The sequence below is a fragment of the Puniceibacterium sediminis genome (assembly GCF_900188035.1).
In the GTDB taxonomy this organism is placed as follows: domain Bacteria; phylum Pseudomonadota; class Alphaproteobacteria; order Rhodobacterales; family Rhodobacteraceae; genus Puniceibacterium; species Puniceibacterium sediminis.
Genome location: NZ_FZNN01000019.1, coordinates 1 through 56059 on the forward strand (window position 1 = coordinate 1; position 56059 = coordinate 56059).

Below are 56059 nucleotides of genomic sequence, written 5' to 3' on the forward strand. Positions count from 1 at the left end.
CACACCAACACTAAGCAACTTCCTTCCGCACTGCAGCATCCAGCGCTCCTAGATATGGTGTTACACACAGCCTTATCCACACACTACCCCAAGGGTAGCTTTGCCCGTTCGCCAAAATCCCGGAGGAATCGCTGAATCACTCCGGGCCAAGGTCGATTTCTCCGGAAGTACGGCTCCGGAAGAGTTCAACACGGATCCAGGCCGATTACTCAAGGCTGCTAACGGGTAAAGTCAGCTCGAGCTGGGCTGGAATGCGGTGCTCTGGCGATGGAGGTTTGTCGGTATGGCCAGCAGCCCTACCATTTGGATCGCGGCTGGCTTGATGATGTGCGCACCGATCCGCGCACCGACCTTTGTGCTGCATTCCAGATATGATCGGCCAGTTCAACCCTGGCAAAGGACTCTGAGGCTGCTGCCAGCCGTCAACTCATCGGGGTGAATTCTGGCCAAGTTGGTGCTGCGCAGAAATCATCTTGGATAGTCGGGCGGGAAATGTGCCTTGCCCGCCAGGACACCAGCCGAGTGTGCGCAGCCGCTCCGTCGTCATCCCGCTCACCAAAGAGGCGTCACCACAGGGCGGCAACTCGCCACTAGCGCCTGTGACCGCGGCATAGGTCTGTAACAGATCGCGTCGGTCGAGCGCAAAATCGGACACGTTGAACACCCCTGCCCCGCATTTTTCTCGCGATGCGGTCAGGACCAGTTGCACAGCGTTGGCAAGGTCGGTGGCATGCACTTCGGTCGCGATGTGGGGGGCAATCGTCTGGCCCGATGAGAATTCGTTGAACAACCCCTGCCATTTATGCTGCTGGCCGGGCGGTGCGGCCCCATAGACCCCGGTGGCCCGAAGGCTGATCGTGGCCGGTCCGGACATCTGGGACAGCGCAATTTCCGCCTCGTGTTTCACCATGCCATAAAGGGTGTCCGGCAAAGGCGGCAGATCTTCGCCAAGTTCCGTACCCGCAGGATAGGCGCCGTAGACGGCCCGGGAGGACAGAAAAACAATGCGGTCCAGATTCTGTGCGGCATCAAACAGCCGCAGGGTGCCGTCAAGATTGCGGTGTCGGAACCCGTCCGGATCATCGCCTTCGCCGCCGCGATATTTCCCGGGGACATGCGAAAAGGCCGCGTGAACAAGGGCATCAAAGCCTGACAGGTCCGGCGGCGGCCCGTCAAGATCTTGGGCCAGATGCCCCACCCCGGCAATAGCCGCAGGTTGACGCCCCACGGCCACCACATCGTGCCCGTTTTCAAGCAGACCCTGCGCGATCCAATACCCGACACGCCCCGTCGCCCCGGTGACTGCAATTCTCACGTCGCCACCACCGGTCCCGGCAATGCTGCAATATCCGGCAATAGCCCGTCACCGGCATAGGCTTTCCAGAGTTCGATCAGCGGTGCCAGTTGCGCGCCTTTGGGATGCGGGTCCTGCCACGGCTTTTCATACTGGAAATGCAGGATGCGGATCGCTGACCAGTCCCAGAGCGCGGGCATGTTGAACCAGACATATTGCAACGTGTTGTAGATGACAGGAAGCCCGTGCCAGTCGGGAAAGAAGTGTTCCAAAAAAGTCTGGTCCGTGCGCCGCCAGAATGCACCGGGCTGGTCGAGGTCCTCCAGCATCCGCGTAAATGTCTCGGGGTTCGGTCGGGCCGTGAACACACCCGAGTTCATCCGGTGAAAATCAGCAAGGCTTTCGTAGACATTGGGCGCGGCACAAAATTCGGGATAGTCGAACAGCCGGTCGCAGTTGCGCAGCATCAGCGTATCCGCATCCAGAAAGACAACACGGTCATAGTCCAACTGCCACAGCCGCAGCTTGGCGAAATTATCGAGCGGTGTGTGAAACGGCGGCTTGTTGCCCTTGGTGAAGGGTGCTGCGCCATGCAGCCTGTCCCGCCCATGGGCCAGATTGAAAGCGTCGGATGTCGGCAGCAAATCCGTGGCCACCAGACGTGCGCCAAGCACGCGAAGTGGCGCAAGATCGCGCTCCTCAACCGCCCCGGTATGCAGGACGACAATATCCGCCGCCGTCCCACTGGCCACAATCGAACGTACCAAGGCCCGCGCGCCCAGGGCGAAGTCGGCGTTGGTCACAAGCGTGACATAGGCGCGATCACTCTGCGGCGCGCGCTCTGGCCGCAATCCGTCTGTCATGACACGGATTTCAACGCCTTCCCCTCGGGATCGTGGTTGATAGCGCGGGCAATATCCTTGGTCCAGGCCGACACCGCAGGCACGCGGCTGCGGTCGATCCTATGTGCGTATTTCCGTGCCACATCGACCATCTCAGACAACAATCCATCGGCCAGCGTTGTCGGCTGAAGCCCGAGTTTCAGGAACTGATCGTTCTTCACAACCAGATCGTTCTCTTCAGCCTCTTTGCGCGGGTTGGGCAGCATCACCGTCTTCGCTCCGACCAGATCACAGACAATCCCGGCCAGATCGCGGATCCGATGCGTTTCAGTCATCTGGTTGAAGATCCGCACTTTTTCACCGGCTTTCGGCGCATCGCCAAGGGCCAGTTCGATACAGCGCACAGAATCCTGAATATGGATAAAGGCGCGCGTCTGCCCGCCCGTGCCGTGTACCGTCAGCGGATAGTCGATCGCCGCCTGAATCAGGAAACGGTTCAGCACCGTTCCATAGTCGCCGTCATAATCGAACCGGTTGATCAGCTGTTCGTGCATCCGCGTCTGCGCGGTGTGCGTGCCCCAGACGATGCCCTGATGCAGATCGGTAATCCGCAGCCCGTCGTTCTGGGCGTAGAACTGAAACAGGATCTGATCAAGGCTCTTGGTCATGTGATAGACCGATCCCGGGCGGGTCGGATAGAGGATCTCTTGGTGGACCTTCTCGCCTTTCAGGTTTTCTACTTCGACGTCCAGATACCCTTCGGGAATTGCCGCACCAACGCTGGAATAGCCATAGACACCCATGGTCCCGAGGTGGACAAGGTGTGCGTCGATCCCGGTTTCTACCATTGCGGCCAGCAGGTTGTGCGTCGCGTTGGTGTTGTTGTTGACGGTGTAGACCTTGTGCCGGTCGGACTTCATCGAATAGGGCGCGGCGCGCTGTTCGGCAAAGTGGATGATGGCATCGGGGCGTTCCTGTGCCAGCCAACCTTTCAGCCGTTCATATTCCTTGGCCACATCCAGAAGGTGGAAATGGATCCTGCGCCCCGTGACTTCGCGCCAGATGCGGCAACGTTCCTGAATTGAATCCATCGGCGTCAGGGATTGTACGCCCAGTTCCGTGTCGATCCAGCGACGGGACAGATTGTCGATGATATGAACCTGGTGGCCCAGGTCCGACAGGTGCAGTGTCGAGGGCCAGCCCACAAAGCCGTCGCCGCCCAAAATCGCAATTTTCATCATCGTCTCCTCGCCGATTGTCCCGTCGCCAACCGTATTGTTCTTAACCGGCTGGCAGGCCGCTCTGTTCCCGTGTGAATCTTCGCCCGTTTTGAAACATCTTGGTAACAAGCAGATGACTTTGGCAACATCCCCGACCAACCGGCCAGCTGCGGGGTCAGCTACAACATCCCGGCGGGCCGGTCAGTGCGCTCCCCCAGACTGGGGCGCGTGATCAGCGAGGATCAGATCAGCGGCCTTTTCAGCCACCATGATTACCGGCGCATTGGTGTTGCCCGAGGTCACCGTCGGAAAGATCGAAGCGTCAGCAACCCTGAGGCCGACAAGTCCGTGAACCCGCAGGCGATTGTCGACCACGTCTTGGTCTGGATCCGGCCCCATTCGGCAGGTACTGACCGGATGGAACACGGTGCCAACCCGTTGCCGACAGTCGGCCAGCAGTTCTGCGTCCGATTGCGCCTGTGGGCCCGGGGCGATTTCCGCATCGATCACGCGGCGCAGGGCTGGGGTCGCCGCAAGGCTGCGCAAAAGCCTGGAACCTTCGAGAATTTCCTGCAGGTCAAATTCGGTGGACAGGTAATTCGGGTGAATTTCCGGTGGTTCGGATGGATCAGCAGAACGGATCGCCAGATGCCCCCGGCTGGTTGGTCGTGTCGGCTGCGCGCTGATCACGAACCCCGGAAAGGGATCGGGGTTCATCAGCGGGCGCTTGCCCGGCGGGGCCTTGGTATAGCTTACCGGCGAAAAGAAGAGTTGCATGTTCGGCCGTTCCAGACCGGGCCGCGTGGCAACGAAGCCTCCGGCCTGATTGACGCCAAGCGACAGTGGGCCGCGCCGGGTCAGCAGATAGCGGATTCCGTGCCGCAATTTGCCATACCAGGGATACAGCTGTTCGTTCAGCGTCGGCACCTTCGCGCGATAGATATGATCGACCGTCAGATGGTCCTGAAGATTCCTGCCGACACCGCTAAGCATGTGGTGCACGCCGACCCCGCATTTGCGCAGCAGATCCGCCGGGCCGATCCCGGACAGTTGCAAAAGCTGTGGTGAATTCACGGCCCCGGCGGACAGGATCACCTCACGTCGGGCGCTGGCCTGCTTTTCCTGCCCGTTCTGGCGGTATCGAACACCGGTGGCGCGCTTTCCCTCAAACAGGATACGGGTCGCGAGTGCCCGCTTTTCTATCCTCAGGTTCGCACGGTTACGGGCCGGGCGGATATAGGCCCGCGCGGTCGACATGCGCATTCCGCCCTTGGCGGTGTTCTGATAGGTTCCGACGCCATCCTGGCGCGCGCCGTTGAAATCGGGGTTGTAACGAAACTGCAATTCCAGCCCGGCCTTGATGAAATCCTGACACAGCGGGTGCAAATCCCGGTCCATCGTCGCCACATGCAGCGGGCCGCTGTCGCCGCGAAAATCGTCCCCGCCCCGGTCATTGGTTTCGGCCTTGCGGAAATATGGCAGAACATCGTCCCAGCCCCAGCCGAGATTGCCCATCTCGCGCCAATCCTCAAAATCCTGCTGCTGGCCGCGGATATAGACCATGGCGTTGATCGAGCTTGACCCCCCCATCACCTTGCCCCGTGGCCAGTAGGACACCCGGTCGTTCAAGGCGGGGATCGGCTCGGTCAGGTACATCCAGTTGACGCTGCGCCGGTAGAATGTCTTGCCATAGCCGATCGGCATCCAGATCCAGAAATTCAGATCGCTGCCCCCGGCTTCGAGCAGGAGGACGGAAAATTTGCCGTTCTCGCTCAGCCTGTTGGCAAGCACGCAGCCAGCGGAACCGGCGCCAACGATGATAAAGTCGTATTCGGACATTTGAACAGCTCGCCCTGTTTTGACGCCGGTATGTCGGCCGCTTTCAATTGGACTGGTTTTGGATAGGTCGTCGCATGCGGACTTAGTCGGCTATGGCAGGCGTCTCCGGGTTCATGATGAAAAGCTTGCGTATATGTTCATGGATCACCCATTCGCCGGTCCAACCCTGTGGCAATACCAGCAGATCGCCCGGTCCAATGTCCCGCGTACCGCTGCCGTCGGAATTTGACACCGAAGCCCGCCCCGACAGGATATGGCAGTACTCACCCGACGCCGTGCGGTCTGCGGTAAAGCGCCCGGGCGTGCATTCCCAGACCCCGATCATTGTCCGCCCGTCACCAGAGGACCAGAGCAGGGCCGACGCCTCTTGCTGGCCCGGGGTGAGCGTGGTGGGTTTGTCCGCAAAAGGGCCAAGCGGAACCGAAGCGAGGTCGGCGAAAGTCTGAAGGTCGATCATGTGAGTCTCCGGTAGGGTGAACGAATTGTCTTGGTCCGGGCAGATGGGTGCGACGTCAGGGTGGTCCCGGGCGCGGCAGAAAAATGATACGTTGGGGCACCCTATTCCGGGGGTGGTTTACGTTGCTGCCCGAACACCTGAACAAGCACCATCATGACCGTGGTGACAAGGATCATCAGGGTCGAGATCGCCGCGATGGTCGGATCGATCTGGTCGCGCAATGCGTTGAACATGTTCCGCGTCAGCGTCGGATTGTCCCCCCCGGAAATGAACATGGCCACAACCACTTCGTCGAACGACGTAAGGAAGGACAGCAGGGCGCTGGTGACGACCGCGAACCTGATCTGCGGCAGGGTCACTGTCAGGAAGGCGTACCAGCGGGGCGCGCCAAGGCTCCGCGCGGCCGCCTCAAGCTGCATATCGAACCCTTTTAGCGCGGACCCGGTCACAATCACCACAAGCGGCAAGGCCAGCATCGTATGTGCAAGGACCAGACCGGCGACCGTATAAAGAATCTTGAGCTTCACATAGGCATAGAAGGCACCGATCGCGACCAGGACCACCGGCACCATCATCGGGGCAATCATCAGCAGATAAGCCGCCCGCACAAAACGCACCCGTGAGGCATGAAGCCCATAAGCGGCAAGAACCCCGACCGGGGTCGCAACCAGCATGGTGAGGAAGGCCACCGTGAAGGACGTCTTTGTCGCCCGCATCCATTCGGCGGAGCCGAAGAAATGTTCGTACCAGCGCAGGGACCAATTTTCGGGCGGAAATTCCAGATACTGGCTGTCGGAAAACGACATCGGGATCACGATCAGCGTTGGCGTGACAAGCAGCACCATGATGATCACGCACAGAACATAGAGCCATAGACGCTGGCCGTGGCTGATCTGAGTTTCGGTGGCGGGGGCTCTGAACCAGCGCAGCATCAGTGCCCACCCCCGGATATCTGATCAAGGTTGAGAAAGCGCGACGCCACCCAGAGCACGATCACCGCCAAGGACAAAAGAACCACGCCCAATGCGCTGGCGGCCCCCCAGTTCACGAAAAGCTCGATGTTCGAGACGATCTTCATCGACACCATGATGACCTTGCCGCCCCCCAGAACCGCAGGCGTCACAAAGAAGCCGAGGCAGAGGATGAACACCATCAGCGCCCCGGCAAAAAGGCCGGGCGTCGAGAGCGGAAAGAACACCGTCCAGAACGCCGTCTTCGGGGTCGCCCCAAGGTTAGAGGCGGCTTTCATGTAATCACGGCTGATGGATTTCATCGCGCCATAGGTCGGCAGGATCAGGAAGGGCAGCATGATATGAACCATGCCGATCAGCGTTCCGGTCATGTTGTGCACCATCTTGATCGGTTCGTCCCAAAGCCCAAGGCCGATTGCCCAGTCGTTCACCAGACCCTGCCTTTGCAGCAGGACAAGCCACGCATAGGTGCGCACCAGCAGAGAGGTCCAGAACGGCAGCAGCACCGTGATCATGCAGAGACTGGCAAGCCGCGGCGGAAGCTGGGACATGAAATAGGCCAGCGGATAGCCGATCAGGATGCATATGCCGGTGGTGAGGAAGCTCACCTTGAACGTGGTGGCAAAGATGCGGGCGTAGGACGCCCGGTCGATCATCCGTTGGTAATTCTCCAAAGAGAACTGGCCATCGGCCCCGACGAAAGAGACATAGAACAACCAGCCCACGGGGATGACAAGAACGACGAGGATCAGCAGGATCGCCGGCGAACTGAGGCCGAACAACCGCAACCGTTCCAGCCGGTCATCCAGTCTCAGCCCGGTCTCGTTTACGCGCGACGTCGGCATCTCAGGCCTCGCTACCGTCGATCAGGACGGTATCCTCGGGCGCAAGGCTCATTGTGATCATGTCCCCGACCACGGGCATCGATGTGATGTTAGAACCGCGCATCGCACGTCGGATCGAAATCTGGCTGCCATCTTCCATCCGGGCCTGAACCAGATAGCTGTCACCTTGATAGACGACATCGTTGACCGTGGCGGGGAAATTGTTCGCACCGTTCACCGGCCCGTCGTCGGACAGGACAATGCGTTCGGGACGGATCATCAAAAGCAGGTCCGGCGCGTCCGGCGCGGGTGCATCATGTTTCAGCGCCATGTCCCCATAACACACCTGGCCGTTCCGCCGCGTCACCGGAAGGAACGTGGAATCCCCGATAAAATCGGCCACAAAGCGGTTCGCGGGCCGTTCGTAAAGGTCCCGGGGTGTGGCAAGTTGCATGATCCGGCCATGGTTCACGACTGCGATCCGATCTGACATTGTCAGGGCTTCGCGCTGATCGTGAGTCACATAGACGGTGGTCATGCCCAGCTTTTCATGCAGATGGCGCAGTTCGATCTGCATCTGTTCGCGCAGTTTCTTGTCGAGCGCCGACAGCGGTTCATCCATCAGCAGGATGCGCGGTTCAAAAACGATGGCGCGGGCGACTGCCACGCGCTGACGCTGGCCGCCGGACAGCTGGTCGATACGCCGGTCCCCGAACCCGCCAAGCTGGACCGTTTCCAGCGCCTGCTCCACGCGGTCCCGCATTTCGACCTTGGGCACTTTGCGCAGGCGCAGTGGATAGCCGACATTCCCAAACACGGTCATATGCGGGAACAAGGCATAGCTTTGGAACGTCATACCCACGTCTCGCAGATGCGGGGGGGTCCGGATCACTTCGCTGCCGCCGAATTTCAGGCTTCCGCAATCGGGGCGGGTAAACCCGGCAAGAACCATCAGAAGAGTTGACTTGCCGGACCCCGACGGCCCGAGGAGCGTGAGGAACTCACCGCTTTTGACGTCCAGTGATACGTCGTCGAGCGCACGGACCTTGCCGTAGGTCTTGGTGACGTTCGTCACCGTGATCGGCAGCGCATCCTGTTTTTCGGTATTCAAAGAAACCCCCAGCCAATAGATTGCCCGGCAGACGCAAGCGCCAGCCGGGACAGTGTTCCGAGCACGATTACTCAGTCAGCATTTCCTGATACATCTCGGCGGCGATCGTCTCCCACTCAGCATACCATTCCAACGAAATGGGCAGCTGGAGGGCCGCATTTTCAGGCGAGGATGGCAGCGCTGCGGCGGTGGCCGCGTCGATCACACCCGTCGCATAGGCGGCGCGGTTGGTGGGGCCGTAGGTGATGTATTTGGGCAGGTCGTCCTGATACTCGGGCTTCGAGATTTCGGCGAGAAATGCCATAGCCGTATCGCGGTTCGGGGCCCCCTTCGGAACACCAAAACAGTCATAATCCAGCAGTGCCTGATTAAAGGTGTAGGTGACTTTGGCGCCATCCTTGGCCGCATTGTCGAACCGACCATTCCAGCCGGTTGTCATGTCCACCTCGCCATCTTTCATCAACTGGGCATGCTGCGCACCCGAGGTCCAGAAGACATCAATGAAGGGCCGAAGTTCGCGAATCTTGTCCAAAGCCCGTTCGATGCCCTCTTCCGACCCCAGAACCGAATACACATCTTCCGGTGCGACGCCGTCCGCCATCAGGGCGGGTTCCAGAGCACCGGCCACGCCACCACGATAGGCACGGCGGCCCGGGAATTTTTCGACATCCCAGAAATCGGCCCAGCTGCTCAGGCCATCCGCACCATAGATTTCCGGGTTCCAGGAAAAGACTGTCGAGAAAACGTCACCACCGACGCAGTACTTGGAATAAAGCGTCGGATAGAAATCCGTGACGTCGATCACACCGTAATCGAGCTCTTCCAGCAGCCCTTCGGCCCCCGCCCGTGCCGCCGACCCTGAACCGCTTGCCACGATGTCCAGCGTCACCTGCCCTGTCTCGACCTGTAGACGCACGTCGGACATCCCGCCGTAGCTTTCCTGCTTGACCTCGATCCCGGTCGCGATGGCTGCGGGTTCGAACAGCGCCTTGCTCTGGGCCTCCTGATAGGAGCCGCCCCAGGAGGCGATTGTCACCTGCTTGCCGTCTGCCATGGCAGTTGTGGCCAGCAGCGACGCTACAATTGTCGCTAGAGTTTTCTGTTTCATTGGCTGTCTCTCTGTTGGATGAACCGCTTTTGCGCGGATATGGCCGAATTTTTTTGTTTTCGTCTCACCTCGGCTCGGCATGGACCGGGCGGACACGTTCTTTCAGGACGCAGCGAGCGCCCTTTCGGTCTGGCGCCTGTCCTGCCAGCGATAATAGGAAACCACCGCCGGAAGGAACCAGGGCGACCCATTGTAAAGCGGCCGCGTCGGATGCGGCAGGCCGTCAAAGGCGGTTTGGCCTTCGCGCAGGCCAAGCACCTTCTGCCCGGCGCGCATCCCCAGGTAGCTCGCCATCGAGACACCCGACCCGCAGTAACCAAGCGCGTAATGCACCCCGTCATGAACCCCGGTGTGCGCCAGTTCGTCGAAACTGTAGGCGACGATGCCGCTCCAGGAATGGCTGATCGCACGCCCTTCCAGCTGCGGAAAGATGCGACACATGTTGTTGTAAAGCAGCGCGCCGCCTTCAGCGGTATCGGTTTCCCGGGACGTCACCCGCCCGCCAAAAAGGATCCGCCGCCGGTCCGGAGACGCCCGGTAATAGTACACCACCTTGCAGGTATCGCTGGCGACCCGGTCGGTCGGAAACAATTCGTCCACCAGCGCCTCGGGCAATTTCTCTGTCGCAATGATATAACTGCCGATGGGAATGATCCGCCGCCGGAGCCAGGGCCTGAGGCCGCTGGTATATCCGTTCGTCGCCACGATCACGTCCCGCGCTTCGACAAGGCCTTTCGCGGTGCGGACCCGGAACCCGATGCTGGTCCGCTCGATCGCCTCGACAGCACAATGGGCCACGACATCGGCGCCTGCCTTGAGGGTCTTGTTCAACAGCGCACGGTGATATTTCGCCGGATGGATGGAGCAGTGCCGTGGATAGACCACGCCGCCAAAGTAGCTGTCCGTACCCAACTCGCTGCGTTGTTCGCTGCGTGGCACGGCATGGTATTCGATCCCCTCCTCGCGGAGCATCGTCTGACTATCCCGCGTGAGCGTTTCGTATTCTGCGGGCGTGTGGGCGGCGTGAAAGCGGCCCGAGCGCCGGAAATCGCAATCAAGCTGTTCGGCAGAGATGAACCCGTCAAGCCATTCCAGCGCATTTTCACCCTCTTGACGAATGGCACGGGCCTTTTCCGCCCCAAACTTGGCGGTCAACTTGCCCAAAGACGGCTTCACGCTCGTGCTGATCTGGCCGCCGTTGCGGGTACTGCACCCAAAGCCCGCATCCCCGGCATCAAGGACCAGTACCGAACGGCCCGCGCGCGCAACCTGCAATGCAGCGTTCAGCCCCGTATAACCCGAGCCCACGATGAGAACATCGGTCTTCGCGGGCGGCATATCGGACAAATCTGGAGCAGGCCCGATAGTGTCGTGCCAATACGGATACTGATTGATGCCCGTCAGGGTCGTGCGAACCATATGGTCCTCCATAAGCGTGGCGCGCGATGCTGCCGCGACGCGAAAACGTGATCAAACGCTACGTTAACATTGGCACCTAATTCATATCCAATATGACAAATTATCTAGACCAATTTTCTGCGCAGAGCGGGCAGGTCACGGATCAGTTCAATTCCGTTCACGATATCTTCGGGTGCGGCACTGCCAAAGCCGAAAACCAGTCCGGGTTGCGGGATCGGCTCCAGACAATACCGGCTGAGAGGGGCAAGGATCACACCCCGTTCCGCAGCCTGGGCAACAACCTCACCTTCGTCGATACCTGGTGCAAGATGTGCGGGTGTGTGAAATCCGCTGGTGGTTTGTTGCACACGGATCGTATCGGGCAGCGACTGGGCCGCCTCCATCAGCGCCATGTAACGCGCTTTGTACAGACGCCGCATCAATCGGATATGTGCCGCGAAATGCCCCTCATCCATGAAGTCAGCGACGATGGCCTGAGTCGCGGTCGATGGCCCGCTGGCCCAGGACTGAAAAATGTCGTCGAATGTGGTGATCATGCGCTGGGGTACCAGCACGAACCCCAGCCGCAGAGACGGGAACAGGGATTTCGAGAAGGTTCCGACATACAGCACACGGCCACTGGCATCGATACCCCGAAGCGCCGGTTGCGGCGTGTTCCCGTAGTAGAATTCACCGTCGTAGTCGTCTTCGATGATAAGGGCCTGCGCCGCCTCTGCCGCCTTCAGGAGCTGCAACCGCCGCTGCAGCGACATGACATGGCCAAGCGGTTGCTGATGCGACGGCGTCACGAAGGCCAGTCGGAAATGCGGCGCCCTTGCGAGCCCGTCTTCGACCACCAGACCCTGATCGTCGACCGAAACAGGTACAAGTTCCGCGCCTTCGGACAGCATCGCATTGCGTGCCCCCGACGCGCCGGGGTTTTCCATCCACACCCGATCCCCGGGATTGAGGAACAGCTTTCCGATCAGGGAAAAGGCGTGTTGCGCACCCGAGGTGATAAAGATCTGCTCTGCATGGCACTGAATCCCCTTGAGCGTGCTCAGGTGCGAGGCAATCGCCTGACGCAGGGCCTCCAGTCCTTTGGGCTGGCCATAGCCCATCAGGTCGCCACGCTCGCCGCGCAGATGGCGCGCGGAAATCCGGGACCAATGCGCCATCGGAAAGGCATCAAAGGCCGGGAGGGCGGACACAAAAGCGCCGGTCTTGTGCGGCAGCCATGTTCGTTTGGCATAGGATTTTTCCGCATGGTTGATCGCATAAGACAAACGCGGCCGCGGCCCAGAAGCCGACGTCGACGCAGCCTGACCCTGCAAACTCTGTTGCTCCAGCGTGTCGCTGACGAATGTGCCTGCGCCAACGCGGGAAATCAGCATCCCTTCGGCGACCAGCCGATCGATTGCATCAATCACCGTCGTACGTGAAACGCCCACCTCCTTCGCCAAAATTCGCGTAGCGGGCAAGCGTTCCCCTGACCGCAGCCCGCCTGCGAGTATGAGACTGCGCAGCGCCATATATAGTTGCGCACTGACGCTCTTTTTCGAAGCGCGATCCAGCTGGATCGATGAAAGCAGGGCACCCGCCGACTGTTTCATGGGGTCCTTTCGGGACAATTGGTCCAGCCATCTTGTGAAAATGGATATGTCTATGGATCCAATTTTTCGCCAGCTTCGGGACTAGTCAAGTACACAATCATGGCCTGAACACATGCACCTCGAAGAAATCGAAACCTTTTCGAACGAATACATCTGCTTTGTGCGGGTCACGTCAGATAGTGGCGCACAAGGTTGGGGCCAGGTGGCACCCTACAATGCCGACATTACCGCGCAGGTCCTGCACCGGCAGGTGGCGCCAGTGGCACTTGGCATGGACTGCAACGACATCGACGCGATGCTGGATACTGTACGGGACCGCGAACACAAGTTCCCCGGCGCGTATTTGCGTCGCGCCATGGGCGGGGTCGATACAGCCATCTGGGACATGCGGGGCAAGCTTGAGGGCAAGCCGGTGTGCGCATTGATCGGCGGCACGCCGGGAACATTCCGCGCCTATGCCTCCTCGATGAAGCGCGACATCACCCCAAAGGACGAGGCAGAGCGTTTCCTGCGGCTGCGCGACACGCACGGTTTCGACGCGTTCAAGTTTCGCATCGGCGCCGAAGTCGGCCATGATACCGACGAATGGCCCGGCCGAACCGAGGAGATCGTGCCAACCATCCGCCGCGCGCTGGGTGACGAGGCCACGCTGATGGTTGATGCGAATTCCTGCTATTCGCCTGCAAAGGCTATCGAAGTGGGCAACATGCTGCAGGATCACGGCGTATCCCATTACGAAGAGCCCTGCCCCTACTGGGAATTCGCCCAGACCAAGGAGGTGACAGATGCGCTGGCCATCGACGTGACGGGCGGCGAACAGGACTGCATGATGGCAAATTGGAAGGGCATGATCGACGGGCGGATCGTCGACATTTTGCAACCGGACATCTGCTATCTCGGCGGCATGGCACGCACGCTGCGGGTCGCGAAGATGGCTGCGGAGGCAGGCATGCCAATCACACCCCATTGTGCGAACCTGTCCATGGTAACACTGTTCACCATGCACCTTTTGCGCGCCATCCCGAATGCGGGCAAGTACCTCGAATTTTCGATCGAGGGGCTTGACTACTATCCTTGGCAGGATGGCCTCTTCCTCAACGATCCCTTCGCCGTGACTGGTGGCAGGGTCACCGTTACTGATGCCCCCGGATGGGGTATCGTGATCAATCCAGACTGGCTTGCCCGATCACGGTATCAGGTCAGTACCCGCGTCCCAAACTAGTGTCAGGCCCCGGATTCAACTCAGCCTGCACGATCAGCATAAGCACTTGCCACGCTCAATCTCCGTTTGTTTCTGAGGACTTTTCGGCAGCAACGCCGCGCGGCAGAAATACCGCGATCCAATGGGCCAAGTGGGGCGGCCATGCACTTACACGAACGTAAAGTGTCAGTTTCGTAACCGGCGGAAACAAAATGACAATACAATCCAACATAAGAATCCGCCCCGAGACATTACACCTCAAGCAACGCCTCAAGCGCGCGACGGGACCGGGTTACGTCAGCCAGCGTATAGCGGTCCAGCGTGGCAAAAAACGCCTCTTGCGCCTGTGCCAGGGGGGCGCGCAGGCCGCAGGCGGGCAGGATCAGGCAGGTAGTGTTGGTGCCGAAACATTCGACCACCGGGTCATTGCGCTTCATCGCCCGCACGACGTCACCGATACGGATCTCATCCGCAGGGCGCGCGAGGATCAGACCACCGTTGCGGCCTCTTTCCGAGGCGACAAACCCTGCGCGGGCAAGCTCAGTCGCGACCTTCGACAGGTGGTTTTCCGACAACCCGAAAAGCGCGGCGATCTCTGAGGTTGGCACACGTGCAGGTGCACGCACCGCCAGGGTCATCAGTACGCGTAGGGCGTAGTCCGTGAATTTGTTCAACTGCATGCGACATATTTAGCATTTGAAATGCGCAATTAAAAGCGCTAGATAATGCGCATAATAAATGCCGATTAAAGGGTGAGTCCCATGACACTGTCCGAAGCATTCCTGTGGCCGGGAACCAAGGCCTGCGAACGTCTGGGGGTTGACCCCGAAGGTGAGGCCGGTCTGATCCGTTGGATGGTGAACACGCTTTTCTATCTTGTCCTTTGCCTGATCGTCGTCTGGATCATCGTGGCATGACCATGCCGCCGCGTATCCCTGTCACAGAGGCGCAGATCGATCGGGTCGTGTCGCGGTTTTATACCCGGGTCCGGTCGCACCCTACGCTTGGTCCGGTCTTTGGGGCGCATGTCGCTGACTGGCCCGCACACGAAGAAAAGATCGGTCGGTTCTGGCGCAACGCGCTGTTGTTGCAGCGCTGCTATGACGGCAATCCGATGCAGGCCCATATGGCGGCAGGCAACGTCAGGTCGCAGCATTTTCCTGTCTGGCTGACGTTGTTCGACGCGGTGCTGGAAGAGGAATTGCCGCAGCCCCTGGCGCAGGCCTGGTCCGCGCTTGTGCACAGGATCGGGCGCGGGCTGAGCTATGGCCTGCCACAGGAAGGCGGCGAGGCGCGGATGCCCTATCTGGGTCAGGCATGGACCAAGAAGGCCGCGGCCCCGGCGGAGGGCGGATAATGATGGCTCCCGCCTACGCTGCTGCGCGCGAAACCGGGCAGGGCGTCATGGGCTGGGCAGGCGCGGATTTTCCATCACCTACTCGGCCCTGTCGCTGGCCGTTCTGGCATGGCTGATCATAGCGGCGAAAACGGCACCCTATGTGGCGGTTTGGTATCGCGCCCCATGGCAAACCTGGGTGCCTTTGATCGCCATGGCGGCAGCCTGCGTGTTGATCAGTTTCGCGATCGCCCGGCCAAGTCCGTTGTCCTTTAGCGGTGCGCGCAACGATCAGTTTGACGCGGCACACCCGGGGATCACCCGCTGGGTGCGGCATCCGCTGCTGGCGGCACTGGCGCTGTGGGCTTTGGCGCACCTCGTGCCCAACGGCGATCTGGCGCATGTGATCCTGTTCGGGGTCTTTGCGGGGTTTGCCCTGCTTGGCATGCGCATCGTCGACCGCCGCAAGAGGCGCGAGATGGGGCCGGAGCGCTGGGCTGCCATGCGCCAGAGCATCGCCAAAGGTCCGCTGGTCCCGCGCCCCGCATCATGGCGCGGGGCGGCGTTTCGGGCTGTGTTCGCAGCTGTGCTTTACGTGGGGCTGCTTGGGGCGCATCCGGTCGTCCTTGGGGTATCGCCGCTGCCCTAGACGGGCGGGGGAGTGTCCGAGAAACAATCCGCCGTCCATTCCCAAACAGACCCATCCAGATCCGCGATCCCATCTTTCGTCGTGGAAAAACTGCCCTTGGCTTTCAGTGCGCGCGGAATGTCAGCCTTGATCAGATAGGCAGAGGCCCATCTAAGCGCCGGATCGGTGAAAATCGGATCGGGTTCTTCGGGCAGGACGCTGTGCGCCACGACTTGCCATTCGGCAACGCCGGGCAGACGAAAGGATTGCCCGGTGGTCGTGTTCAGCCATCTGACATACTCAAGAGCGTCGGGATAGCTGAGCCCGGTTGCGGGCGTGTCAGCGGCGTTCTGATCAGAGCGGACAACCAGCCAAAGCGCGCAACCGCCCGCAGCGTGACAGGCGTTCCATTCCGCCACGGTGACTTCGTACTTCTGAACCCAGGCCTGCCTGCCGTTATCCATTGTGATCGGACCCACCATGTCCGGCAGGTGAGTCAGATCGGGGCCGCGTGTCATCCATGCGGCCCCTGTGACAAGCGCCCCCGCCACGACCGCCGATGCCGCCACAACAGTGGCAATGCGGAACAGACCGTGGCGTTTCATGGCACATCATCCTTTCGGAGGGTTCAGGCTTCGGTCGAGCGGGGGGCGACGACCTGCTCCATCAGCGCGTTGTTCCAGTCGCCATCCACAACGAAATGCGCGGTGGCGCCCAGAATGGCGGCCTCGATCACGTTGTGGTTGACGTAGGCATAAACGCCGGGCTGCTCAAAGGTGTACATCGCGGCCATGGCGCTGCCGCCGCGCACGAACCAGGTTTCCATGCCGGTCATCGGCGCGTCGCTGAACGAACCGCTTTCCCAGACAACGTTGCCGTGACCGCCGATCAGGTGGGGGCGGCTGTCCCGGTTCGCCTGATTGTGGATCATCAGCACTGTCTTGCCCACGGCCGAGCGCAGGGCATTGGCACCCGTCAGCGCGCCGACCGCACCGTTGAACACCACATGCGACGGCGTCAGCGTGCGCATCGCCTCGAGCGATTCAGCATAGTCGTCGCCGTCGCTCGAATAGGTCTTGAAGGTGCCATCTTCGTTTCTGGGCAGGTAGTAATCCTGTTCCCCGATATAGGCGATTTCGTCATAGGTCAGCGCATTGCCGTCCTTGTCCTTCAACCCGTCGCGCGGCAGCACCATGATGGCGCCGTTCATGCCGTGGCAGACGTGGTAAGGGATCATCGCGCCGCCCGGTGCGCAGTGATAGGTAAAGCACCCCGGCTTGGTCGCCTTGAAGCGCAGAACGGTTTCTTCACCGGGATAGATGTGCGTCAGCGCACCGCCACCCAGTGCCCCGGTCGAGGCATGGAAATCGATGTTGTGTTCCAGCGCATTGCGGCTCAGGCTTTTCAGGGTCAGTTCGACATAGTCGTCCTGATGCACGATGATCAGCGGACCGGGTACAGAGCCGTTATAGGTCATCGCCCCGATCGACGCGCCGGTATCTTCGTCGACGACCATCAGACGTTCATCGACGACCATCTCGATTTCGACGATTTTCGGCGCGCCCTGTGCGACCTGATCGTGTTTCGGCGCGAACGGCGGGCGGACCAGCGTTTGCGTCACACGCTCGTAGCCGGACAGATCTACAGGTTCAGCGGCATTGATCTGCTGCTTAACGCGCAGCATCTCTGCACCGGGCATCGTGATCCGGGGCGGGGCAAAGGGTGTGCGCGCGGCCGCGGTTGCAGCGGTTGCAGTTGCAAAGGACCCGGTCAGGGCTGCGGCCCCAGCCAGCGCCGATCCGCGCAACACGTTGCGGCGGCCCGGGGATTGCAGTTTTTCATCATCGTGGCGTGTCATGGCAGTCTCCAGTATCAGTTCTTGGACAGGGATGGGTCGGCTCCAGATGCCGACCCGAATGGCGGCTCACAGCTTTCCCAGCTGCTCTTGAAAGCGTTCTTTGGCCTTCTTCGGCAGACGCCCTTCGAGATAGCCGTCGGGCATCGTGACTGCGTCACCCACGGCGATGGTCATCACCATGCCCATGGCGAAATGCGGCAGGCACTTGACGGCATAGAGCCCGTCCACGTCCAGCGTCACTTCGATCTCTTCATTGACCTTGCCCTTGAACGGTGCGGCCCCTGCGGGGATCATGCCGTCGACGGTTTCCGCGTTATGGCCCTTGGAGGAGGCGACAAATTTCACCGTGTCGCCGGGGGCGATGTGAACAAAGGCGGGTTCGAATACCATCGTGCCGGCCGCGCCCTTGTTGAGCATCTGAACCTCGACCGTATCGGCCCAGGCCGCGCCCGAAAGCATCAGTACCGCTGCAAGTGCTGCGCTTGTCTTGGTAAACATCCGGCTTCCTCTCAATTTTAATTAACCTTGCCTGCATGTACGGGGCGCGGCGTCAGAACGCGTTGTGCAATCGCAAACTTCCTGCGGGTTTCAGTGGGCAACCCCGAAAGGCATGGTATCAAAGGTGCGGAATTCCCCTGTCTCGCGGATGAGAGGCGGGCCGGATCGGATCGGAAACGACTTGCGAAAACTCGACGAAAGCCTTCTGACCCACCTTTCCCCCTTCGCGTCGCTGACCAAGGACGAGATCCGGGCAATCCTCGATGAGGCGGCTTCGCAGCGTTATGATGCGGGGGACGCGATCTTTGAGGAGAGCGCGTCGGCCGAGCGGTTTTTTCTGCTGCTCGATGGCTACATCCGTGTTGTCCGCATGACCGCCGAAGGCGCGCATGTGACGATCCTGCATATACCGGCGGGGTAGTTGTTCGGCATCGCGGATGCATTCGGCCACACGCGATATCCCGCAACCTCGGTTGCCGCATCCGAAACCATAGCGCTGTCCTGGCCAATGCGGTTGTGGTCACAATACGTGGCCCGATATCCCGGGTTTGCTGCCGCAAGCCATCACACCATCGGCAAGCGTCTGAACGAGATGCACGACCGGATGATGGAAATGGCGACCCAGCAGGTGGAACGACGCGTGGCCAACGCCCTGTTGCGCCTGATCACGCAGATGGGCCGCAAGACGGACAATGGGATCGAGGTGGATTTCCCTGTCACCCGGCAGGACCTGTCCGAGATGACCGGAACCACCCTGCACACCGTCAGCCGTCTGCTCAGCGCGTGGGAGCGCGAGCGCATCGTGGAAAGCCGCCGCAAGCACATCATGGTAAGCCAGCCCGAGCATCTGGTCACACTGGCCGAAGCGCCGCGCGAATCTGATCGCGCCCGCCCGCGCCCCGTCGGAGTGTGGTGAAAGCATCCTGTGTCAGCGTCGGCGGGGGTGCCCCCGCGGCCTGATCCCTATGCCCACAAATAACGGCATGATTTCACATTCAATCGCCCGGAACATTGCGGATGCGCAAACTTCGCTTTCGCGGGCGCGCAACATCTTCTACGGCGGATCGCTTTTCTTCGTCGTCGTCTTCATCGCGCTGACCGTGCAAAGCCATAAATATATCGTGAACGCCTCTACCGCAGGCACGCCGCTGAGCGAGGCGGTGATCCATGGCAAACGTGTGTGGGAACGCAACGCTGCATCAACTGTCACACGCTGCACGGCTAAGGTGCCTATTTCGCGCCCGAGCTTGGCAACGTCATGACCCGGTGGGGCGTCACGGACAACCCCGAAGCGGCCTACGAGATGATGGATGGCTGGATCGAGGCACAGCCTAGCGGCATCGAAGGCCGCCGCCAGATGCCGCATTTCACAATGACCGAAGAGGACAAGCGCGGCTTGGCCGAATTTCTTCGCTGGACCGACCAGACCGACACACTGGGCTGGCCGCCCAACGATGCAGGCTGAGGAGCGGACGCAATCCGAAAAGTGGAAACCGGTTTTCGGACCAAATTGCGCGAAATGGAGAAAATCATGAAATACCAATCTCAGAAAGTCGCCTATGCCTATTTCGTCTGCGCAATAGCATTGTTTGCCGTGCAGGTTCTGGGCGGGCTGGTCATTGGCTGGATCTACGTCCAGCCGAACTTTTTGGCCGAGACGTTTCCCTTTCACATCATCCGCATGATCCACACCAACGCATTGATCGTCTGGCTGCTGCTGGGCTTATTTGGTGCGGCTTATTTCCTTGTGCCCGAAGAATCCGAGCGCGAGATCTATTCGGTCAAGCTGGCCTACATTCAGTTGATCCTGCTGATGGTCGGCACGTTGGGGGCGGTCGGCAGCTATCTTGTCGGCATCCACGGCGGGCGCGAGTTTCTGGAACAGCCGCTCTGGGTCAAACTGGGCATCCTTGTCGCCGCGCTGATCTTTCTGTTCAACATCTCGATGACCGTGCTTGCGGGCAAGAAGACCGCGATCACCAATGTGCTGCTCACCGGTCTCTGGCTGTTGTCGCTGCTCTGGGTGTTCGCCTTCATCAATCCCGAAAACCTGAGCCTGGACAAGATGTACTGGTGGTTTGTCGTCCATCTCTGGGTCGAGGCGACCTGGGAACTTGTGATGGCGTCGGTGCTGGCCTTCCTGCTGCTCAAGATGACGGGCGTGGACCGCGAAGTTGTCGAAAAATGGCTTTACGTCATCGTGGCGACGGCGCTGTTTTCTGGCATCCTTGGCACCGGGCACCATTTCTACTGGATCGGCCTGCCGGGGTACTGGCAGTGGGTCGGCTCGATCTTCTCGACGTTCGAGGTGATCCCGTTTTTCCTGATGATGTCCTTTGCCTTTGTCATAGTCTGGAAGGGCCGCCGCAACCACCCGAACAAGGCGGCGCTGCTTTGGTCGCTGGGTTCGGCCACCGTTGCCTTCTTTGGTGCGGGTGTCTGGGGCTTTCTGCACACGCTGCACGGCGTCAACTTCTACAGCCACGGCACGCAGATCACTGCGGCGCACGGGCACCTGTCGTTTTACGGGACCTATGTGGCGATGAACCTTGCGATCATCACCTATGCGATGCCGCTTTTGCGGGGCCGCGATCCTTACACCCAGGTGCTGAACATGGGGTCTTTCTGGCTTATGATGGTTGGCATGGCGTTCATGACCTTCACCCTGACCTTTGCCGGGGTGATCCAGACCCATATGCAGCGGGTGCTGGGTTACTACTACATGGAGGTTCAGGACGAGCTGGGGCTATTCTACATCATACGTTTCGGCGCAGGCGCAGCCGTCGTTGTGGGGGCGCTGCTGTTCATCTACTCGATCATGGTTGTGCGCGGCCGCGAGGTGGTCTTGCCGGCTCCGGCCTCCTCCCAACCTGATCCGATGCCGGGGGAATGAGCATGAACGCCCATACTGGCGTAGCCGCCGTTCCCTACTATGCCGAAACGGGGCATGAATGCGCCCTGTTCGATGCGGCCCATGAAAACGGTTTGCCCCTTCTTCTGAAGGGGCCCACCGGCTGCGGCAAGACCCGGTTCGTTGAGCATATGGCGGCGCGATCCGGGCGCCGTCTTTACACCGTTGCCTGTCACGACGATCTGTCGGCGGCGGACCTGATCGGGCGCTACCTGCTGCGCGGTGGCGAAACCGAATGGGTCGATGGCCCGCTGACCCGCGCGGTGCGCGAAGGTGCGATCTGTTACCTCGACGAGGTGGTCAAAGCGCGCAAGGATGTCACCGTGGTGCTGCACCCGCTGACCGACAACCGCCGCACCCTGATGATCGACCGCACCGGCGAAGAACTGGTGGCACCGCCCGGCTTCATGCTGATCGCCAGTTATAATCCCGGCTATCAGAATGTGCTGAAGCGGATGAAGCCATCGACCCGTCAGAGGTTTCTGGCGATCACCTTTGGATTTCCCGACCCCGAAACGGAAATCGCCGTCGTGGCGCAGGAAAGCGGGCTTGAGCCGGGGAGGGTCGCACCTCTGGTCCGGCTTGGCGGGCATATCCGCAACCTGTCGGGCATGGACCTTGAGGAAGGCGTGTCGACCCGGCTGCTGATCTATGCGGCGACCCTGATGGCCGGTGGCATGGGCGTCGACAAGGCGCTGGAGGCCGCAGTGATCGAACCACTGAGCGATGATGCCGACATACAGACCGCCCTGCGTGATCTGGTCACGACGATCTACGGGTAGGATCATGGCGCTGCACCCCCTTGACCTGATGGACCCCGAAGAAACCGTCGGCAATCTATGGCACGACTATGCTGTCGGGATCGGTGCCGATCACGCCTATCCGCAGGCACAGGCCAGACTGGAAGATGTGCGCCGCAGCCTGTTGATGATGTTCCGTGCGCTGGGCGGACGGCCCGGGGTGGAACTGGGCGAAGCGCCTGCCACCGTGGCGCGGCATCGCCGTCCCGTACTGCGCAAGCTGGCAACGGAACGCGACAAGATCTGCCTTGCCAGTTTTGACGGCGAACGCCTGCGCCTGCCGCCCGTGATCGACGCCTTTCCATCCATGGCATTGAACCGGCGGACCTATTTCTGGCTGACGGCGCTTGCGGCGCTGAGCGACACATCCGTCTTTGACATCGACGTGGCATACGGCGCCGCGCGCGATCACGCCATGATCGACGCAAACATCGCGACGGGGCAGCGGGTGTATGCGGCCTGCACTGGTCTGCGCCAAAGCTATGACGCGATGGCCGCGCACATCCTTGCGACGCGCCCGTCTGTGCGGCTTCCGCCGTCAGAGGCCGCTGTGGAACAGGCCCTGCGCGCCCGGCTGGGCCTTGGCCCCCGATCCCATGGTCAGGACTTGTCGTCGCCACGCGGCCACATGACCTTTGCGCCGGTGCCGGTCTGGCTGGATTTCACGCCTGCGGGACGCGGTCGCGCCCCCGATGATCCGCAGGATGACCCGGCCGAGGCCCCCCCGGTCGCCACCACAACGACACGCAAACTGGGCATCCGCAAAGATCGCGCCGAGGCTAACCGCAAGGACAGCTTTATCCTGCACCGGTTCGAATCCATCCTGTCATGGGTTGAATCCATGAACCTCAACCGCTCGATCCACGATGATGATGACGAAAATGCCCAAAAGGCAGCCGAGGATCAGGACAAAATCACCCTGTCCAAAAACGACCGCCGTGCTGCGACCCGGTTGCGTTTGCATCTGGACCTGTCCCCGGCGGATGCGGATCACGAACGCCTTGCCGGCGTGCACACCTATCCCGAATGGAACCATCGTTCGCGCAGCTACATGCCCGACCATTGCCGCGTGCTCGAGGTGGACGCCGTGCCGGACCCGGCGCACGCCTTAGTGCCCAACCGCAAGCGTATACAAGAGGTGCACCGCCAATTCGAAGCATTGCGCCCCCGCCGCATCCTGCAATCGCGCCAGATCGACGGCTCCGAACTGGATCTTGATGCGCTGATCGCGGCGCGGATCGACCTGCAGGCAACAGGCCGGTGCAACGACCGGATCTTTCAATTCGCGCGCCAGACCCAGCGGGATCTGGGCGTGGCCCTCCTGATCGACACGTCGCGGTCGACGGAATCCGCCGTGGATGACACCTGCATGATCGACGTCGCGCGTGATGCGCTGGCCGCATTTGTCGGCGGTATGGACGCGGCGGGCGACAGGCTGGGTATCTGGGGGTGCTCTGCGCTCAGGCGGGACAGGGTGTTCCTGACCCGCGGCAAGGGGTTTGATCAGACCATGGACGGTCAGGTCATCGACAATATCTGTGCGCTGAAACCCGGGCACTACGCCCGGCTCGGGGCTGCAATCCGTCATGTCAGCGCGCAGTTGTCCAATTAAACCGCCGCCCGAAAACTGCTGATCGTGCTGACTGATGGCTAGCCAAACGATCCGGACCATTACGAAGGCCAGCACAGCGTTGAGGACAGGCACATGGCCGTCACCGAGGCGCGTCGCAGCGGCCAGGTCGTTCACGAGATCATCATCGACGAGGATGAACAGAACTGGTTCACACGGATCTTCGGGCGGGGCGGGTTTCACCTGCCGCCGCGCCCCGACAGGTTGATCCGCGTCCTGCCCGAGATTTACCTAAACCTGACACAGGAATCTTGACATGCATTATTTGACCTATGCAATCGCAGCATTTCTTCCCACATCAGCCCACGCAGAGGGCTTTATACGGCCAATACCACTGGCGCAGACCGCAGCTGCCGAATGGTGGTTCCTCTGGGCCTCTGTCGCATTGTTGGCCGCGCTGCTTGTGGTGCATATGCTGGTGCGGCGTAGATAATGCAGGCTGGATGGGGTGTGGGCCGCATCACGCCTGCCCTCTTTCCCCTTGGCGCGGGCCCCTCGGCGCGGGGGCGGAGCCATGATCGGCCTGCCTGCAACTTGGTCTTTCGCGCGCCACATCAGAAATTTAATGCATCACGCCGACGCGAAATCGCAGAATTCTAAATAGATAGAAATGTGGTAGGTCGCCGATGTCGGGCCTAAAAATTTATCGAGAAGCCAAAGAGGCACTGCTGAACAGTATATCAATTCTCCGCGCCGTTAGGGCCAGCCCGCCAACTCTGGCAGGCTGGGTGTTGAATCAAGTTTTAAGCGTTTGCACCGATGAACCAGGCATCCTTATCCAGGGTGCGGCTCACTTCTGTGAACAGGTCGGCGGTATCTTCGTCACCCGCTTCACCCGCCGCGTCCATCGCTTTGCGCACCTCGCCCCCGACAAACATGAACCGTTCTTTCAATGCCTCGATATGGGCCGCGATATCGGATTCCTCGACGGGATAGGGTTCGACCTTGCTCTGCTCGGCCACCACCTCGATCGTGCCCTTTGCAAATCCGCCAAGGATAACCGCACGTTCCGCCATCAGGTCCGCGCCTTCCCGAAGACGGTCCGCCACGTCATCAAGCAGTTCGTGCACGCCAATAAAACCGCGCCCCTTGAGGTTCCAGTGGGCCTGTTTTACGGCCATGGTCAGGGCAATCGTGTTGGACAGGTTTGCGTTCAGCAGGTCGACCATCTCGGTCCGGGTGTCCTGATTCAGTTCGCTGACAAAATGTTCGGGCATGTATTTCTCCTACGGTTTTCACGGATCGCCAAATCGGACGGTCCACAATTTCACTGCACAACAGAGGTCTGGATGGGATCTGTCCCAAGTCCCTGTTCCCATTGCGCGACGGTCCTGCGTCACCGGTGACCCGGGCGCGACCGTCTTCCCCTCAACAACGAACAACTTCGCAAAGCGTTCCCGCTGGCTGCGGATGCGCAAGACGCACCGGACCGGCGCCGACCGACAAGCCGCACGGTGACAGGATCACGACAAAGACAATTTCATGCAGTGGTTTGGGCCCGCGACGCGGTCGGTTTACGCCGCGAACACGACTTGTCCGCCAGAGATGGTGATCGCCGCACCGGTATCTTCGAAGCGGTCAGGATCGATGGCTTCCAGATCGTCACGCATGACGACGATATCGGCCATCATCCCGGGGGACAGCCGCCCCTTACGGGCTTCGTTGAACTCAGCCCAGGCGTTGTCGGCGGTGTATGAGGCCAGCGCATCAAGCACGCTCTGACGCTGGTCCGTCCAGGGTGGATCCATACGCGCCGGGGCGGTGGCCGCGCGCAGGCTGGCCATCACATCGACCCTGATCACCGGCCAGTCCGTGGAAAAGATGACGCGGTTGCCCGCATCGCGCAGCGTCTGCCAGCCATAGGCCAGCGTCTTCTGATCGGGGTGCAGGTGCGGATCAATCGCCCCGGCAGAATAGATATGCCCGAACGGCGCATGGCCGGGCTGGAAGGATGCGACAACCCCCAGATCGGCAAAGCGCGGCAGATCATCCGCGTGCAGTGTTTCGATATGTTCGATCCGATGGCGCGCATCGCGGGCACCGTTTGCGTCCCGGGCCGCCTGATAACCATCCAGCGTGCGGCGCACGGCCAGATCGCCAATCGCATGGGTGGCGATCTGGAAACCACGCCGGTCGGCTTCGATACAGGCGGCGTTGAACTGATCCGCGTCGAAAACCGCGTCCCCTGCGTGGTCTGATCCGGGATAGGGGCGCAACATCAGCGCAGTGTGGCTTTCGATCACCCCGTCCATGAACATCTTGACGTTGTTGCACCACAGCCGGTCGCTGGACCAGCGGCGGCGCATCTCTTCGGCCTCGGCAAAACGGTCGAGCGTGTCGACGGATTTGAAATGGAACGGTACTTGCGTGCGGCAGATAAGGTCGCCTTCGGCTTCAAGCGCGGCAAGCAGTTCCATGGTGTAAAAATTGCCGTCCATGTTGTGCAGCCCGGTGATGCCGTGGCTGGCGCAATGTTTCAGCCCGCGCCGGATCGCGTCCAGATCGCGGGACCGTTCGGCGGCTGTTGCCGACGGAACAGGGTCCTTGCCGGTCACAAGCCCCGCAAGTTCGCGCCCACCGTAAGGGGTCAGCGCGAGGATAGCAGCGTATGCGCCGGGCTCGCGCAACTCGCCCTCGGCCATACCGTCCTTGCCCATCACAATTTCGGATCCCACCTCGGTCGGGCCGCCGTTCAGAAGGCCCGCCAATTCAAGGGCGCGGGTATTGGCCCAGACCGTATGGTGATCAGATGCGAACATGGCAAAGGGGCGATCCGGCAGAACGCGGTCAAGATCATGCCGTGTGGTCCGATGGCCCGCACCGAACATGCCGTAGTCGGCCTGCACCGCAAAGATCAGTGGGGCCGCGGGATCAGCAACAGACCGCGAACGAACCGCGGGGGTGACCGCGTCAAACCCCGTCATGCCACCCAGATCGAGATAGTCGAGTTCGACCGATCCGCCAAACAGGTGCACATGGCTGTCGATGAACCCGGGCAGCACGCTGGCACGCTGTGCGTCGATGATGCGGGTCGCGGGTCCGGCCAGATCGCTGATGGCGGCAGTATCCCCCACCGCTACGATCACACCGTCACGCACCGCCAGCGCAGTGGCGCGGGGCTGTTCAGGGGCGAAGGAGATCAGAGAACCGTTGAGTATGACAAGATCGGGCGCGGCGGACATGGGAGCCTTTCGGTGAAGAACAAAGGGCGGCCCCCGGATGGGAACCGCCCGTTAGACTTATTTGGTCAGTTCGGTCCAGATCTGCGAATAGATCTTCTGCACCTCGGGCGGGCAGCTCTTCGAGATATAGCCGGCCGCTTGCAAACCTTCCGGGATATTGATCTCAGGCGCAACGGCCATGACCTCATCCATGAACGCCTCAGATCCTTTGATACCATTCGCGTAACGGGCAAAGTTCGACAGCATCGCGGCGTTTTCGGGGTCCATCATGAAGTTCAGGAACAGCTTGGCATTGTCGACGTTCTGCGCGTCCGAAGTGATCCCGGCATTGTCCATCCAGATCGAATAGCCAGTCTGCGGATAGCCGAATTTCACATCTTCGTTCTGCAGCCGCGCGCGCATCGACGCGCCGTTCCAGTTGACGCTTGCAGCGATATCTTCGTTCGCAAGGCGTTCGATGTTGCCATAGGCCATCGATAGCCAAAAAGGCTTGGCCTCGACCAGCTTGTCGCGAACCTTGACCAGAACGTCCTTGTCACCGGTGCACTGCTCACCGCCCATGTAGTGAACCGCGAGGTTCATAACATCAATCATCTCGGGGATGACGTTGATCTTGCCCTTCAGCTCTTCGGGCGGATCAAAGACAACCGCGGCGGTGTCGATATCACCGTCATAGACCCCGGTATTGACGCTGACGCCAACGGTGCCCCACTGCCACGGCACGGTGTATTCACGGCCCTTATCGAATTCGACATCGACCCAGCGCGGATCGACATTTTTGAAGTTCTCAAGCTCGTTCGGGTTGGATTTCATCAGCACGCCTTCGGCGATGAAAATCGGCACGTAGGACCCGGACGGCACCACGATGTCGAAACCACTGCCGCCGGCCTTGAGCTTGGCCAGCGCGGTGTCGTTGGAATCGTAGTCGGTGATCGTCACCTTGACGTCGAATTCCTTTTCGAACTTTTCGATCATCTCGGGGCTGGTGTAGTTGCCCCAGTTGTAGATGTTGAGCTGCCCTTCGGCATGGGCCGCACCTGCAATGAGGGCGGCGAGACTGGTCAGTAGGACCGTGCGTTTCATGTGACTTCTCCCAGTTGGTGTGCCCCGTCGGGGCGGATTATGCCGGATCATTTACGCGTCCGGCTGAAAAAGAACATTGCGGTGACAAGCAGGATGGACAAGGCCAGCAGCGCGGTCGAAATGGCGTTGATTTCGGGCGTGATGTTCCGCCTGAGTTGCCCCAGCATATAGGTGGGCAGTGTATCCTGTCCTGCGGATTTGACGAACTCGGTGATCACCACATCGTCAAGCGAGATCACGAAGGACAGCATTCCACCGGCGAGGATTCCGGGCCAAAGCTGCGGCAGGGTGATGTAGCGGAACACCTTGACCGGCGTGCCGTACAGATCCGCCCCGGCCTGTTCGAGGCTGAGATCCATGCCCTGCAAACGCGCCCGGATCGGCATGTATGCAAAGGGAATGCAGAATGCCGTATGCGCAACAATCAGATACCACAGCCCGGTATACCCCGTCGCCACCTTGAGCATGGCGAAGAAGATCAGCAGCGATACCGCGGTCACGATCTCGGGCACCATCAGCGGCTGGTTGATCATCGCAAAGGCAACGGTCTGTCCCCGCCAAGGGCGTGTCCGCGTGGTCGCAAGTGCGGCCAGAACGGCGGCTGATGTCGCCAGAAGCGCGGCCGTGGTGGCGATGGTGATCGACCGGATGGTGGCCGCCTGGATCTGATCATTCTGCCAGGCAGATGCGTACCAGCGCAGCGACAGCCCTTCCCAGTGGGAAATGGATTCCCCCGCATTGAACGAATAGGCCACCAGCAGGATGATCGGCAGGTAAAGCATCACGAAACACAGCATCGCGATGGTGCTAAATCCGGGCTGCCGTCTGACATCAAAGGATTTAGCCATGTGCGCTCTCCTCATTGCCTGCGGCGCGAACATAGAAGATCAGCGCGACCATCACGATTACCAGCAGGGTAAGAGACAGCGCAGCCCCCAGCGGCCAGTTTCGCAATTGGCCAAACTGAAGCTCGATCAGATTGCCCAGCATCAACTGTTTGCCCCCACCCAGAACGCGCGGTGTCACATAGGCGCCAAGGCAGGGCACAAAGACCAGAATAGAACCAGCCACGACGCCGGGCTTCACCAGCGGAAAGATCACCCGCCGCAATACCTGCCAGCGGGTGGCGTAAAGGTCATAGCCCGCCTCCACCAGACTGAAATCAATCCGCTCCATCGAGGCATAGATCGGCAGGATCATCAGCGGCAGATAGACGTAGGTCATCCCCACCAGCAGCGAAAATTCAGTATACAGCATCTGCACCGGCTGCGTTACCAGCCCCATGGCGATCAGGACGGTGTTGATCGTGCCCTCGTTGCGGATCAGCTCCATGATCGCAAAAGTGCGGATCAGAAGGTTGGTCCAGAATGGGATCATGATCAGCAGCATCCAGACATCCCGGCTGCCCCGCGGGCGTGTCGCGATGAAATAGGCGGTGGGAAAGCCGATGATCAGGGACAGAAAGGCCGTCATCAGGGACAGTTTGATGGACCGCCAGAACACCATCAGATGCGCATCGGCCCAGCTCAGCTCTTCGGTGAAAAAGTCACGCTCGGCCAGCACGCCAAACCATGCATCGGTCGAAAAGTCCCAGATCACGCCGCCATAGTCGCCCGGCGTCAGAAAGGAATAGATCAGCACTATCACAAGCGGCCCTGCCGCGGCGAACAGCAGGATCACCATTGCAGGGGCAAGAAGGGCGGCGCGGGTGCGTATGGGGCTCATTGGCTCAATCCTTCAGCACCTGACCGGCCGAAGCCGCCAGCGCGACCCCTACCCTATCGCCTTGCTGCATCATGCGCATCTCATCAGGGGTGTTCTGAAGGCGCAAAACGAACCGCGTACCAAAGCCATCCAACAGAATGTGGTAATGCGTGTCGGTGCCGAAATAGACGATTTCATCCAGCACACCAGTCAGCTGACCCGCGTCCGGCGCGACAAGGCGCGCATGTTCGGGACGGATGGCCAGAGTGACCGTTCCGCTGGTCTTGTCGATCTGGCCGGCGCGTGCCGTCACTTCGACCCCCTGTGCCAGCCTCAGCTGTGCACTGTCGCCGGTCCGCGCGATCATCTCGGCAGGCAGGAAATTGGTATCCCCGATGAAATCCGCGACAAAGCGATCAGCCGGCTGGTCATAAATTTCGCGCGGCCCGCCGATCTGGCGGATGCGACCGGCGCTCATCACCGCGATCCGGTCGGACATGGTCAGCGCTTCTTCCTGATCATGGGTGACAAAGACAAAGGTGATCCCGGTGTCGGACTGCAGCCGCTTGAGTTCGAGCTGCATTTCCTTGCGCAGCTTGAAGTCGAGCGCCGACAGCGGTTCGTCCAGCAGCAGAACCTTGGGGCGCGGCGCCAGCGCACGGGCCAATGCGACACGCTGCTGCTGACCGCCCGAAATCTCGGATGTCTTGCGGTCGGCAAGATCCGTCATACGGACCAGCTTCAGCATCTCTGTTACCGTCGCCGCGACTTCGGATTTGGATCGGCCCAGCATGTTCAGCCCGAACCCGACATTTTCCGCCACGCTCATATGTGGGAACAGGGCGTAGGATTGGAAGACGGTGTTGACCGGCCTGCGATACGGCGGCTTGTCCGACAGGTCCTGCCCATCCAGCAGGATCTGTCCGCTGGTCGGTCCCTCAAACCCTGCGATCATCCGCAGAAGCGTGGTCTTGCCGCACCCGGACGGGCCTAGCAAAGTGAAAAATTCGTTTTCCCGGATATTGACCGAGACCCGGTCGAGGGCCCGGAAGGCGCTGTCACCCGCACCGAATAGTTTGCTGACGTTGTCGATTTCGATCATGCATCTCGTCTTTCAAAGAATAATTTGATCAAATCATTTAGAACCGCCTCATGGCAAGGGGGATGTTACAGTTAATGTGTGACAGGATTGGCTTCTGCGATTTTTCAGGCGGACGCTTTCGGTGCCACTTTTTCGATATTTTTATAATATATTTCAGTTGGTTAAATTGCCTGAGTCCGGCAACGCACCCCGCCATATTCGTTAACAATCCGCACAGGGGGCGTATTTATCCATACTGCCTAAAATAGTCGCGCTGACCCTGCATTGGGGTAACGGTGCCGGGACGGACGCTCTTCCTGTCCGGGCAAGGCAGGACAACTGGTCGCCCGCATAAGGCCACCCATCCGCCCTGACCGGAGGCGTCGTTGCCGACAATGGCGACCACGTCTGTAGTTGCTCCGGCGTCCCTGGATCGCTACCAATGAAAGGGTTAGCCCCGGCCAACGGCGTCGGCAGGCCGACGGGCCGTGACCAGTGGAGAGCAATCCTGAAAGAGCCGTCTGTTTCCCCGTTTTCCATTCCGATTTTCCGGGCGATCTGGCTATCCTCCATGTCCTCGAACTTTGGCGGATTGGTGCAGGCGGTGGGCGCGTCCTGGCTTATGACATCGCTGTCGGATTCGCCGCAGCATGTCGCGCTGGTCCAGGCCTCGACTGCGCTTCCGATCATGCTGTTCTCGCTCATGGCGGGGGCCATCGCCGACAATCTTGACCGCCGGATCGTGATGCTTTGCGCGCAATTCTACATGGTCGCCATCTCTGTTCTGCTTGCCTGGTTTGCCTGGAACGACTGGCTGTCGCCCTGGGGTCTGCTGGCCTTTACCTTTGCAATTGGCTGCGGAACCGCGCTCAACAACCCGGCCTGGCAGGCATCCGTGGGCGATATGGTGCCGCGCTCGGCCTTGCCCGGCGCGGTAGCGCTCAATTCGATGGGATTCAACATCGCCCGTTCGGTTGGCCCGGCCATCGGCGGCGCCATCGTCGCGGCGGCCGGAGCTGCGGGCGCGTTTTTGACCAACGCCGTAAGTTATATCGGCCTGATTGCCGTCCTGCTGCGCTGGCAACCCGAGTCAAAGCCACGCGCCCTGCCACGCGAACGGATCGGCACCGCCATGGCAGCCGGACTGCGGTATGTCGCCATGTCCCCGAACATCCGCACTGTCCTTACGCGCAGCTGTGTCTTTGGGGCCGCAGCGGCGGCGATACCTGCCCTTATGCCGATCGTCGCCCGCCACCTGATTGCAGGCGGTCCGCTGACCTATGGCATCCTGCTGGGGGCCTTCGGCGTCGGGGCCGTCGCTGGCGCGCTGTCCAGCGGCCGCATCAGATCACGACTGACAAACGAAAACATCGTGCGGCTGGCCTCTGTTGCGCTGGTGCTGGGTGGCATCGGCACGGGCCTGAGCCGGACCATGCTGCTGACCGTGCCCGCGCTGATGATTGCCGGGTCAGGCTGGGTACTGGCTCTTTCGACCTTCAACGTCACGGTACAGTTATCCACCCCGCGCTGGGTCGTCGGGCGTGCCTTGTCACTGTATCAGATGGCGACCTTCGGGGGCATGGCCGCCGGTGCCTGGGGCTTTGGCTTCATCGCTGAAAACATGGGGGTCGAGACGGCGCTGCTCTGCGCCGCAGCGCTGCAGGCTGCCGGAGGCCTGTTTGGCCTTTTGCTGCCCCTGCCCCTTAGCGGCGAAGAGGACCTTGAACCGCTGAACCGATTCAAGGAACCCGCGACCGCCGTGCCGATCCATGCCCGTTCTGGCCCCATCGTCATCACGATCGAACATCGCGTCGCCGAAAAAAACATCCGCGCCTTTCTGGCCGCGATGAATGAACGGCGGCGGATTTGTCGCCGGGACGGCGCGCGCCGCTGGACCCTGCTGCGCGATCTGGCGGAACCGGACCTGTGGATCGAGCGCTACCACATGGCCACATGGCTTGAATACGTGCGCGACACGCAGCGCCGCACCCATGCCGATCTGGAAAATTTCGATCGGATCCGGGCCCTGCATATCGACAACCACGAAACACGCGTTCACCGGCTGATCGAACGCCCCGTTGGCTCGGCCTCGGCCGATCATGTTCCGGGCGGTCGTGAAGTCGGTGATCCGATGACCGACCCGACGCGCGCGAACTGATCTGCCAGCCAAATCACCGGCACCCTGCATTTTGTCGCTAACGGTATCCGTCTGGACGCTTGTCCCCTACTAGGCCGATTCTGCCGGGCGTAACACTGTCCGCGAACCCTCCGACCTCACAGAGATTCCCCATGTCAAAATACTGCCTGACGGTGACTTGCCCTTCGACCCGCGGAATCGTGGCGATGATTTCCACTTACCTTGCCGCCAATGGCTGCAACATCACCGACAGTTCGCAATTCGACGATCTGGCGACGGGCCGGTTCTTCATGCGGATGAGCTTTGTGCCCGAAACCGGCGTCACCCTTGAGGCGCTGAATGACGGGCTGATCGATGCCGCCAAGCCGTTCGGCATGACCTACGGCTTCCATGACGAACGTCGCAAGGAAAAGGTCGTCGTGATGGTGTCGCGCTTTGGCCATTGCCTGAATGATCTGCTGTACCGTTCACGTATCGGCGCGCTTCCGATCGAGATCGTTGGCGTTATTTCCAACCATATGGATTACCAGAAGGTCGTGGTGAACCAGGATATCCCGTTCCACTGCATCAAGGTCACCAAGGAAAACAAACCTCAGGCCGAGGCGCAGATCCTTTCCGTTGTCGAAGATACCGGGGCCGAGTTGATCGTTCTGGCGCGCTACATGCAGATCCTTTCGGACGCCATGTGCCGCAAGATGTCTGGCCGGATCATCAACATCCACCATTCTTTCCTGCCGTCGTTCAAGGGGGCAAACCCCTACAAACAGGCGCATGAGCGCGGCGTGAAGCTGATCGGCGCGACCTCGCACTATGTCACGTCTGATCTGGACGAAGGCCCGATCATCGAACAGGATACCGTGCGCGTCACACACGCCCAAAGCCCCGAGGATTATGTCTCTCTTGGGCGCGATGTTGAGGCGCAGGTGCTGTCGCGTGCGGTGCACGCCCATGTGCACAAACGGGTTTTCCTGAACGGCGACAAGACCGTGGTGTTCCCCGCCGCCGCCGGGGCCTTTGCCTCCGAACGTATGGGCTGAATCCCTGCGCCGCAGTCTACATCGGTTTTTTCGGCCAAACTGCGGGTAAAGGCAAGAAAGTTCTGGTCCTGTGCGGGTGCCTTCCCCGCCGCCCAGCCACGCCATTCCCCTTCGACAAAATAGATATCGAAGCCGGGAAAGCGCAGTCGCGCGATCTCATACAGCTCGGTTCGCTGCGCCTGCTCCTTGGCATCAAGCCAGACGGGCCGGGCAACCGGGGGCGCGGTCTCTGTTTCTCCCTTCATCCGAACCTTTCGGTCGCACTTGGGAAGGCCAATCTGGCGCTCCGCCGCCGCCCCTGCTCCCGTATCTTTGCGCCATCGAGCTGATCCATGTGCATCACGTTCCGCCCAGTGTTGAGGGGGCACAATTCGACGATGTAGCCAGACAGCGCAGAGATTCAGCTGGCTACAACCGACGCAAGAGCGACCTCGACGCAGACCAAATCGGACACGCTGGGCTACGCCCCGAGCACCGCGTTTCTATCCCTGTCGTCCATGGATGCCGTAGTTCTCCATACATCAGTTCATAGCATCGATGACTGCGACGTTCTTGTGCCGAAACAAGAGTGTAAGGCCGTCCTTGGCGATCCGCATGCCGACAGAAAAGTTCTTGCTGTATGCAGAACTGTCGCTCAAATCTAATTTCTATTTTTACACAGCCCGCAAGGGAGCCTGGAAGCTGCAGGGTGTCAGATTGGTCTTCTGGACCTATAAGATTTGAAGTGTGGAGAAGTCGGGTTCGCAAGATTTGCGAGTAGACACGCCAACGTCTTCTGCAATGTCGTCAGGAACGGGCCTAAACGGCCCGCTCCATTTGTCGGAAGATCAGAACGTTGTGCCCTCGGGGTCAAGCGTGATTGACCAGAGTTCGGTGTTCGCCCGATCCATCAGCCGCACTTTCATCTGCTGCGTCGCGCCATCCACATCCACCAGACCAAAGAACTGAAGTCCGGCTGACGGCGGCAGGTTGGCCTGACCAGCTTCGGGCGCCTTCACGTATTTCACTTCGGGACCGAAGGTCATGTCGAGGGCGTTGGGTCCGAAGCTGCCTGCGTGCAGCGGGCCAGAGACGAATTCCCAGAACGGAGCAAAATCCTGGAACTGCGCCTTGTTCGGATCATAGTAATGTGCGGCCGTGTAATGCACATCTGCGGTGAACCAGACGGTGTTCTTGATGTCCGCCGATTTGATGAAACGCAGCAGATCCGCGATTTCCAACTCGCGACCCTTGGCAGCACCATCATCGGCATTGGCCACAGCCTCGAACAATGTGTCGCCGTCACGCACGACCAGACCCAGCGGCATGTCAGAAGCGATCACTTTCCATGTGGCCTTCGAATTGGCCAGCTCGCGCTTGAGCCATTCGATCTGTTGGGTGCCGAGGAAACGGGTGGCATCGGACGCTTCGGTCTGGAGGTTCTCTGTGTTGGGGCCACGGTACGAACGCATGTCGAGGAAGAAGATGTCGACCATCGGCCCATAGGCCATCTTGCGGTAGACACGACCCGGCTCGGCAGGGGTATAGCTGATCGGCGTCATTTCGTGGAACGCTTGCGCGGCACGCGAGGCCAGCACATGAACCGACTTTTCGGTGTACCGGTCGTCAGCTGTCAGATCCTTGCTGTCGGACCAGTTGTTGATGACCTCATGATCGTCCCATTGGTAGAAGGTCGGCACCATGGCGTTCATCGCGCGGACGTGTTCGTCCATCATGTTGTATTTCCACTGGCCACGATATTCGTCCAATGTTTCGGCCACTTTGCGCTTTTCTTCGATCAGCACAGTGTTCTTCCACTTTGTGCCGTCGGCAAGGTCGACTTCGTCCTGCATGGCGCCATCAGCATAGATGGTGTCGCCTGAATGCAGGAAAAAGTCAGGCTCGTGCTGGGCCATCGTGGCATAGGTCGCCATGCCCTGATCGTCGATACCCCAGCCCTGACCCGCGGTGTCACCGGACCACGCAAAGCGAACCGAACGGCGCCCGGCAGGCGCCGTGCGGAATCGCCCGACAAGCGGCTCGGACGTGGTGTTGAGATCGGAAAGATCCGCAGCTGTAAACCGGTAAAAAATGTCCTGATCAGAGGGCAGACCTTCGACCAGACGCTTGACCGCAAAATCCGACCCGGGCAGCGCGTCGAGCGTTGTCAGGTGACGTGAATTGGCAAAGCTTTCGGTTGTCGACACTTCCATCATCACCCGCGCCGGGCGGTCTGTGCGTGTCCAGATCATGCCCGAAGACGTGTCGACATCGCCGGACTGGACGCCATGTGTGAAGACAGGACGCTGCGCGGCCTTGCTGAGGCTTGGCATGGCGAGCGTTGCGGCAAAAGCGGTGCCGCTTGCCAGTACGGCACGGCGAGTCGGTCTGAGAAGCTTGGTCATGATGGTGTCCCTTGCATGTCGTGTTGGCTCCGACGGCCAACTGCCGGGACTTCTCGGTCGCGTGCGTAACCCCTGCGCGACAGGTTCATGATGTTTTGGAAACGATGACGTTACAAAGAAATCATTGCCCGCCCGACACTGAGAGATCAGCACGCTGGCAGACCGGGAACCTACCCAAATTGCACCGACCTAAAATGCTGGTGTCGCGTGATAAATCAAGTTGACTATTTTTGTCAGGTTTGTATTTATTGAATGGTCAGGCACGACAAACCTTCCAAGCCACCTCTTCCCTTGGGCAGCCAGGACCAAAACCAACCGGAGGTGACAAATGGATAGACCTGTACGAACTTACCCTGCGCCCCTGTCGGCGCGAGAACCCGCACTGTGCTGGCGTGAAATACTTCAGACAGCACTCGGCGGCATCTTCCCGTCGGACACTCAACTGGAATCCTTTATTGACCGATATGAGAGAATGCCATGACCATGATGCCCCGCCCAAACCCGCACCTTTCGCGCGCTGAACCGACTGACGCGGTGCCGACCTATGATGCACGCGCCCTTGTCGCTGACGGCGTACAGGCACGCATCATCCTGGATGGCCAGCCTTATGTTCTGCGAATCACCCGCGCAGACAAGCTGATCCTGACCAAATGAATGCTGATCACCACAAACGCGGCGGCGCCTCTGTTGGTGTCTTGACCCGCATGGAGCCTTGGGAAGCAGAGTTGATCATGAATCTGCGTCTGTGGTGCCAGGGCCCCGACGGTCAGGCGCAGGTCTGGAATTCTTATGCGACAGGCTTGCCGCAGGAAACCGCGCAAAAGGAATTGCGCGCCTTCGAAGGTCTTATTCAGCTCATTGTGACCCGGTGCCATCGTCCACTGGTGCGGCACGATCTGCACTGCGCCTGCGTCGGGTCGGACGAAGGCATCTTTGCGCATCTCGTGGCCACGGCAAGCGACGGGTACATGGAAGACGCCGCACTGATCGCGACACTGCTGATATCAGCGAAAGAAGCTGAAAATGCTGCAGTGCTCGCGGCGCGGGTCGGAGCGACGGTGAGAATGATGTCAGCCCAGAGCGCCCCTTCACCCGAGATCAGCCAACCGGCGAATGTCATTCGTCTGCATTGAACATGCTTCCAATTCGGAATATTGGCACCGCTGATCGGTCTGGCCGGCTCAATTTTCGTCAGGCGATAAGACAATCTTGACCTTCCCGGCGCCTTATTTCAATACCTCGACCCAATACCCAGCTGATAAGGCGCGCTTCAGGTCGCGCCTTATTCTTTCAAAGGCCAGGCCACATGAGCAAGACACCCAGCCCCTGCATCGATGTATGCAAATTCAAACGCGAAGGTCACTGTATCGGTTGCTCAATGACAAAAGCGCAGAAATCGTTGTTCAAGGCGCTGAAGAAAGACGACCATCGCACGGCTTTCGTCGAAATGTTGACGGCGCAGCAAAATCAGTTGGGAAAATACCGCCACTGGCAGTTGGCCTATATGCGTAAATTGCGTAAAAAAAAGATCGAACCGATGGGTTTCCTGCCGTCCGCCGAGTCGTAAAACTGAAAACGCCGCCCTCGTTTCCTCGGGCGGCGTAGCACTCATAAATTCTTGAAGACTTAGCGCAGGTGAGCGCGCAGGAACCAAGCGAACTTTTCGTGGGTTAGACCACGCGCAATGCACAGATCCTCGGTCAGGCTATCGCCATGACCGGCGGCCAGTTCACCGCAGCCCGCGACTGTTTTGGCAAGGGTTTCCTGTGCCGCCAACATTGTAGCGATCATTTCCTTGTCGGTGGCATGACCATCATGCTCCGCTACCTTCGAACGCTTCAGCATCCCGGCGAGCGTGCCTTCAGCATGGCCGTCCAGCGCCTTCACACGCTCGGCAAGATCGTCCTGCGCCACGAAATGATCTTCGTAGATCTTCTGAAACAGCTCGTGCAGAGGGCCAAAACCCATGCCTGTAACGTTCCAGTGAAAATTCTGTGCAAGCATGGTCGCAACAGCCGTTTCTGCAACCGATTGGTTGAGCGCCTCGACGATCGCGGTTTGTGCATCGGTGGAAAGCGCAGCGGCGGTCTGTGTCATTTAAACGTCTCCTGATTAACTATTGGCTGGCTGGCTGGGGTAATGCTGGCTGGCTGTTGCCAGAAATTAGCAACAGTCAGAGCAAAAGCCAAGTACTTTTAGAATAATTCTAAACCAGACAAAATTGCTCTGAGACTCCGATGATCAGAAAGCCCAGATTGCGACGCGCGTGCGATGGCACCCGGGACGCCAACAGGAAACGAAAACTGTCAAAATCCTTGTTTGCAACGACTAACGTGGCGCGCAGCAGCCAGGACTCATCGAACGACACTTCCTCTACCCCGGGACGAAACAGCAGCGGGGGCTTTTCAAGGGCCTGTGACAGACACTTCATAAGCATTTCGGCATGTGCGTTTCTGGCGACATCGGGTGATGACGACAATATGCGGCAGGCCTCCAAAAGGTCGGTGCGGGCGGCAGAGCGGCATTGCAGGGACACCATGCGCAGGTGATTGAGAAGACCCCGCAGCGCAGGATCCAGATCACTCAGGCGCATCCCCTTGGAGGGAAGCACTTCCAGATCACGGTGCAGTCGCAGTGGCATCATGGCAAATGTCGCTTTTTGTTCGATTTGTCACCCAAGCGCGGGCGCCCGTAATCCTGACTATAAACATCTGGATTGTACGAAACAAGTAACCGATAGTCCTTCGCCTCCGATTAACAGATTAAACGCCTGAACACGGTTCATGCCGAAAGGCGTTCCTGCCGTTTCATGTTCTGGTGTTCGTCTTCCACCAACCCTATTTTCCAATAGCCTGAGATATAGGTATCCTCGCGTGGCAATCCGAGTTCTACCTGCAAGTGGCGCCGAAGGCCCTGAATTACGCTGGATTCACCGGCGATACAGGTCTGCACGCGGCCTGTCGGCCAGTTGAGGTCCCGGATCATCTGTTCCTGCCGCAGCGAGGGCACCCTCGATTCAGGTGTCACGATCCAATGCTGAACGACCCCCGGCGGAGCGGCGATAGGCTGGCGATCAGCCTCATCCAGAACTTCGAAAATCGCCACACCAATCGAATCACGAGGCATCGCTTCAAGCGTGGCAGCGACCACCGGAATGGCAGACATGTCGGCAGCCAGAAGAAACCAGTCAGCATGAAAGGACGTCAGCTTGACCGGGCCGGGGCCCGCGAAACCGCAGAAATCGCCCGGGCGCGCCTGCCCGGCCCAGGCAGACGCAGGGCCGTTGTCGCCGTGCGCAACAAAATCGATGTCGATCTCGCCCAGGTCCTTTCGGAAATACCGCACGGTGTAGGTTCGGGTGGTCGGTCGGGGACCTTCTTCCAACTGAGTGGCAAAGTCTTCGCGCGGCTGTCCGGGCGTGGGCAGGAACAACTTGCAGTTTGCGCCTTCGCACCCCTCGGCAATTTCGTGCAGGTCGGCACCGTGAAGGGTCACCCGGATCATGTTCGGCGTAATGCGCCACGCGGCCTTTACGGTTAGCAGACGGGGCGCGCGTTTGGCGGGTTTTGCGCTATTGTTAACGGCATTCATTTTTCACGTTCCTATAGTCAGCAGGGTGTCCCTGAGTGCGCAGGATCCACTGCGGTAAATTCCGGTTTCATTTCATGGATCGGCCGCGCTGTATGGGGCAACACGAAAGTAGAGCCCGCAGCCGGCGGCAGGCCAACGCGAAGACCACACCCGTAGGCGCGCGACAGCGTGTCATCGGTCATCACCTGCGCCATTGGTCCCTGCGCGATGATCTGACCATCAGCCATCACCGCGACGGCATCGGCGAACATCGCTGTCAGGTTCAGGTCATGCATCACCGCGACGACTCCGCCGCCGCTATTTGCGAAATCCCGGGCGATGCCCATCACAAGCAACTGGTGCGCGATATCCAGGCTGGCCACCGGTTCGTCCAGAAGCAGCCAACGCGCCCGCCCCTGCCAGACCGGATGCCAGACCTGCGCCAGAACCCGGGCCAGTTGAACCCGTTGCTGTTCGCCACCCGAAAGTTCCTGATACAGGCGGTCAGTGTACCCGGTCATCCCGACGCGCCTCAGCGCCGCACCGGGGACTGATTTGTCGCCGCCCGAGGTGCCGCCGGACAGGCCCATGCGGACCACCTCGATGACGGTAAAGGGAAACGCCAAAACTGCGGACTGCGGGAGGACGGCGCGGCGCGCAGCAAGTTCCCAGCCTTTCATGCGCGCGATGTCGCTGCCGTCCAAAGTGACAGTGCCGCTGTGACCAACCTCTCCGGTCAGGGCCCGCAGCAGAGTTGTCTTGCCCGACCCGTTGGGGCCGACAATTGCCGTCAAGTGGCCGGGAGCAGCCGCAAAATCCACGCTGCGCAGGACCAGTTTGCGCCCGAAGGCAACCTTTATACTCTCTGCCCTCAGCATCACAGATCCACCAATCCGCGCCGACGCAGCAAGATCCATAGAAAGACCGGTGCACCCAGCACGGCGGTAACAATGCCGATAGGCAGTTCCGCAGGCGCGATCACCACGCGGGCAATCACATCCGCCCCGATCAGCAGGCTGGCACCCAGAAGCGCGGCGTTTGGCAGCAGCATCCGGTGGTCCGGCCCGGTGGCAAGGCGCAGCAGGTGCGGGACCACGATCCCGACGAACCCGATGCCCCCCGCCACCGCCACCGCCGCCCCGGTCGAGGCGGCCACGGTCATAACCGCCACGGTCTTTAGCCGCTGCACAGGAATGCCGATGTGGTGGGCGGTCGCTTCGCCAAGGGCCATGGCATTCAAACCCCGGCCCAGGAATCCTGCGGCGCATATTGATAGAAGGATCAGCGGCACTGCGACAAACAGCTTGGCCCAGGTCGCCCCTGCAAGCGATCCAAGCCCCCAGAACGTCAGGTCACGCAGCTGGCGGTCATCTGCCATATAGACCAGAAGCCCCGACAGCGCGCCGGCCAGTGCACCCAGTGCGATCCCGGCCAGCAACATCGTCGCCACCGATGTACGCCCGGACCGGGTAGCGACCCGGTAGAGCAGCAGGGTCGAGCCCCAGCCGCCAAGGAATGCCGCCGCCGAGACCAGCCAATTGCCAAACAGGTTTATGAATGCGGCCGGGAGCAGTGCACCCAATACGATGGCGCAGATAGCGCCCAACCCGGCCCCTGCCCCCACGCCGACAAGGCCCGGATCCGCCAGCGGATTGCGAAACAGCCCCTGCATGACCGCGCCGGCCACGGCCAGTGACGCCCCCACAAAGGCCCCCATCAGGGTCCGGGGCGCGCGGATGTCCCACAGGACGATGCGCTCCATGTCTGATAGGGTCTGACCGTTCGCCAGCTTGTAGAGTGCCCCCCAGAGCGACGTACCCGCCGCACCAAAAGCGAGGCTGAAGATGCAGGTTGCCGCCAGCACGGTTATAAGCAGCAGCCGCGTGCGACGCGCTACGATGTCCCGGTCGCGACCAATCGTTTCAATGGCTGAATCAGGGAAGGCAACCAATCCCCTACCCCCCGTACAATGCAGCGGAGAGGTCGTTGACGGCATCAGCAGTGCGCGGCCCGAACCCCAGCAGATACAACCCGTCCATCCGCACCACGGCGCCGGATTTTCCCGCCGGTGTCAGCGTGACCGCTGGCATCGCCAAAAGTTCGCCGTTGGCAGCACCATGATCGCCGCCCCGATCCATCATCAGGATCACGTCCGGCGCGGCAGCAATAATCGCTTCGTCGGTCAGGGGTTTGTAGCCTTCAAACGAGGTCACAGCGTTATCCCCGCCTGCCAAGGCGATGATCCCAGCCGCCGCCGTCCCTGTCCCCGAGGCGAGGATTCGGTCATTCTGGGTCGACAGGATGAACAGCACCCGCTTGCGGTGTTCGATACCGCGTGCTTCGGCCCGGGCCTGTGCTGCGCCAAGGCTTGCGTCGAGGGCGTTGGCCAGAACCCGTGCCTTTTCGGCTTCATTGATGGCGTCCCCCACGGCGAGGATCTTGGAAACGATCCCGGCGCGGTCATAGGATTCGGGGATCTCGAAATACGGCAGTTTGGCGTTTCTCAGCACATCTATCGTCTCGGGCGGGCCGGCACCTTCTTCGGCGATAATCAAGCCGGGCGACACCGAAAGCACACCTTCGGGCGACAGTGCGCGTAGATAGCCGACATCGGGCAATTTCTCTGCCTCGGGTGGAAAGCTGGAGGTGGTATCGCGGGCGATCACCCGGGAACCCGCGCCGAGGGCATAAATGATCTCGGTCACCGATCCGCCAAGGCTTACGATCCTGTCGGATTTGCCAGTATCCGCGCCCGCCTCTGCCGCCGACCCGAAGACCAGCGCGGACGCCAGGACGACGGTGATGATCAACAACCATCGAGGGCCATGCATGTTAAAAAGCCCGCTCATGCCGGAACCTGCTGTTCGACCAGACCACCCAGCCCCGCCACAAGGTCACCCCAGGCGGCGCGGCAGTCACGCCCCTCTTTGCCGACTGCAAAGACCTGAAGGATCAGCATGCCGTCCTTGTCGAAGGCTTCAACCGATACGGCCGGGCCGCGCTGGGTCGGCTTTTCCACGGCCCAGACCTCGGCAATGTGATCGGTGCGCAGGTGCAGGTTAAAACTCGGATCCATGACATTTTGCCACGGGCCCATGGGGTTCAGATTACCCAGCAGCCCGCTGTGGATCTGGATGCAACCGCGATTTCCGACAAACACCATGACCTCAAGCCCCGCGTCGCGGACCTGCTCCATCATGGTATTGACCGCCTCTGTCGCCAGCGCGCGCACAAAAGGCGCCCCGACGCTGCGATAGGCACCTAGCCGATTCATCCGCAGCTTGGACGTCAGGCGCATGAATTGATGCGTGTCGGTCATGCGAAGCCACTCGGCGCGCAAAATGTCCAGCTTGTCAGGGTTGCCCTTGGCCGCTTCGACCGGCTGGCGGGGCGCTGTTTCACAGTCCGGCGATTGATCGGCATGCCGCAAAGCATCCCTTGCCGCGTGGAAGGCATTCACATCTGATTCCGCACGCAGAAATATCTTGTGGACCGCATCCCCGGCGGCATCAAAGACCTGAAGGCTGCGCTGCTTGCCCCTTTCGGTGTCCTTTTCCACCGCAAAGGCGTGGCACCAGTGCGACGTGAACAACCGCAGATCGATATCTTCGGCCACCACCATCGAGACGTGATCGCCAGAGCGGTAATTCTCGTACACGCCGACCTTTTCAATCACGCAGCTGGCATTCCGGGTCAGTGCCATGACCGGACCCAAAGTTTGCGCCGCACCGATGATGGCATCCGGATGCGGATTGAGGCGGGTTACGCTGTCACCACAGCGCGCGGCGACCAATTCGGCCTCACTGATGCCAAGGGTTTCGGCAATGTCACGCGCGCGCAGTTTCGGGGCGTCGTCTTCGTGCTGTCTGATATCGAACGGGGAAAGGGCCATGTGCCACCTTATTGTCTGGTCTTGCAGGGGTGGCTGACCGGCGGGAAGACCGGATTGGCTGGCAGCCGGTCAGAACGGCTGGTTTTATAGTTGACAGTTTTAGTATGCTTTATTATCGCACTCAAGCGGCAATTCGGCATCACCCCGAAGTTGCTGCGCCACGCCAGCCACTCGCAAGCATCTGGGCAAATCAGCCAATTCAAGGAATGTGAGATGAGTGGAACACATCGGCGCGCGGCGCTGCTGGGAACGAGCGCGCTTCTAATGGCCATGCAGGCCGGAGCGGCGAACGCGCAGGCGGTCGAGGGCGATTTTCTGGGCACAGTGACACTGGGCGAAAGCAAGCGTGAGGTTCAGACCGACACCGCCACACCCGTCACCGTAATTGACGAAGATGAAATTACCGACCGGCAGGCGGGCACGGTGGCCGAACTGATCGATTCCGTGCCGGGCGTTATACTGGTCAACGGATCCACGCCGCAGGGGTCGGGCATCAATATTCGCGGCTTCGGCGCCAACAGTACCTACGGAACAGACCAGAAGGTTGCCATTCAGATCGACGGCGCATCAGTCGGATCTGAAGAACTGTACCGCATCGGTACGCAGCTTTTCACTGACCCCTTTCTTTTCAAGCAGGTCGAGGTCATCCGCGGCACAGTCGGCAGCTTTGAATATGGGTCGGGCATCGTCGGCGGCGTGGTCCGTCTCGAGACTAAGGACGCGTCGGACTACACCGATGGTGAAACCGGTCTGGCAGGCAGCCAGACGCTTGCCTTTGGCAGCAACGGCGATGGTCTGACAAGTTCGACGACGCTGGCGTGGCAACCGACCCAGAACGTCGAGTTACTGGCCAACTACACCTGGCGGCAGCAGGATCTTCAGGACGACGGCACCGGCGACACGATCGGTTCCAGCGATTTCGAACTGCCATCCTACATGGTGAAGGGAAAGTACAGCTTTGGTGCAGGTCAGTCGCAATACCTCAGCTTTTCCTACACGGCCTCCGAAACGAGCGACAGCGATGTGCCCTACGATTCCTTCGGGACGACAACTGATGCCTTTGGCAATGTGGATCGCGACGTGAAATCGCGTACAGCGGTGCTCAGCTATGGCTGGAACCCCGCCGACAATGACCTGATCGACCTCACCGTCGCCCTGTCCTATGCCGACCAGCAGATCGATCAAGCCTATGTGCCCGGCAGTTCCTCGCTCGAAGGCACCCCAACTTTTGCACAGCTTGAACCGCTGGTGAATGCCGATCACCGGTATGAGACGACCAAGCTTTCGCTCAAGAACACTAGCCTTTTCAACAGCGGCATCGTGGATCACGAACTTCGCACCGGGCTTGAGCTGATCCGCAAGGAACGCGCAGAGGCGTCATCGGCCCCGGGTGGTGGGGATAATCGCATCGCACTATTCGCCGTGGACGACATGCGCATAGGCGAAGCCTGGACGGTGACGCCCGCCCTACGCTACGAATCGTCCAAGCTGGAAAGCGCGAATTCCGCCAACGGCGGCCCCTACGAAGACAGTGCATTCATGGGCGGCCTTTCGGTGCGCTATGCCTTTGGCAACGGATTCGCGGTGTTCGGCAGCGCGGCGGAAACCAAGAACCTGCCGATCCTTGACGATCTGACCAACGCCACCCTGATCCAGCTGGCTGAAAGGGCGCGCACCTATGAACTGGGCGCATCCTTTGACCGCCATGACATGTTTGCAACCGGCGACAGCTTTGCGATCAAAGGGAACGTCTACTCGACCCGGCTTAGCGACGTCACCTCTTACACCTCTGCATCCGGTGGCAGTGGAACCAATCCTGACAATATCGACACCCGCGGGATCGAGATTGAAGCCTCTTATGCGATGGAGTCGGGTTTTTACGTCGACATGAATGCCAACATCGTCGAAGGCCACGAGACCCGGAACGGCGTGGACACCGACTGGCGCAACACCCCGGCCGATACGGCGCGTCTGACTTTGGGCAAGAAGTTCGGTGAAGAACTCGACCTCAGCTGGGAACTGGCTGCCCAGAAGGACGAAAAGAATGACCGCTACGACAGCACCGGGTTCGGCGTGCACAATCTGCGTGCCACCTACAAACCGCAGGAAGGCGTTCTGACAGGCACCGAAATCCGGTTCAGCGTCGAGAATGCGTTTGATCGCGACTATACCCCGGCGCTTTCCACCCGTCCCGCACCCGGCCGCAACATCAAGCTGTCCCTGGCACGGATGTTCTGATGCTAAGGTTGCTCATGACCTGCGTGGCCCTACTTTTGACCGCGCCTCAAACTGTTCTTGCCGGTGGTGGTGATCCACCCACCGGCAAGGGCGTCATTCTCGAATTGAACTCGGCCGTGACCGTCGAAGGTGCCTGTCGGCTGAGCTTTCTTGCGCAGAACCTTTATGCCCAGCCGATCACCAGCGCGGTTTATGAAACGGTGCTATTCACGGCTGGGGGAGACATCGACCGGCTGACCCTGTTTGATTTCGGTACGCTGCCCGTCGGGCGGCCACGGGTGCGGCAGTTCGATATCCAGGGGGTCGCCTGCGACACCATCGGACGGGTCCTGATCAATGGCGCCAGCACCTGCACCGGCGAAGGTCTGCCCGACGCCGCCTGCGACACCGGGCTGGTGCTGCGCAGCCGGACAACGATGGAGTTGTTGGGATGAACCACGGGCAAATCTTCCTTGATCCGCTGCGGCGCATTCTGGAGCTCGGCGGGCCTGTGGTGGCCATTCTGATCTGTGTTTCGATCATCACTTTGGCGACTGTCCTGTTCAAGCTGTGGCAGTTTCGCGCCGCCGGAGTCGGGCGGCATCGCACCTTGCAGCAGGCCATTGCCGAATGGGACCACGGGCAGACACCTGCGGCACTGCGCACCCTGCGCGCCAGCCCCAGCCATCTGGCGCCGGTCGTCCTTATGGCGATGGAGCAATCGGCCCCCGGTGATCGCCTGGTGGCCGAGGCCGAGACCGGGTTTGCCCGGCTGGAAGGCGGTTTTCGGCTGCTGGACAGCGTGGTGCAGCTTTCGCCGCTTCTGGGGCTGTTCGGCACGGTCCTGGGCATGATCGAGGCGTTTCAGTCACTGCAACAGGCCGGTTCCTCGGTCGACCCGTCGCTTCTGGCCGGTGGGATCTGGGTCGCGCTGATGACGACGGCTGTCGGGCTTGCTGTCGCCATGCCGTCCTCGGTTGTGCTCAGCTGGCTGGAATCCCGGATCGAATCCGACCGTGTCATGGCCGACCGTGCCTTTGCCACCGTTCTGGCACCTCTGGGTGCCACTGTTGCCGCTGCATCGCCCGCTGTCCCGCTGCCTTCGCAGGGGCTGGTCCATGTCACTTAGGCGTTCCCGCCCTGCCCGACGCCTGTCGGTGACGCCGCTGATCGACATCATCTTCCTGCTGCTGCTGTTCTTCATGCTGTCCTCGACATTCTCGAAATTTGCCGAAGTGCCGCTGAGTTCGGCGCGCACAGGCGCGACCTTGGCCTCTGGCGACAGGCTCTTCCTGCGTCTGGCGCCCGACACGCTCAGCCTGAATGGTGTGGCGATGGACATCGCCCGCCTGCCTGCTGCCATCACCGAACGCACTGGGACAGGCGCGCCGCCTGTCATTGTCAGCTCCGCCCCCGCTGTCAGCGCACAGCGTCTGACCGATCTGCTGGTCACCCTGCGGAGCATTCCCGGGGCAGCCGTCAATGTTCTGAGCCCCTGAATATGTCGATCCACCGTAAACCCAGAACCGCCCGCGAACCCACGATTGCCCTGATAAACGTGGTGTTCCTGATGCTGGTGTTTTTCATGGTGGCAGGCACGCTGGCGCCGCCGATGGAAAGCGATCTGTCGCTGGTGCGCACCGCCGATCTTGACGGCCGCGCCCCGCCAGAAGTGCTGGTAATCCATGCCGACGGACGACTGAGCCATCGTGGCATGCCCCTGCCGGACGTTGTGACCTATCTTACGACCGCACAGGACAGCGATGTCGTGCGACTGATGCCGGATCGTGACCTGCCCGCCGAAACGCTGTTGCGGATCGCGGACGAAGCGCAGGCGGCGGGGCCGAAATCCGTTCTGATCATCACTGAAAAGGCCCTGCGATGATACTCCGCGCGTCCGTTTTCCCCGTGTTGGCGATGGTCGTTTCTGTAGCTGTGCACCTCGGTGGGCTGGCTGTTCTGTTTGCCGGAGAAGCTCCCCGGATCGAAGGTGGCGCAGAAGCCAGCGTTGCGCGGCTTGGCAACGCGTTTCAGGACATGGTGGTCGGAGAGATGACTGCCGCCCGTACCGACACGCCAACAAAGCAGCGGGTCACACCCGATACTCGGGCCACCGCTGTGCCCCCGACGCCCGCCCCTGCCGTTTCCGCACCGGTCACAGCCGCGCGTGTTCTGCCTACCCCACCTTTGGCGCGAACCATCGCACCCACAATAACCACCACGAAACCTGTACCTGAAGCGGTGAAAACCGTGTCGCCGCCATTGTCAGCCCCACAACCCGCAACAGTAGAAACCGCCACCCAGGTAGTGGAGGGCTCCAACGCGCCACGCAGTTCGCCGCGTCCTGCCGCGCGCCCCGATCAGATCGCAGCGATGGCCACAGCCGCAGCGCCAAAGGAAGCCCCCAGGAAAAAAACCGCGGCCAAAAAACCAGAGCCCAAAGGCAATGCCAGCAGGAATGCCGCCACTGGTTCATCAGGCGGCGTTGACAAGGCGCGCGCCGCGGCTGCCGCCCCGCGCCAGGCAACTGCCACACAAGAAGGCAATGCCGCCTCGTCGAACTATCGCGGCAAGGTTCTGCGCCGGATCGAACGGGTGCGTCAGTCGCGCAACCCCCGCAAGGGAGAGGCGATTGTGGCATTCTCGATCACGGCCAACGGCGGTCTTGGTGCACTGTCCATCGCGCGCAGTTCCGGTTCAGATCAACTTGATCGCGCAGCACTGGACGTCCTGCGCCGCGCCGCCCCATTTCCCCCGCCCCCCAGCCGGACACAGACCCGTTTCACGGTGCGCGTGCGGCTAAAATAGGTTTTTCTGATCGTATCAGCAGTGCGCAAAATTGTCCCGCAGCGATTGAAGCCGTGAACAAGTCCACTCAGTGCGCTCGCCCTGATCCCGCCTGAAAGACGCCCCAAAGCCCCCCAAAAATCACCGTCCGCAACCATCTGAGCGTACCGATGTTCCCGAAAATGGAACCGAGGGCCGCGTGGCGTGTTTGGCCTTGCAAGCTGAAACCATCCTCCGACCGAGGGCACCATTCACAAGGAGTTGAGCCGTGGCAGATCAAACCAATCTCTACCGACCGAGCGCCGACACCCAGTCATCCAACGAAATCAAGGACCGCAAGGTCGTTTCTGGTGACGGTGGTGAGCCGCATCAGGTTGGCGACGGTCCGGTCCTGACCACGTCGCAGGGTGCCCCGGTAGCCGACAACCAGAACACATTGCGGGCTGGTGCGCGTGGCCCGGCCTTGATGGAAGATTTCCATTTCCGCGAAAAGATCTTTCACTTTGATCACGAACGTATTCCGGAACGCGTGGTCCATGCGCGCGGCTACGGTGCCCACGGTTATTTTGAGGCGACCGAGGATCTGTCCGACCTTACCTCGGCCCACCTGTTTCAGGAAAAGGGCCGCAGGGTGCCCGCGTTTGTGCGATTTTCGACTGTTGCGGGCAACAAGGGGTCCGTCGATCTGGCCCGGGACGTGCGCGGCTTTGCGGTCAAGCTCTATACCGAAGAGGGTAATTGGGACATCGTCGGCAACAACATCCCGGTGTTCTTCATCCAGGATGCGATGAAATTCCCCGATCTGATCCATTCGGTCAAGGAAGCCCCGGACCGGGCGTTTCCGCAGGCACAGTCTGCGCATGACAACTTTTGGGACTTCATCTCGCTTATGCCGGAATCCATGCACATGGTCATGTGGGCCATGTCAGACAGGGCGATCCCGCGGTCCTTCCGGTTCATGGAAGGGTTCGGCGTTCATACCTTCCGGTTCGTGAATGCCGCAGGCAAAAGCCAGTTCGTCAAGTTCCATTGGAAGCCGAAACAGGGCCTGCAATCGGTCATCTGGGATGAGGCGGTCAAGATCAACGGGGCCGATCCCGATTTCCACCGCCGCGATCTGTGGAATGCGATCCAGAATGGCGATTTCCCCGAATGGGAGCTGGGCGTTCAGGTGTTCGACGACGCATTTGCCGACAGCTTTCCCTTTGACGTGCTGGACGCGACCAAGCTGATCCCCGAAGAAGACGTGCCTGTGCGGATCGTCGGCCGACTGGTTCTGGACCGTGTCGTGGACAACTTCTTTGCCGAAACGGAACAGGTGGCCTTTTGCACCCAGAACATCGTTCCGGGCGTGGATTTCACCAATGACCCGCTGCTGCAGGGGCGCAACTTTTCGTACCTAGATACCCAGATCAAACGTCTGGGCGGGCCGAACTTTACCCATATCCCGATCAACGCCCCGAAATGCCCCTTCCATCATTTTCAGCAGGACGGGCACATGGCGATGCACAACCCCAAGGGTCGTGCCAACTATGAACCAAACAGCTGGTCCGAAGGCGGCCCGCGCGCCGATCCCGACCGGGGGCACAAGTCGTTTCCCGAACAGATTGACGGCGAAAAGCGCAAGGTTCGTGGTGAGTTGTTCGCGGATCACTACAGCCAGGCCCGTCAGTTCTATAACAGCCAGACCAAGATCGAGCAGGACCATATCGCGAACGCCATCGTCTTTGAGCTGTCCAAGGTCGAGGCCCCGCAGATCCGCGAACGGCTGGTGGCGCACCTGCCCAACATCGACAAAGATCTGGCCAAGGCTGTGGCGGACGGTCTGGGGCTGAAGTCTGTCCCCAAGGCACACAAACCTGCGCGCACCCCGGTCGATGGGCTGAAAACGTCGGATGCCTTGTCGATCCTCAAGAACGGTCCGGACAGTTTCGCGGGCCGAAAGATGGGTTTGTTGCTGAGCGATGGCATTGACGATGGTCTGCTTGACGCCATGACGAAGGCCGTCAAGGACGCAGGTGGCATGGTCGAAGTGATCGCACCCAAGATCGGCGGCATTGTCACCGCTGGCGGAAAGGAAGTCCCGGCCCAGCAGAAGATTGATGGCGGTCCTTCTGTTCTGTACGATGCGGTTGTGATCCTTGTTTCATCGGACGGGGCGAAAGTGCTGTCAAAGATGCACGCCGCCAAGACCTTTGCCGCTGATGCCTTTGCCCACGGCAAGTTTATCGGCGTCGGCGGTGCCGGGGCCGAGCTTCTGAAAGCCGCTGGAGTAGACTCGCCAGACGGTGGCGTCATTGCCCTGGACAAGAACACAGACGCCAAAGACTTTGTCACAACCTGTGCCAAGGTGCGCTTCTGGGACCGGCTTGCCTGAGAAGCCCTGAAGGACGTATAAACCGGGCCTGCACATGGTGATGTGCAGGCCCCAGACACTGAAAAAAAATCGACCGGGGGAAACGTGACCATGCTGGAACCATTCATCAGAACCGGGGTGATCATTGTCGTCGTTATCCTTCTGACCCGGATTCAAGGTCTTCGTTCGTTTTCCAAAATGTCGATCTTTGACTTTGCGATGACCATTGCGACGGGGTCTCTGGTCGCGACGGCCATCGTGGACCAGAGCCTTGACCTGACCATCGCCATTGCTGCCATTGCGGCAATTTTCCTGTTTCAGGGCGCTATCGCCTTGCTGCGGGTGAAATATTCAAACTTTCAGGGTGCTGTGGACAATACGCCGCTGCTGCTGATGGCCGGTCAGAACATCTGTACCGACAACCTTAGAAAAGCGCGCGTGACCGAAGCCGACCTTTTCGCCAAACTGAGAGAGGCCAACGTCTGGGACACCAGACACGTCATCGCGGTCGTGCTGGAAACCACGGGCGATGTCAGCGTCTTGCACGACCCTGATCCGGTGCGCCTGTCACAGTCTGATGTTCTTGGCGGTCTCCGCGGGGTCGAAGGGGCGGACTAAAACTGAAAACGGCTGAAGCGGGTTTTTGATTGTAAATTGGTGCGGGCGGTGGGACTCGAACCCACACGGGGCTGCGCCCCAACAGATTTTAAGTCTGGTATGTCTACCATTCCATCACGCCCGCATCCGGCGCTGTCCTGGGGCGTCGGTCGGACGGCAAACCGGCTGACCATTATTTCTGCCACAAGACATCCGATCTGTAGAAAACTGCGGGCCTCGGCACAAGGCTTTCCCGGTCCAAGGTGATGTCATTCCGCGTAACGCGGCGATTACAACTCTTGGCCGGGCTGCGCCTTCAGAAGATAACGCTCGCTGAGCCAGGGGTTCAGCTTCACCGCTTCGCGCAACACCTCCTGCGCCTCGGCGTCGCGACCAAGCTCCATCAGCGTCATCGCCTTGCCCGAAAGGGCGGCCACATGCGCGGGTGACAGGGCAATCGCGCGGTCGAGATCCGTTAGCGCCGTTTCGAAATCCTGTCGTAGGAAATTGACGAAAGCGCGCTGGTTGTAGCCTTCGGCATACTCTGGGCAATAGGCGATCAACCGGTCGAACGCCCGGGTCGCGCGCAGAAAATCATAGCCTGCCCGCGCCTGCATACCTTCGTCCAAGAGCTGTTGGGCGGGTTCGTCAGGCGCGTCGGCCCAGAATTCCCACATCTGGTTGGAAATCTGGCGGCCCAGCATTTCGTTCGGCGCTTCGCGCACGTCGTCCAGAAGTTGCGACAGCGCCTGCGAATGATCCGGGGCTGGTGGGCAGCCATCGGCCAACAGAGGTGCCGCAAAAAGGCAGAGGGCAAGGGCGAGCTTGAATCTCATGTCTGGATTTTGACGGAGCATGACGCAAGGTCAAGTCACATCTGAGAGACCGATCTCCTTGACCGCCTGCATCGCCACATAGGTCGAGGTCGAGGCGATATGCGGCAATGTGGAAATCCGATCCGCCAACACCTGCCGATAGCTGCGCATATCCGAGGTGCGCACCTTGAGCAGGTAGTCGAAATTCCCGGCGATCAGATGGGCCTGTTCGATTTCGGGAATCCCCGCCACGGCGGCATTGAACGCGGCAAGCGCGTCTTCGCGGGTATCGGTCAGGCGGACTTCGACAAAGGCCACATGGTCGAGCCCCAGCCGGATCGGGTCCAGAATAGCGCGGTATCCGCGGATCGCGCCCAGTTCCTCAAGCCTGCGCAGCCGTGCCTGAGTGGGCGATTTCGACAGACCGATCCGCCGTGCCAGTTCGGTGATCGAAACGCGGCCATCCTCGGCCAGGGTGGTCAAAATTGCACGGTCGAACCGGTCGAGTTCCAGAATGTCACTTTGCATTGCGAATTCCCTCTTGATCAGTCCATCCGATGACCCAGACCGCCGCCGCTCGGGATGTCTGGCTTTGATGTAGGGATCACGCTAGCGCATGTTCCCGTCGTATGCCACGGCCAGTTGACACCGAATTGAGCCAGCGCGCGCCCTGTCGGCAGCAAACTGCGGCGCGACGGTCCGTTCTGGCCCCGGCATCCCTTGACGCCCCACGGAAATCCGCCAAGGTCGGGCGCATGTTTCCCATCCGCGATCATCATCCTTCTGGCACGACGCCCTATGTCACGTATCTGCTGATCGCGGTCAATGTGCTGATATTCATCGCCAATTACCATCTGTTCAGCAATGAGCGCGCGCTTTTTACCTTTTATTTCGACTGGGCGCTGATCCCGGCCAGAATAAGCGCCGGAAGTGGCGAGATCGGGCTGGCCAGTTCGTTATTTCTGCATGGCGGCATCCTGCACCTTGGCGGCAACATGCTGTTTCTCTACATCTTTGGCGACAATATCGAAGATGAGATGGGCCACCTCGGATTTGCCGCCTTTTACCTTGCCTGCGGCATCGGTGCGGGGCTGGCGCAATATATTGCCGACCCCTACTCCCAAGTGCCCACTGTGGGCGCTTCGGGCGCGATTGCGGGTATCATGGGGGGCTATCTGCTGATGTTTCCCAAGGCAAAAGTCGACATTCTGATCATCTTTGTCGTTTTCCTAAGGATCCTGCCGATCCCAGCCTGGATTATGCTTGCCCTGTGGTTCATTTTGCAGGTGTCAGGTGGTTTTGCCGGGGCCACCGACCAAGGCGGCGTTGCCTATTGGGCCCACGTTGGCGGTTTTGTGATCGGTATCGGGCTGACCTTGCCGGTCTGGCTGCGCCGTGGCGGGCCGACCTATTGGGAGCGCACCGATGGCCATCCGCCCTACCCCAAGGCAGAATACAAACTCAGTCACACCAGAGTACCGAAAGTGAGGCCACGACGATGAATGACCCTGTGAAAGTCACCTGCCATTGCGGCGCAGTCGAACTGCGCGTCACCCTGACCGACGGGTTGGCCACCGCACGGCGCTGCGACTGTTCATTCTGCCGCAGGCGCGGCGCACCGGCAGTTTCGGCCCCGCTGGACGGTGTCGAAATCCTGCGCGGTCAGGATAAGTTGACGTTATATCAATGGAATACCAACACCGCGCAACATTATTTCTGTTCGGTCTGTGGCATCTATACCCATCACCGGCGACGGTCGGACCCAACGCAATACGGCATCAACATGGGTGCGATCGAAGGCGTCAACCCGCGCGACCATGAGCCGATCACATGGACCGACGGAGTGAATCATCCGTCGGACAAGTGATCCGCCAGCGGAAGGCCCTGCGGGGCCTGCCGCTCATCTTGGGACAGGCTCAGGTGCCGCGGATAATGCGTGCGAAATGATCGAACAACTGTCCGTTCGCACAAAGCAGAGAGCCGCTCTCGAGTGGTTCCTGCCCTTCGCGTACGCCCTGCATCAGCGCGCCGGCCTCTTGTACGATCAGCGATCCTGCCGCGACTTCCCAAAGCTTCAGCTCGCGTTCCCAGTAGCCATCAAAGCGGCCAGCCGCGACATAGGCTAGATCAAGCGCAGCCGACCCCCATTGCCGCGCACCGGCACATTCCGGCATCAACCGTGCCAGATCCTTTACCGTTGCCGGCAGGGTCTTGCGTGCGCCGTGCGGAACCCCGGTGGCGAACAGTGCCTCGATCATCCGGCTGCGGCCTGAGACGCGCAAACGCTTGGAATCGTTCAGCCAGGCGCCAGATCCCTTTTCTGCGTAGAACATTTCGTCCTTGGCAGGATCAAAGACCACGCCCGCAACGATCTGGCCCTTATGTTCGAGCGCGATAGACACGCCCCAATGCGGCAGGCCGTGCAGGAAATTCGTGGTGCCTGCCAGCGGATCGATGATCCAGCGGCGCGTCGGATCCTGTCCGGCGATCTCTTCGGATTCGGCCCCGAGCCAGCCATAGGTCGTCCGTGCGCCGATGAGTTCGTCGCGCAGAACCTTTTCGGAGGCGTAGTTCGCCTTGCTCACAAAGTCGCCCGCGCCTTTCATCGAGACCTGAAGGTTCTCGACCTCGCGGAAATCCTTGACCAGCGAGCGGCCTGCCTTGCGGGCGGCCTTGATCATGATATTGAGATTCGCGCTGCCCTGCATGTGCCCTGGCTCCCGTTCGTGGTAAGGCCGCGCGTATACGCGCCCTCATCCCGCTTGCCAAGGGCTGACGGGGTTGGTGGTTGATGCAAGCGCCCGGAATGGCCGAAAATCCCGTACGGATCGCATATGGAACCCGTATGGAAAGCGTATGGCTGGCGTATGGTTCGCACCCGCAGCATGAAAAACGCCCGACCCCTGCTAAGGGACCGGGCGCGCACCAATCAAACAAACGGTCGAAGCGTCAGATCAGAAGCGGTAGTTCAGCGACACGTTGGCGGTGGTCGCATCTGCTTCAAAGTCGGTGTCGAACTTGTCGAACTTGTTGTAGAGAACTTCGCCACCGAGGGAGACGTTGGTGGTCAGCATGTGTTCGATGCCCAGACCGGCATAGTAGCCGTTGGAATCGCCGATGGTGTCATTGTCGGTGAACGCCTTGGCGTAACCAGCAGCAAAGTAGGGCAGCGTCTTGCCCATGTCGGCGCCGATCCGGCCACCGGCACGCAGGACGCCGTCAACGTTTGCGCCACCGAGGTCGATGTCGGTCTTGTCATACTGCAGACCGCCACCAACAACGTAGCTGCCCATGTCGTAGTCGTAGCCGGTCTTCACACCGAAGGTGCCGGCGGCGTCATCGTCTTCGGGGTTTTCGCTGTTGAAGCTGCCATAGCCAGCCTGCGCACCCAGCGAGAAACCGGTCCAGTCCTGCGTCGCCACGACGGCTACGGGCGCGGGCGCCATCGGCGCGGGCTCGACATAACCGGCTTCGGGGCTGCCAGCGAAGGCGGGCATTGCGAGGGTGCCCAGCAGGGCGGTGGTGAGTGCGAGTGTACGTGTCATATGCTCTGTCCTTGTTTTCTTTGCTCTCCGGCTTTGTCGTCTTTGTCGCCGGTGACAGGGGGTAAATGCACACGACCCCTTCACAGTTCCAGTCGCAGACGATCACACATTCGTGGCTGCATTTCAGTCACTT

The 56059-nt window shown here is 60.3% G+C and carries 54 protein-coding genes, 1 tRNA gene and 4 pseudogenes; 25 read left to right on the forward strand and 34 right to left on the reverse strand.

All coding sequences use genetic code 11. From position 1 onward, the window contains the following. Window positions 1-427: 427 nt before the first annotated feature. The 11 genes from CHB75_RS17190 to pdxR form a co-directional block, all read right to left on the reverse strand. Window positions 428-1315, reverse strand: coding sequence for an NAD-dependent epimerase/dehydratase family protein (locus CHB75_RS17190; RefSeq protein ID WP_089272755.1), 888 nt, complete (start codon window positions 1313-1315; stop codon window positions 428-430). Next, window positions 1312-2157 (reverse strand): glycosyltransferase, encoded by an 846-nt coding sequence (locus tag CHB75_RS17195; RefSeq protein WP_089272756.1) that lies wholly within the window; start codon window positions 2155-2157, stop codon window positions 1312-1314. The genes CHB75_RS17190 and CHB75_RS17195 overlap by 4 nt, the downstream gene beginning before the upstream one ends. After that, complete coding sequence (locus CHB75_RS17200; protein ID WP_089272758.1) at window positions 2154-3374, reverse strand: NAD-dependent epimerase/dehydratase family protein; 1221 nt, start codon at window positions 3372-3374, stop codon at window positions 2154-2156. The genes CHB75_RS17195 and CHB75_RS17200 overlap by 4 nt, the downstream gene beginning before the upstream one ends. Before the next feature lie 183 nt (window positions 3375-3557). Beyond that, window positions 3558-5195: a GMC family oxidoreductase gene (locus CHB75_RS17205; protein WP_089272760.1), complete on the reverse strand. Its 1638-nt coding sequence runs from the start codon at window positions 5193-5195 to the stop codon at window positions 3558-3560. Between the two features lie 82 nt (window positions 5196-5277). Then, window positions 5278-5652, reverse strand: coding sequence for a cupin domain-containing protein (locus CHB75_RS17210; protein WP_089272762.1), 375 nt, complete (start codon window positions 5650-5652; stop codon window positions 5278-5280). Window positions 5653-5753: 101 nt separating this feature from the next. Further along, window positions 5754-6584, reverse strand: coding sequence for an ABC transporter permease (locus CHB75_RS17215; RefSeq protein ID WP_089272764.1), 831 nt, complete (start codon window positions 6582-6584; stop codon window positions 5754-5756). Then, window positions 6584-7468, reverse strand: a complete 885-nt coding sequence (locus CHB75_RS17220; RefSeq protein ID WP_089272766.1) for an ABC transporter permease — start codon at window positions 7466-7468, stop codon at window positions 6584-6586. Before CHB75_RS17220 ends, CHB75_RS17215 begins: the two co-directional genes overlap by 1 nt. A gap of 1 nt (window position 7469) precedes the next feature. Then, complete coding sequence (locus CHB75_RS17225; RefSeq protein ID WP_089272768.1) at window positions 7470-8558, reverse strand: ABC transporter ATP-binding protein; 1089 nt, start codon at window positions 8556-8558, stop codon at window positions 7470-7472. Window positions 8559-8625: 67 nt separating this feature from the next. Further along, window positions 8626-9666, reverse strand: coding sequence for a polyamine ABC transporter substrate-binding protein (locus tag CHB75_RS17230; protein WP_089272770.1), 1041 nt, complete (start codon window positions 9664-9666; stop codon window positions 8626-8628). Between the two features lie 102 nt (window positions 9667-9768). Next, on the reverse strand, window positions 9769-11085 hold the full coding sequence (locus tag CHB75_RS17235) for an NAD(P)/FAD-dependent oxidoreductase (protein ID WP_089272772.1): 1317 nt from the start codon (window positions 11083-11085) through the stop codon (window positions 9769-9771). A gap of 104 nt (window positions 11086-11189) precedes the next feature. Then, on the reverse strand, window positions 11190-12677 hold the full coding sequence (gene pdxR, locus CHB75_RS17240; protein WP_089272774.1) for a MocR-like pyridoxine biosynthesis transcription factor PdxR: 1488 nt from the start codon (window positions 12675-12677) through the stop codon (window positions 11190-11192). Window positions 12678-12789: 112 nt separating this feature from the next. On the opposite strand from pdxR, the gene CHB75_RS17245 reads away from it, so the two are divergent. After that, the gene (locus CHB75_RS17245) at window positions 12790-13899 is read left to right on the forward strand and encodes a mandelate racemase/muconate lactonizing enzyme family protein (protein ID WP_089272776.1); all 1110 of its coding nucleotides are present in this window, start codon (window positions 12790-12792) and stop codon (window positions 13897-13899) included. Between the two features lie 230 nt (window positions 13900-14129). On the opposite strand, the gene CHB75_RS17250 is transcribed toward CHB75_RS17245, so the two are convergent. After that, the gene (locus CHB75_RS17250) at window positions 14130-14558 is read right to left on the reverse strand and encodes an RrF2 family transcriptional regulator (protein WP_089272778.1); all 429 of its coding nucleotides are present in this window, start codon (window positions 14556-14558) and stop codon (window positions 14130-14132) included. Between the two features lie 81 nt (window positions 14559-14639). On the opposite strand from CHB75_RS17250, the gene CHB75_RS21755 reads away from it, so the two are divergent. From CHB75_RS21755 to CHB75_RS17260, 3 genes are read left to right on the forward strand one after another with little or no spacing between them, the layout of a single operon-like run. Then, on the forward strand, window positions 14640-14795 hold the full coding sequence (locus CHB75_RS21755) for a hypothetical protein (RefSeq protein ID WP_176439180.1): 156 nt from the start codon (window positions 14640-14642) through the stop codon (window positions 14793-14795). Continuing rightward, complete coding sequence (locus CHB75_RS17255) at window positions 14792-15235, forward strand: group III truncated hemoglobin (RefSeq protein ID WP_245841039.1); 444 nt, start codon at window positions 14792-14794, stop codon at window positions 15233-15235. Before CHB75_RS21755 ends, CHB75_RS17255 begins: the two co-directional genes overlap by 4 nt. Next, window positions 15144-15863 (forward strand): NnrU family protein, encoded by a 720-nt coding sequence (locus CHB75_RS17260; protein ID WP_089272780.1) that lies wholly within the window; start codon window positions 15144-15146, stop codon window positions 15861-15863. The genes CHB75_RS17255 and CHB75_RS17260 overlap by 92 nt, the downstream gene beginning before the upstream one ends. Here the strand turns inward: CHB75_RS17260 and CHB75_RS17265 are convergent. The 3 genes from CHB75_RS17265 to CHB75_RS17275 all read right to left on the reverse strand — a co-directional run bounded on the left by CHB75_RS17265 (window position 15860) and on the right by CHB75_RS17275 (window position 18198). Then, on the reverse strand, window positions 15860-16447 hold the full coding sequence (locus tag CHB75_RS17265) for a formylglycine-generating enzyme family protein (protein ID WP_245841041.1): 588 nt from the start codon (window positions 16445-16447) through the stop codon (window positions 15860-15862). The genes CHB75_RS17260 and CHB75_RS17265 overlap by 4 nt on opposite strands. Before the next feature lie 23 nt (window positions 16448-16470). Further along, window positions 16471-17700, reverse strand: coding sequence for a copper-containing nitrite reductase (gene nirK, locus CHB75_RS17270; protein WP_089272782.1), 1230 nt, complete (start codon window positions 17698-17700; stop codon window positions 16471-16473). 66 nt (window positions 17701-17766) lie between these two features. Beyond that, a complete protein-coding gene (locus CHB75_RS17275) occupies window positions 17767-18198 on the reverse strand; it encodes a pseudoazurin (RefSeq protein ID WP_245841043.1) in 432 nt (143 codons plus the stop codon). Between the two features lie 181 nt (window positions 18199-18379). On the opposite strand from CHB75_RS17275, the pseudogene CHB75_RS17280 reads away from it, so the two are divergent. From CHB75_RS17280 to CHB75_RS21760, 6 genes and pseudogenes are all read left to right on the forward strand, one after another. Further along, a pseudogene (locus CHB75_RS17280) lies at window positions 18380-19114 on the forward strand (Crp/Fnr family transcriptional regulator). Between the two features lie 67 nt (window positions 19115-19181). Next, a pseudogene (locus CHB75_RS17285) lies at window positions 19182-19663 on the forward strand (c-type cytochrome). A gap of 66 nt (window positions 19664-19729) precedes the next feature. After that, window positions 19730-21091, forward strand: coding sequence for a cbb3-type cytochrome c oxidase subunit I (locus CHB75_RS17290; protein ID WP_089272876.1), 1362 nt, complete (start codon window positions 19730-19732; stop codon window positions 21089-21091). Window positions 21092-21093: 2 nt separating this feature from the next. Beyond that, on the forward strand, window positions 21094-21891 hold the full coding sequence (locus CHB75_RS17295) for a CbbQ/NirQ/NorQ/GpvN family protein (RefSeq protein WP_089272784.1): 798 nt from the start codon (window positions 21094-21096) through the stop codon (window positions 21889-21891). 4 nt (window positions 21892-21895) lie between these two features. After that, window positions 21896-23794: pseudogene (locus CHB75_RS17300) on the forward strand (nitric oxide reductase activation protein NorD). A gap of 1 nt (window position 23795) precedes the next feature. Further along, window positions 23796-23972, forward strand: a complete 177-nt coding sequence (locus tag CHB75_RS21760) for a hypothetical protein (protein ID WP_176439181.1) — start codon at window positions 23796-23798, stop codon at window positions 23970-23972. A 310-nt stretch (window positions 23973-24282) separates the two neighbouring features. On the opposite strand, the gene dps is transcribed toward CHB75_RS21760, so the two are convergent. From dps to CHB75_RS17330, 6 genes are all read right to left on the reverse strand, one after another. Continuing rightward, a complete protein-coding gene (gene dps, locus CHB75_RS17305) occupies window positions 24283-24756 on the reverse strand; it encodes a DNA starvation/stationary phase protection protein Dps (RefSeq protein ID WP_089272786.1) in 474 nt (157 codons plus the stop codon). A 297-nt stretch (window positions 24757-25053) separates the two neighbouring features. After that, entirely contained in the window at window positions 25054-26721 is a 1668-nt protein-coding gene (locus tag CHB75_RS17310) for an amidohydrolase (RefSeq protein ID WP_089272788.1), read from the reverse strand. A 57-nt stretch (window positions 26722-26778) separates the two neighbouring features. Further along, a complete protein-coding gene (locus tag CHB75_RS17315; RefSeq protein ID WP_089272790.1) occupies window positions 26779-27804 on the reverse strand; it encodes an ABC transporter substrate-binding protein in 1026 nt (341 codons plus the stop codon). A gap of 47 nt (window positions 27805-27851) precedes the next feature. Further along, on the reverse strand, window positions 27852-28652 hold the full coding sequence (locus CHB75_RS17320; protein WP_089272792.1) for an ABC transporter permease: 801 nt from the start codon (window positions 28650-28652) through the stop codon (window positions 27852-27854). Then, window positions 28645-29529 carry an ABC transporter permease gene (locus tag CHB75_RS17325; protein ID WP_089272794.1) on the reverse strand — a complete coding sequence of 295 codons (885 nt, stop codon included), beginning with the start codon at window positions 29527-29529 and terminating at the stop codon, window positions 28645-28647. The genes CHB75_RS17320 and CHB75_RS17325 overlap by 8 nt, the downstream gene beginning before the upstream one ends. Window positions 29530-29533: 4 nt before the next feature. Further along, window positions 29534-30610, reverse strand: coding sequence for an ABC transporter ATP-binding protein (locus tag CHB75_RS17330; protein WP_089272796.1), 1077 nt, complete (start codon window positions 30608-30610; stop codon window positions 29534-29536). Window positions 30611-31031: 421 nt separating this feature from the next. Here CHB75_RS17330 and CHB75_RS17335 point away from each other — a divergent pair, with 421 nt between their 5' ends. Together CHB75_RS17335 and purU are read left to right on the forward strand one after the other, a co-directional pair. After that, window positions 31032-32747: an MFS transporter gene (locus tag CHB75_RS17335; protein WP_089272798.1), complete on the forward strand. Its 1716-nt coding sequence runs from the start codon at window positions 31032-31034 to the stop codon at window positions 32745-32747. 131 nt (window positions 32748-32878) lie between these two features. After that, window positions 32879-33763 (forward strand): formyltetrahydrofolate deformylase, encoded by an 885-nt coding sequence (gene purU / locus CHB75_RS17340; protein ID WP_089272800.1) that lies wholly within the window; start codon window positions 32879-32881, stop codon window positions 33761-33763. A gap of 827 nt (window positions 33764-34590) precedes the next feature. Here purU and CHB75_RS17345 read toward each other — a convergent pair. Continuing rightward, window positions 34591-36147, reverse strand: a complete 1557-nt coding sequence (locus CHB75_RS17345; RefSeq protein ID WP_089272802.1) for an alkaline phosphatase D family protein — start codon at window positions 36145-36147, stop codon at window positions 34591-34593. Window positions 36148-36624: 477 nt separating this feature from the next. Here CHB75_RS17345 and hemP point away from each other — a divergent pair, with 477 nt between their 5' ends. The 3 genes from hemP to CHB75_RS17360 all read left to right on the forward strand — a co-directional run bounded on the left by hemP (window position 36625) and on the right by CHB75_RS17360 (window position 37714). Then, complete coding sequence (gene hemP / locus CHB75_RS17350; RefSeq protein WP_425439515.1) at window positions 36625-36801, forward strand: hemin uptake protein HemP; 177 nt, start codon at window positions 36625-36627, stop codon at window positions 36799-36801. A 77-nt stretch (window positions 36802-36878) separates the two neighbouring features. Next, window positions 36879-37280 carry a hypothetical protein gene (locus CHB75_RS17355; RefSeq protein ID WP_245841045.1) on the forward strand — a complete coding sequence of 134 codons (402 nt, stop codon included), beginning with the start codon at window positions 36879-36881 and terminating at the stop codon, window positions 37278-37280. A gap of 173 nt (window positions 37281-37453) precedes the next feature. After that, window positions 37454-37714: a DUF1289 domain-containing protein gene (locus tag CHB75_RS17360; protein ID WP_089272806.1), complete on the forward strand. Its 261-nt coding sequence runs from the start codon at window positions 37454-37456 to the stop codon at window positions 37712-37714. 59 nt (window positions 37715-37773) lie between these two features. On the opposite strand, the gene CHB75_RS17365 is transcribed toward CHB75_RS17360, so the two are convergent. From CHB75_RS17365 to CHB75_RS17395, 7 genes and pseudogenes are all read right to left on the reverse strand, one after another. After that, a complete protein-coding gene (locus CHB75_RS17365; protein WP_089272808.1) occupies window positions 37774-38244 on the reverse strand; it encodes a Dps family protein in 471 nt (156 codons plus the stop codon). 109 nt (window positions 38245-38353) lie between these two features. Continuing rightward, entirely contained in the window at window positions 38354-38791 is a 438-nt protein-coding gene (locus tag CHB75_RS17370) for a hypothetical protein (protein ID WP_089272810.1), read from the reverse strand. A gap of 137 nt (window positions 38792-38928) precedes the next feature. Then, window positions 38929-39738 (reverse strand): siderophore-interacting protein, encoded by an 810-nt coding sequence (locus CHB75_RS17375; protein WP_089272812.1) that lies wholly within the window; start codon window positions 39736-39738, stop codon window positions 38929-38931. 17 nt (window positions 39739-39755) lie between these two features. Further along, window positions 39756-40562 (reverse strand): annotated as a pseudogene (locus CHB75_RS17380) (heme ABC transporter ATP-binding protein); the annotation flags it as partial. Window positions 40563-40594: 32 nt separating this feature from the next. Beyond that, a complete protein-coding gene (locus CHB75_RS17385; protein ID WP_245841047.1) occupies window positions 40595-41668 on the reverse strand; it encodes a FecCD family ABC transporter permease in 1074 nt (357 codons plus the stop codon). A 4-nt stretch (window positions 41669-41672) separates the two neighbouring features. Continuing rightward, window positions 41673-42566, reverse strand: a complete 894-nt coding sequence (locus CHB75_RS17390; RefSeq protein ID WP_245841048.1) for a heme/hemin ABC transporter substrate-binding protein — start codon at window positions 42564-42566, stop codon at window positions 41673-41675. Beyond that, window positions 42563-43609: a hemin-degrading factor gene (locus tag CHB75_RS17395; protein WP_089272816.1), complete on the reverse strand. Its 1047-nt coding sequence runs from the start codon at window positions 43607-43609 to the stop codon at window positions 42563-42565. Before CHB75_RS17395 ends, CHB75_RS17390 begins: the two co-directional genes overlap by 4 nt. Before the next feature lie 213 nt (window positions 43610-43822). Between CHB75_RS17395 and CHB75_RS17400 the strand changes: the two genes are divergently transcribed. The 8 genes from CHB75_RS17400 (at window position 43823) to CHB75_RS17435 (ending at window position 51587) form a co-directional block, all read left to right on the forward strand. Beyond that, window positions 43823-45847 (forward strand): TonB-dependent receptor domain-containing protein, encoded by a 2025-nt coding sequence (locus CHB75_RS17400; RefSeq protein ID WP_245841049.1) that lies wholly within the window; start codon window positions 43823-43825, stop codon window positions 45845-45847. Then, on the forward strand, window positions 45847-46281 hold the full coding sequence (locus CHB75_RS17405; RefSeq protein ID WP_245841050.1) for a hypothetical protein: 435 nt from the start codon (window positions 45847-45849) through the stop codon (window positions 46279-46281). Before CHB75_RS17400 ends, CHB75_RS17405 begins: the two co-directional genes overlap by 1 nt. Continuing rightward, window positions 46278-46955, forward strand: a complete 678-nt coding sequence (locus tag CHB75_RS17410) for a MotA/TolQ/ExbB proton channel family protein (RefSeq protein ID WP_089272818.1) — start codon at window positions 46278-46280, stop codon at window positions 46953-46955. Before CHB75_RS17405 ends, CHB75_RS17410 begins: the two co-directional genes overlap by 4 nt. Beyond that, window positions 46945-47325 (forward strand): biopolymer transporter ExbD, encoded by a 381-nt coding sequence (locus CHB75_RS17415; RefSeq protein ID WP_089272820.1) that lies wholly within the window; start codon window positions 46945-46947, stop codon window positions 47323-47325. The genes CHB75_RS17410 and CHB75_RS17415 overlap by 11 nt, the downstream gene beginning before the upstream one ends. A 2-nt stretch (window positions 47326-47327) precedes the next feature. After that, on the forward strand, window positions 47328-47711 hold the full coding sequence (locus CHB75_RS17420; protein ID WP_089272822.1) for an ExbD/TolR family protein: 384 nt from the start codon (window positions 47328-47330) through the stop codon (window positions 47709-47711). Beyond that, window positions 47708-48634, forward strand: a complete 927-nt coding sequence (locus tag CHB75_RS17425) for an energy transducer TonB family protein (protein ID WP_089272824.1) — start codon at window positions 47708-47710, stop codon at window positions 48632-48634. Before CHB75_RS17420 ends, CHB75_RS17425 begins: the two co-directional genes overlap by 4 nt. A 304-nt stretch (window positions 48635-48938) precedes the next feature. Beyond that, window positions 48939-50990 (forward strand): catalase, encoded by a 2052-nt coding sequence (locus tag CHB75_RS17430; RefSeq protein WP_281253235.1) that lies wholly within the window; start codon window positions 48939-48941, stop codon window positions 50988-50990. Between the two features lie 90 nt (window positions 50991-51080). Continuing rightward, on the forward strand, window positions 51081-51587 hold the full coding sequence (locus CHB75_RS17435; RefSeq protein WP_089272888.1) for a DUF421 domain-containing protein: 507 nt from the start codon (window positions 51081-51083) through the stop codon (window positions 51585-51587). A gap of 37 nt (window positions 51588-51624) precedes the next feature. Here the strand turns inward: CHB75_RS17435 and CHB75_RS17440 are convergent. From CHB75_RS17440 to CHB75_RS17450, 3 genes are all read right to left on the reverse strand, one after another. Further along, window positions 51625-51711: transfer RNA gene (locus CHB75_RS17440), tRNA-Leu, on the reverse strand. A 145-nt stretch (window positions 51712-51856) separates the two neighbouring features. Beyond that, complete coding sequence (locus CHB75_RS17445) at window positions 51857-52402, reverse strand: tetratricopeptide repeat protein (protein ID WP_089272889.1); 546 nt, start codon at window positions 52400-52402, stop codon at window positions 51857-51859. 30 nt (window positions 52403-52432) lie between these two features. Next, entirely contained in the window at window positions 52433-52909 is a 477-nt protein-coding gene (locus CHB75_RS17450) for an Lrp/AsnC family transcriptional regulator (protein ID WP_089272828.1), read from the reverse strand. Between the two features lie 227 nt (window positions 52910-53136). On the opposite strand from CHB75_RS17450, the gene CHB75_RS17455 reads away from it, so the two are divergent. Together CHB75_RS17455 and CHB75_RS17460 are read left to right on the forward strand one after the other, a co-directional pair. After that, complete coding sequence (locus tag CHB75_RS17455) at window positions 53137-53883, forward strand: rhomboid family intramembrane serine protease (protein ID WP_089272830.1); 747 nt, start codon at window positions 53137-53139, stop codon at window positions 53881-53883. Next, a complete protein-coding gene (locus CHB75_RS17460) occupies window positions 53880-54248 on the forward strand; it encodes a GFA family protein (RefSeq protein ID WP_089272832.1) in 369 nt (122 codons plus the stop codon). Before CHB75_RS17455 ends, CHB75_RS17460 begins: the two co-directional genes overlap by 4 nt. A 49-nt stretch (window positions 54249-54297) precedes the next feature. On the opposite strand, the gene CHB75_RS17465 is transcribed toward CHB75_RS17460, so the two are convergent. Both CHB75_RS17465 and CHB75_RS17470 read right to left on the reverse strand, forming a co-directional pair. Then, complete coding sequence (locus CHB75_RS17465; protein WP_089272834.1) at window positions 54298-55089, reverse strand: inositol monophosphatase family protein; 792 nt, start codon at window positions 55087-55089, stop codon at window positions 54298-54300. Window positions 55090-55335: 246 nt separating this feature from the next. Beyond that, a complete protein-coding gene (locus CHB75_RS17470) occupies window positions 55336-55926 on the reverse strand; it encodes an outer membrane protein (RefSeq protein WP_089272836.1) in 591 nt (196 codons plus the stop codon). Window positions 55927-56059: the final 133 nt, after the last annotated feature.

What these genes read in the sequence shown, in the direction of transcription:
- CHB75_RS17195 (WP_089272756.1), bottom strand. Translation starts at nt 2,157, where the DNA reads ATGACAGACGGATTGCGGCCAGAGCGCGCGCCGCAGAGTGATCGCGCC.
- CHB75_RS17200 (WP_089272758.1), bottom strand. Translation starts at nt 3,374, where the DNA reads ATGAAAATTGCGATTTTGGGCGGCGACGGCTTTGTGGGCTGGCCCTCG.
- CHB75_RS17205 (WP_089272760.1), bottom strand. Translation starts at nt 5,195, where the DNA reads ATGTCCGAATACGACTTTATCATCGTTGGCGCCGGTTCCGCTGGCTGC.
- CHB75_RS17210 (WP_089272762.1), bottom strand. Translation starts at nt 5,652, where the DNA reads ATGATCGACCTTCAGACTTTCGCCGACCTCGCTTCGGTTCCGCTTGGC.
- CHB75_RS17215 (WP_089272764.1), bottom strand. Translation starts at nt 6,584, where the DNA reads ATGCTGCGCTGGTTCAGAGCCCCCGCCACCGAAACTCAGATCAGCCAC.
- CHB75_RS17220 (WP_089272766.1), bottom strand. Translation starts at nt 7,468, where the DNA reads ATGCCGACGTCGCGCGTAAACGAGACCGGGCTGAGACTGGATGACCGG.
- CHB75_RS17230 (WP_089272770.1), bottom strand. Translation starts at nt 9,666, where the DNA reads ATGAAACAGAAAACTCTAGCGACAATTGTAGCGTCGCTGCTGGCCACA.
- CHB75_RS17235 (WP_089272772.1), bottom strand. Translation starts at nt 11,085, where the DNA reads ATGGTTCGCACGACCCTGACGGGCATCAATCAGTATCCGTATTGGCAC.
- pdxR (WP_089272774.1), bottom strand. Translation starts at nt 12,677, where the DNA reads ATGAAACAGTCGGCGGGTGCCCTGCTTTCATCGATCCAGCTGGATCGC.
- CHB75_RS17245 (WP_089272776.1), top strand. Translation starts at nt 12,790, where the DNA reads ATGCACCTCGAAGAAATCGAAACCTTTTCGAACGAATACATCTGCTTT.
- CHB75_RS17250 (WP_089272778.1), bottom strand. Translation starts at nt 14,558, where the DNA reads ATGCAGTTGAACAAATTCACGGACTACGCCCTACGCGTACTGATGACC.
- CHB75_RS21755 (WP_176439180.1), top strand. Translation starts at nt 14,640, where the DNA reads ATGACACTGTCCGAAGCATTCCTGTGGCCGGGAACCAAGGCCTGCGAA.
- CHB75_RS17255 (WP_245841039.1), top strand. Translation starts at nt 14,792, where the DNA reads ATGACCATGCCGCCGCGTATCCCTGTCACAGAGGCGCAGATCGATCGG.
- CHB75_RS17260 (WP_089272780.1), top strand. Translation starts at nt 15,144, where the DNA reads ATGGCCTGCCACAGGAAGGCGGCGAGGCGCGGATGCCCTATCTGGGTC.
- CHB75_RS17265 (WP_245841041.1), bottom strand. Translation starts at nt 16,447, where the DNA reads ATGAAACGCCACGGTCTGTTCCGCATTGCCACTGTTGTGGCGGCATCG.
- nirK (WP_089272782.1), bottom strand. Translation starts at nt 17,700, where the DNA reads ATGACACGCCACGATGATGAAAAACTGCAATCCCCGGGCCGCCGCAAC.
- CHB75_RS17275 (WP_245841043.1), bottom strand. Translation starts at nt 18,198, where the DNA reads ATGTTTACCAAGACAAGCGCAGCACTTGCAGCGGTACTGATGCTTTCG.
- CHB75_RS17290 (WP_089272876.1), top strand. Translation starts at nt 19,730, where the DNA reads ATGAAATACCAATCTCAGAAAGTCGCCTATGCCTATTTCGTCTGCGCA.
- CHB75_RS17295 (WP_089272784.1), top strand. Translation starts at nt 21,094, where the DNA reads ATGAACGCCCATACTGGCGTAGCCGCCGTTCCCTACTATGCCGAAACG.
- CHB75_RS21760 (WP_176439181.1), top strand. Translation starts at nt 23,796, where the DNA reads ATGCATTATTTGACCTATGCAATCGCAGCATTTCTTCCCACATCAGCC.
- dps (WP_089272786.1), bottom strand. Translation starts at nt 24,756, where the DNA reads ATGCCCGAACATTTTGTCAGCGAACTGAATCAGGACACCCGGACCGAG.
- CHB75_RS17310 (WP_089272788.1), bottom strand. Translation starts at nt 26,721, where the DNA reads ATGTCCGCCGCGCCCGATCTTGTCATACTCAACGGTTCTCTGATCTCC.
- CHB75_RS17315 (WP_089272790.1), bottom strand. Translation starts at nt 27,804, where the DNA reads ATGAAACGCACGGTCCTACTGACCAGTCTCGCCGCCCTCATTGCAGGT.
- CHB75_RS17320 (WP_089272792.1), bottom strand. Translation starts at nt 28,652, where the DNA reads ATGGCTAAATCCTTTGATGTCAGACGGCAGCCCGGATTTAGCACCATC.
- CHB75_RS17325 (WP_089272794.1), bottom strand. Translation starts at nt 29,529, where the DNA reads ATGAGCCCCATACGCACCCGCGCCGCCCTTCTTGCCCCTGCAATGGTG.
- CHB75_RS17330 (WP_089272796.1), bottom strand. Translation starts at nt 30,610, where the DNA reads ATGATCGAAATCGACAACGTCAGCAAACTATTCGGTGCGGGTGACAGC.
- CHB75_RS17335 (WP_089272798.1), top strand. Translation starts at nt 31,032, where the DNA reads ATGAAAGGGTTAGCCCCGGCCAACGGCGTCGGCAGGCCGACGGGCCGT.
- purU (WP_089272800.1), top strand. Translation starts at nt 32,879, where the DNA reads ATGTCAAAATACTGCCTGACGGTGACTTGCCCTTCGACCCGCGGAATC.
- CHB75_RS17345 (WP_089272802.1), bottom strand. Translation starts at nt 36,147, where the DNA reads ATGACCAAGCTTCTCAGACCGACTCGCCGTGCCGTACTGGCAAGCGGC.
- hemP (WP_425439515.1), top strand. Translation starts at nt 36,625, where the DNA reads ATGACCATGATGCCCCGCCCAAACCCGCACCTTTCGCGCGCTGAACCG.
- CHB75_RS17355 (WP_245841045.1), top strand. Translation starts at nt 36,879, where the DNA reads ATGAATCTGCGTCTGTGGTGCCAGGGCCCCGACGGTCAGGCGCAGGTC.
- CHB75_RS17360 (WP_089272806.1), top strand. Translation starts at nt 37,454, where the DNA reads ATGAGCAAGACACCCAGCCCCTGCATCGATGTATGCAAATTCAAACGC.
- CHB75_RS17365 (WP_089272808.1), bottom strand. Translation starts at nt 38,244, where the DNA reads ATGACACAGACCGCCGCTGCGCTTTCCACCGATGCACAAACCGCGATC.
- CHB75_RS17370 (WP_089272810.1), bottom strand. Translation starts at nt 38,791, where the DNA reads ATGATGCCACTGCGACTGCACCGTGATCTGGAAGTGCTTCCCTCCAAG.
- CHB75_RS17375 (WP_089272812.1), bottom strand. Translation starts at nt 39,738, where the DNA reads ATGAATGCCGTTAACAATAGCGCAAAACCCGCCAAACGCGCGCCCCGT.
- CHB75_RS17390 (WP_245841048.1), bottom strand. Translation starts at nt 42,566, where the DNA reads ATGAGCGGGCTTTTTAACATGCATGGCCCTCGATGGTTGTTGATCATC.
- CHB75_RS17395 (WP_089272816.1), bottom strand. Translation starts at nt 43,609, where the DNA reads ATGGCCCTTTCCCCGTTCGATATCAGACAGCACGAAGACGACGCCCCG.
- CHB75_RS17400 (WP_245841049.1), top strand. Translation starts at nt 43,823, where the DNA reads ATGAGTGGAACACATCGGCGCGCGGCGCTGCTGGGAACGAGCGCGCTT.
- CHB75_RS17405 (WP_245841050.1), top strand. Translation starts at nt 45,847, where the DNA reads ATGCTAAGGTTGCTCATGACCTGCGTGGCCCTACTTTTGACCGCGCCT.
- CHB75_RS17410 (WP_089272818.1), top strand. Translation starts at nt 46,278, where the DNA reads ATGAACCACGGGCAAATCTTCCTTGATCCGCTGCGGCGCATTCTGGAG.
- CHB75_RS17415 (WP_089272820.1), top strand. Translation starts at nt 46,945, where the DNA reads ATGTCACTTAGGCGTTCCCGCCCTGCCCGACGCCTGTCGGTGACGCCG.
- CHB75_RS17420 (WP_089272822.1), top strand. Translation starts at nt 47,328, where the DNA reads ATGTCGATCCACCGTAAACCCAGAACCGCCCGCGAACCCACGATTGCC.
- CHB75_RS17425 (WP_089272824.1), top strand. Translation starts at nt 47,708, where the DNA reads ATGATACTCCGCGCGTCCGTTTTCCCCGTGTTGGCGATGGTCGTTTCT.
- CHB75_RS17435 (WP_089272888.1), top strand. Translation starts at nt 51,081, where the DNA reads ATGCTGGAACCATTCATCAGAACCGGGGTGATCATTGTCGTCGTTATC.
- CHB75_RS17445 (WP_089272889.1), bottom strand. Translation starts at nt 52,402, where the DNA reads ATGAGATTCAAGCTCGCCCTTGCCCTCTGCCTTTTTGCGGCACCTCTG.
- CHB75_RS17450 (WP_089272828.1), bottom strand. Translation starts at nt 52,909, where the DNA reads ATGCAAAGTGACATTCTGGAACTCGACCGGTTCGACCGTGCAATTTTG.
- CHB75_RS17455 (WP_089272830.1), top strand. Translation starts at nt 53,137, where the DNA reads ATGTTTCCCATCCGCGATCATCATCCTTCTGGCACGACGCCCTATGTC.
- CHB75_RS17460 (WP_089272832.1), top strand. Translation starts at nt 53,880, where the DNA reads ATGAATGACCCTGTGAAAGTCACCTGCCATTGCGGCGCAGTCGAACTG.
- CHB75_RS17465 (WP_089272834.1), bottom strand. Translation starts at nt 55,089, where the DNA reads ATGCAGGGCAGCGCGAATCTCAATATCATGATCAAGGCCGCCCGCAAG.
- CHB75_RS17470 (WP_089272836.1), bottom strand. Translation starts at nt 55,926, where the DNA reads ATGACACGTACACTCGCACTCACCACCGCCCTGCTGGGCACCCTCGCA.